Annotated in this window: 39 protein-coding genes (1 of these 39 cut by a window edge); 29 read left to right on the top strand and 10 right to left on the bottom strand. The window is 72.3% G+C overall.

Features of this window, described 5'->3' with window-relative positions; translation table 11 throughout:
- Window positions 1-48: 48 nt before the first annotated feature.
- The 9 genes from AB0L74_RS20400 (at window position 49) to AB0L74_RS20360 (ending at window position 8,574) form a co-directional block, all read left to right on the top strand.
- Window positions 49-1,047, top strand: a complete 999-nt coding sequence (locus AB0L74_RS20400) for an amidohydrolase family protein (RefSeq protein WP_365653917.1) — start codon at window positions 49-51, stop codon at window positions 1,045-1,047.
- 5 nt (window positions 1,048-1,052) lie between these two features.
- Window positions 1,053-1,985 carry a VOC family protein gene (locus AB0L74_RS20395; RefSeq protein WP_365653914.1) on the top strand — a complete coding sequence of 311 codons (933 nt, stop codon included), beginning with the start codon at window positions 1,053-1,055 and terminating at the stop codon, window positions 1,983-1,985.
- Between the two features lie 157 nt (window positions 1,986-2,142).
- Window positions 2,143-3,195, top strand: coding sequence for an MBL fold metallo-hydrolase (locus tag AB0L74_RS20390; RefSeq protein ID WP_365653911.1), 1,053 nt, complete (start codon window positions 2,143-2,145; stop codon window positions 3,193-3,195).
- 28 nt (window positions 3,196-3,223) lie between these two features.
- Window positions 3,224-4,195: a fumarylacetoacetate hydrolase family protein gene (locus tag AB0L74_RS20385; protein ID WP_365653908.1), complete on the top strand. Its 972-nt coding sequence runs from the start codon at window positions 3,224-3,226 to the stop codon at window positions 4,193-4,195.
- Complete coding sequence (locus tag AB0L74_RS20380; protein WP_365653904.1) at window positions 4,192-4,947, top strand: SDR family oxidoreductase; 756 nt, start codon at window positions 4,192-4,194, stop codon at window positions 4,945-4,947. The genes AB0L74_RS20385 and AB0L74_RS20380 overlap by 4 nt, the downstream gene beginning before the upstream one ends.
- Entirely contained in the window at window positions 4,944-5,723 is a 780-nt protein-coding gene (locus tag AB0L74_RS20375) for an SDR family NAD(P)-dependent oxidoreductase (protein ID WP_365653901.1), read from the top strand. The genes AB0L74_RS20380 and AB0L74_RS20375 overlap by 4 nt, the downstream gene beginning before the upstream one ends.
- Window positions 5,724-5,737: 14 nt before the next feature.
- Entirely contained in the window at window positions 5,738-6,493 is a 756-nt protein-coding gene (locus AB0L74_RS20370) for a CoA transferase subunit A (RefSeq protein ID WP_365653898.1), read from the top strand.
- Window positions 6,493-7,143, top strand: a complete 651-nt coding sequence (locus AB0L74_RS20365; protein WP_365653895.1) for a 3-oxoacid CoA-transferase subunit B — start codon at window positions 6,493-6,495, stop codon at window positions 7,141-7,143. The genes AB0L74_RS20370 and AB0L74_RS20365 overlap by 1 nt, the downstream gene beginning before the upstream one ends.
- A gap of 306 nt (window positions 7,144-7,449) precedes the next feature.
- Window positions 7,450-8,574, top strand: a complete 1,125-nt coding sequence (locus AB0L74_RS20360) for an amidinotransferase (protein WP_365653892.1) — start codon at window positions 7,450-7,452, stop codon at window positions 8,572-8,574.
- A gap of 59 nt (window positions 8,575-8,633) precedes the next feature.
- Here the strand turns inward: AB0L74_RS20360 and AB0L74_RS20355 are convergent, their stop codons facing one another.
- A complete protein-coding gene (locus tag AB0L74_RS20355; protein WP_365653889.1) occupies window positions 8,634-8,828 on the bottom strand; it encodes a hypothetical protein in 195 nt (64 codons plus the stop codon).
- 257 nt (window positions 8,829-9,085) lie between these two features.
- On the opposite strand from AB0L74_RS20355, the gene AB0L74_RS20350 reads away from it, so the two are divergent.
- From AB0L74_RS20350 to AB0L74_RS20285, 14 genes are read left to right on the top strand one after another with little or no spacing between them, the layout of a single operon-like run.
- Window positions 9,086-10,927, top strand: coding sequence for a non-ribosomal peptide synthetase (locus AB0L74_RS20350; RefSeq protein WP_365653887.1), 1,842 nt, complete (start codon window positions 9,086-9,088; stop codon window positions 10,925-10,927).
- Window positions 10,924-13,815, top strand: a complete 2,892-nt coding sequence (locus AB0L74_RS20345; protein WP_365653884.1) for a condensation domain-containing protein — start codon at window positions 10,924-10,926, stop codon at window positions 13,813-13,815. Before AB0L74_RS20350 ends, AB0L74_RS20345 begins: the two co-directional genes overlap by 4 nt.
- Window positions 13,816-13,838: 23 nt before the next feature.
- Complete coding sequence (locus AB0L74_RS20340) at window positions 13,839-14,150, top strand: acyl carrier protein (protein WP_365653881.1); 312 nt, start codon at window positions 13,839-13,841, stop codon at window positions 14,148-14,150.
- Complete coding sequence (locus AB0L74_RS20335; protein ID WP_365653876.1) at window positions 14,147-17,485, top strand: thioester reductase domain-containing protein; 3,339 nt, start codon at window positions 14,147-14,149, stop codon at window positions 17,483-17,485. The genes AB0L74_RS20340 and AB0L74_RS20335 overlap by 4 nt, the downstream gene beginning before the upstream one ends.
- The gene (locus AB0L74_RS20330) at window positions 17,482-18,342 is read left to right on the top strand and encodes a 3-hydroxyacyl-CoA dehydrogenase family protein (RefSeq protein WP_365653873.1); all 861 of its coding nucleotides are present in this window, start codon (window positions 17,482-17,484) and stop codon (window positions 18,340-18,342) included. Before AB0L74_RS20335 ends, AB0L74_RS20330 begins: the two co-directional genes overlap by 4 nt.
- A gap of 2 nt (window positions 18,343-18,344) precedes the next feature.
- Window positions 18,345-18,608, top strand: a complete 264-nt coding sequence (locus AB0L74_RS20325; RefSeq protein WP_365653870.1) for a phosphopantetheine-binding protein — start codon at window positions 18,345-18,347, stop codon at window positions 18,606-18,608.
- Window positions 18,601-19,698 carry an acyl-CoA dehydrogenase family protein gene (locus tag AB0L74_RS20320; protein WP_365653867.1) on the top strand — a complete coding sequence of 366 codons (1,098 nt, stop codon included), beginning with the start codon at window positions 18,601-18,603 and terminating at the stop codon, window positions 19,696-19,698. The genes AB0L74_RS20325 and AB0L74_RS20320 overlap by 8 nt, the downstream gene beginning before the upstream one ends.
- A complete protein-coding gene (locus AB0L74_RS20315; RefSeq protein ID WP_365653864.1) occupies window positions 19,695-20,681 on the top strand; it encodes a 3-oxoacyl-[acyl-carrier-protein] synthase III C-terminal domain-containing protein in 987 nt (328 codons plus the stop codon). The genes AB0L74_RS20320 and AB0L74_RS20315 overlap by 4 nt, the downstream gene beginning before the upstream one ends.
- Window positions 20,681-21,751: an HAD-IIIC family phosphatase gene (locus AB0L74_RS20310; protein WP_365653861.1), complete on the top strand. Its 1,071-nt coding sequence runs from the start codon at window positions 20,681-20,683 to the stop codon at window positions 21,749-21,751. The genes AB0L74_RS20315 and AB0L74_RS20310 overlap by 1 nt, the downstream gene beginning before the upstream one ends.
- Window positions 21,748-23,307: an amino acid adenylation domain-containing protein gene (locus AB0L74_RS20305; protein WP_365653858.1), complete on the top strand. Its 1,560-nt coding sequence runs from the start codon at window positions 21,748-21,750 to the stop codon at window positions 23,305-23,307. The genes AB0L74_RS20310 and AB0L74_RS20305 overlap by 4 nt, the downstream gene beginning before the upstream one ends.
- A 33-nt stretch (window positions 23,308-23,340) precedes the next feature.
- Window positions 23,341-24,594, top strand: a complete 1,254-nt coding sequence (locus AB0L74_RS20300; RefSeq protein ID WP_365653855.1) for an MFS transporter — start codon at window positions 23,341-23,343, stop codon at window positions 24,592-24,594.
- 9 nt (window positions 24,595-24,603) lie between these two features.
- Complete coding sequence (locus AB0L74_RS20295) at window positions 24,604-25,677, top strand: MupA/Atu3671 family FMN-dependent luciferase-like monooxygenase (protein WP_365653852.1); 1,074 nt, start codon at window positions 24,604-24,606, stop codon at window positions 25,675-25,677.
- Window positions 25,674-26,657 carry a 3-oxoacyl-[acyl-carrier-protein] synthase III C-terminal domain-containing protein gene (locus AB0L74_RS20290; protein ID WP_365653849.1) on the top strand — a complete coding sequence of 328 codons (984 nt, stop codon included), beginning with the start codon at window positions 25,674-25,676 and terminating at the stop codon, window positions 26,655-26,657. Before AB0L74_RS20295 ends, AB0L74_RS20290 begins: the two co-directional genes overlap by 4 nt.
- A gap of 16 nt (window positions 26,658-26,673) precedes the next feature.
- Complete coding sequence (locus AB0L74_RS20285) at window positions 26,674-27,471, top strand: alpha/beta fold hydrolase (RefSeq protein WP_365653846.1); 798 nt, start codon at window positions 26,674-26,676, stop codon at window positions 27,469-27,471.
- 16 nt (window positions 27,472-27,487) lie between these two features.
- Here the strand turns inward: AB0L74_RS20285 and AB0L74_RS20280 are convergent, their stop codons facing one another.
- On the bottom strand, window positions 27,488-28,648 hold the full coding sequence (locus AB0L74_RS20280; RefSeq protein WP_365653843.1) for a nuclear transport factor 2 family protein: 1,161 nt from the start codon (window positions 28,646-28,648) through the stop codon (window positions 27,488-27,490).
- Between the two features lie 95 nt (window positions 28,649-28,743).
- Between AB0L74_RS20280 and AB0L74_RS20275 the strand changes: the two genes are divergently transcribed.
- The 3 genes from AB0L74_RS20275 (at window position 28,744) to AB0L74_RS20265 (ending at window position 31,894) form a co-directional block, all read left to right on the top strand.
- A complete protein-coding gene (locus tag AB0L74_RS20275) occupies window positions 28,744-29,715 on the top strand; it encodes a LysR family transcriptional regulator (protein ID WP_365653840.1) in 972 nt (323 codons plus the stop codon).
- A 109-nt stretch (window positions 29,716-29,824) separates the two neighbouring features.
- Window positions 29,825-30,457 carry a 4'-phosphopantetheinyl transferase superfamily protein gene (locus tag AB0L74_RS20270; protein WP_365653837.1) on the top strand — a complete coding sequence of 211 codons (633 nt, stop codon included), beginning with the start codon at window positions 29,825-29,827 and terminating at the stop codon, window positions 30,455-30,457.
- A 786-nt stretch (window positions 30,458-31,243) separates the two neighbouring features.
- A complete protein-coding gene (locus tag AB0L74_RS20265) occupies window positions 31,244-31,894 on the top strand; it encodes a LuxR C-terminal-related transcriptional regulator (protein WP_365653835.1) in 651 nt (216 codons plus the stop codon).
- Between the two features lie 202 nt (window positions 31,895-32,096).
- Here the strand turns inward: AB0L74_RS20265 and AB0L74_RS20260 are convergent, their stop codons facing one another.
- The 6 genes from AB0L74_RS20260 to AB0L74_RS20235 form a co-directional block, all read right to left on the bottom strand.
- Entirely contained in the window at window positions 32,097-32,603 is a 507-nt protein-coding gene (locus AB0L74_RS20260; RefSeq protein ID WP_365653833.1) for an NAD(P)H-dependent oxidoreductase, read from the bottom strand.
- Window positions 32,600-33,424 (bottom strand): hypothetical protein, encoded by an 825-nt coding sequence (locus AB0L74_RS20255; RefSeq protein WP_365653831.1) that lies wholly within the window; start codon window positions 33,422-33,424, stop codon window positions 32,600-32,602. The genes AB0L74_RS20260 and AB0L74_RS20255 overlap by 4 nt, the downstream gene beginning before the upstream one ends.
- 638 nt (window positions 33,425-34,062) lie before the next feature.
- A complete protein-coding gene (locus AB0L74_RS20250; RefSeq protein ID WP_365653828.1) occupies window positions 34,063-34,671 on the bottom strand; it encodes a DJ-1/PfpI family protein in 609 nt (202 codons plus the stop codon).
- 12 nt (window positions 34,672-34,683) lie between these two features.
- Entirely contained in the window at window positions 34,684-35,652 is a 969-nt protein-coding gene (locus AB0L74_RS20245) for a DJ-1/PfpI family protein (protein WP_365653825.1), read from the bottom strand.
- Window positions 35,653-35,813: 161 nt separating this feature from the next.
- Window positions 35,814-36,824, bottom strand: coding sequence for a helix-turn-helix domain-containing protein (locus tag AB0L74_RS20240; RefSeq protein ID WP_365653822.1), 1,011 nt, complete (start codon window positions 36,822-36,824; stop codon window positions 35,814-35,816).
- Window positions 36,825-36,881: 57 nt separating this feature from the next.
- Complete coding sequence (locus tag AB0L74_RS20235; RefSeq protein ID WP_365653819.1) at window positions 36,882-37,151, bottom strand: hypothetical protein; 270 nt, start codon at window positions 37,149-37,151, stop codon at window positions 36,882-36,884.
- Between the two features lie 313 nt (window positions 37,152-37,464).
- Here AB0L74_RS20235 and AB0L74_RS20230 point away from each other — a divergent pair, with 313 nt between their 5' ends.
- Entirely contained in the window at window positions 37,465-38,139 is a 675-nt protein-coding gene (locus tag AB0L74_RS20230) for a hemerythrin domain-containing protein (RefSeq protein ID WP_365653816.1), read from the top strand.
- Window positions 38,140-38,201: 62 nt separating this feature from the next.
- Here AB0L74_RS20230 and AB0L74_RS20225 read toward each other — a convergent pair whose 3' ends face one another.
- Complete coding sequence (locus AB0L74_RS20225; RefSeq protein ID WP_365653813.1) at window positions 38,202-39,296, bottom strand: glutamate--cysteine ligase; 1,095 nt, start codon at window positions 39,294-39,296, stop codon at window positions 38,202-38,204.
- 600 nt (window positions 39,297-39,896) lie between these two features.
- Between AB0L74_RS20225 and grpE the strand changes: the two genes are divergently transcribed.
- A complete protein-coding gene (grpE, locus tag AB0L74_RS20220) occupies window positions 39,897-40,439 on the top strand; it encodes a nucleotide exchange factor GrpE (RefSeq protein WP_365653809.1) in 543 nt (180 codons plus the stop codon).
- A 59-nt stretch (window positions 40,440-40,498) separates the two neighbouring features.
- Here grpE and AB0L74_RS20215 read toward each other — a convergent pair whose 3' ends face one another.
- Window positions 40,499-41,170, bottom strand: coding sequence for an FCD domain-containing protein (locus AB0L74_RS20215; protein WP_365653926.1), 672 nt, complete (start codon window positions 41,168-41,170; stop codon window positions 40,499-40,501).
- Between the two features lie 268 nt (window positions 41,171-41,438).
- Here AB0L74_RS20215 and AB0L74_RS20210 point away from each other — a divergent pair, with 268 nt between their 5' ends.
- Window positions 41,439-42,715, top strand: partial view of an enolase C-terminal domain-like protein gene (locus AB0L74_RS20210; protein WP_365653804.1) — the 5' portion only. Its footprint extends 70 nt past the window's final position; 1,277 of the gene's 1,347 nt are visible here — the first part of the coding sequence; the start codon lies at window positions 41,439-41,441; its stop codon lies off the right edge, out of view.

Genomic DNA, 42,715 nt, shown 5'->3' with positions numbered 1-42,715 from the left:
CGTCCCCGGCCTGATGGGCCGCACCATGACGATGCTGAGGGAGCTGCCGTGACCGCGCCCACGATCGACGTGCACGCCCACGTCCTGCTGCCCGGGATCGACGCGCTCGTGGCCGGACTGCCCGGCCACGCCGAGGCCCGCGAGCTCGACGCCCGCCGCAACGGCCCCGCGGCCCTCGCCGTGAGCGGCCCCATGGTGGGCGAGCGCATCCCGAAACTGACCGACCCTGCCGTGCGGCTGGCCGCGATGGACGCCCAGGGCGTGGACGTGCAGCTGGTGAGCCCCTCGCCCTCGCACTACCACTACTGGACGGACGAGGAGACCGCCGACAAGGTGTACCGGCTGGCCAACGAGGCCACCGCGGCGCACTGTGCGGCCGCCCCGGACCGGCTGCGCGGCCTGGGCCTGGTCCCGCTCCAGCACCCAAAGCTGGCGGTGCGGGCCCTCGAACACGCCCTGGAGCAGGGCCTGTCCGGCGTGGAGATCTCCAGCCACGCCCCCGGACGGGAACTGTCCGACCCGGCCTACGAGCCGCTGTGGTCACGGGCCGAGGAGACCGGCGCCATCGTCTTCCTGCACCCCTTCGGGTGCACCCTGGACGAGCGGCTCGACCGGTGGTACCTGTCCAATACCGTCGGCCAGCCCACCGAGAACGCCGTCGCGCTGTCGCACCTGATCTTCTCCGGCGTGCTGGACCGCCACCCGGGCCTGAAGCTGATCGCCGCGCACGGCGGCGGCTATCTGCCCACCCACATCGGCCGCTCCGACCACGCCTGGTCGGCCCGGTCCGACGCGGGCGCCGGCTGCGCCCATCTGCCCAGCAGCTACCTGAAGCGGCTGTACTTCGACTCCCTCGTCCACGACCCGCACGTCCTGCGGGAACTGGTCCGCGTCGCCGGTGCCGACCGGGTGCTGCTCGGCTCCGACTTCCCCTTCGACATGGGCACCGAGGACCCGGTCGGCGCGCTGCGCGCCGCGCGTCTGCCCGACGCCGACTTCGACGCCGTACGCGGCCGCAACGCCGCGGCCCTGCTCTCCCTGGAGTGATTCCCATGCGTCTGCTCACCCATCTGCGGCACGTCGACCTCGCCGTGCCCGACTACGACAAGCAGCTCGACTTCTACTCCGGCGTCTGGGGCCTGACCAAGGTCGCCGAGGACTCCGGCATCTCCTTCCTGGCCGCCGAGGGCTCCCCGGAGCAGTACGTCGTGCGGCTGCGCAAGGCCGAGGAGAAGCGCCTCGACCTCGTCTCCTACGGGGCCGCCAGCGCGGCCGACGTGGACACGCTCGCCGAGCGGCTCCTGGCCGGCGGCGTCCAGCTGATCTCCCAGCCCGGCACGGTCGACACCCCCGGCGGCGGTTACGGGTTCCGCTTCTTCGACGTCGACGGCCGCACCATCGAGGTCTCGGCGGACGTGGAGGTGCGGCAGCACCGCAAGATCGAGGAGAAGGAGTCGATCCCGGTCAAGCTGAGCCACGTCGTCCTCAACTCCCCCGACCTGAACCGCACCCGGGAGTGGTACGAGCGCCACCTCGGCTTCCGGCTCTCCGACACGCTGAGCTCCCCGCACATGGGCGAGGTCATGCACTTCATGCGGATCAGCAACCAGCACCACTCCATGGCGCTGGCCAAGGGCCCGCACACCTCGCTGCACCACATCTCCTTCGAGATGCGCGGCATCGACGAGTACATGCGCGGCTCCGGCCGCGTCATCCGGGCCGGCTACAAGAAGATCTGGGGCCCGGGCCGGCACATGGCGGGCGACAACACCTTCACGTACTTCCTCGACCCGCACGGCAACACCGTCGAGTACACCACCGAGCTGGAACTGCTCGACGAGGACACCTGGCACCCCCACGTCTACGACTTCTCCCAGCCCGAGGTCACCGACCAGTGGGGCACCGCCAACCCGATGAACGAGCTGGTCGCCAAGGAGTCGTTCAACGACCCCGACCGCGGCGTGTTCGTCGCCCCGCCGGTCTGAGCGGCCGCCCTCCGCTCCGGGGACGCGGCGGCACAGGCCAACGCCCTGACGCCGCGCCGCCGCGTCCCCGGCCCCCCACCGGCGGCCCCCCACCGGCGGCCCTCCGCCCGCCCCCTCGCACGGCTCCCGCATCAACGACGATCGAAGGAACCGCCCGATGAGCACACCCACGCCCCGCCTCACCCGTCGCGGCCTGCTGGCCGGCGGCGCCGCCGCGACCGCGCTGGCGGTCACCCCGCAGGCCGGTGCGGCGGAGACCGGAGGCCGGTCCCGGAGCCGCACCGTGGTCCACCTGCTGGGCACGGCGGGCGGCCCCCCGCCGTACGGCGGGCGCATGGGCATCGCCTCCGCCGTCACCGTCGGCGAGGACACCTATCTGGTGGACTGCGGCCGGGGCGCCGTCACCCAGTACCTCAAGGCCGGGCTGTCCATGCCGTCGCTCAAGGGCATCTTCCTCACCCATCTGCACGCCGACCACATCGTCGACTACTTCGACTTCCCGCTGCTGTGCGCCGGGGTGATGCCCCCGCAGCCCGGCTTCGGCGGCACCGTGCGCGTGTGGGGCCCGGGTCCGGGTGACACCGTCACCTCCGGCCCCGTCTCCCCCGAGCACCCCTCACCGGGCACCATCGAGACCACCCGCCGCGCCAACGCCGCGTTCGCCGCCTCCACCAACGCCTTCGTCGCCGAGGGCTTCGGCATCGACCCGGTGTCGATGCTGGAGGTGAGCGAAGTGTCCGCGCCCTTCGGCACGGTGGAGACCGTCCTCGACACACCCGCGCTGAAGGTGACGGCGACCAGGGTCCCGCACGGGAACATGTCGCCGTCGTACGCCTACCGCTTCGACACCGAGGACGGCTCCGTCGTCTTCTCCGGGGACACCAGCCGCAGCGACGACCTGATCGCGCTGGCCCGGGACTGCGACCTGCTGATCCACGAGGCCGTCGACACCGCGTGGTTCGAGCGGCAGGGCATGCCCGCCGCCCTCGTCGGGCACATGCGCGAGGTCCACACCGAAGTCGGTGAGATCGGCCCCATCGCCGCCGCCGCGCGGGCCCGCCGAGTGGTCCTCAGCCACCTGGCCCCGGCCGACCCCGCACAGCTCCCGGACCGCGAGTGGGCCGCCGCCGCCCGCGCCTCCGCCCGGGCCGCCGGCTACCGGGGCCGCGTCACCGTGGGCCACGACCTCATGCGCATCCCCCTCGACTGACCCCTCCCACTCCTTCAGGAGCCGCACCATGCGATTCGCCACGTACGAGCACCGCCACCGCCCCCGGGTGGCCGTCGTGGAAGAGGACGGCACGCTCTATCCGCTGCCCGGCGTCACCTCCCTCACCGACCTGCTCGCGCGGGCCGACGGCCTGCCCGGACTGCTCGCCGCCGGCGCGGCGGCCCTCGACGTGCCGCCCGGCCCGCACGTCTCCCAGGTGCGGCTGCTGCCCCCGCTGGAGCCCGCGTCCGTCCGGGACTTCGTCACCTTCGAGGAGCACGTCGAGGGCGTACGGCGGTCGGTGGACGGCGTCTCCGGCGTGCCCGAGCAGTGGTACGCGGCGCCCACCTTCTACTTCACCAACCCGCACGCGATCTACGGCCCCGGAGACGGCATCCCGGTGCCGCCCGGCTCGGCGGTGCTCGACTTCGAACTGGAAGTCGCCGCCGTCATCGGCCGCGAGGGCCGCGATCTCACCCCCGAGCAGGCCCGCGACCACATCGCCGGCTACACCGTCTTCAACGACTGGTCCGCCCGCGACCTTCAGTCGGCGGAGATGAAGGTGGGCCTCGGCCCCTGCAAGGGCAAGGACACCGCCACCACCCTCGGCCCGTACTTCGTCACCGCCGACGAGCTGGAGCCCCACCGCGACGCCGACGGCTTCCTGCGCCTCGCCCTGACCGCACGGGTCAACGGCGAGGTGGTCGGCGAGGACCTGCTGTCCAACATGAGCTGGACCTTCGAGGAGATGACCGCCTACGCCTCGCGCGGCACCCGCGTCGTGCCGGGCGACGTCCTCGGCTCGGGCACCTGCGGCAACGGCGGCTGCCTCGCCGAGCTGTGGGGCCTGCGCGGCGAGCGAACCCCGCCGCCGCTGGCGCCCGGCGACACCGTCAGCCTCACCGTCGAGGGCATCGGCACCCTCACCAGCACCGTCGTCCCCGGCGCCGCGCCGGTGCCGCTGCCGGCCGGACGGCGCCGCAGCCGGGAGCGGCCGTGACCGGTCTGCACCCCAAGAGGCTGCTGGGCAAGGTCGTCGTCGTCACCGGCGCGGCCCGCGGCCAGGGCGCCGCGGAAGCGGAGGCGCTCACCCGCGAGGGCGCCCGCGTGATCGCCACCGACGTGACCGAGGCGCCCGGCTGCCGTCGGCTCGACGTCACCAGCGAGCGGGAGTGGGCCGCGCTCGCCGCCGAGCTGAAGGAGTCGTACGGGCGGGTGCACGGTCTGGTCAACAACGCGGGCGTCACCTGGCGGGCCCGCGTCGGCGACGTACGCCCCGAGGACATGGCCCGGGTCCACGCGGTCAACGTCACCGGCCCCCTGCTCGGCATCCAGCACCTCGCGCCCCTCATGCCGCCCGGCTCCTCCATCGTGAACGTCGGCTCCTCGGCCGCCCTCACCGCCCACTACCCGGTCGCCTACACCACCAGCAAGTGGGCGCTGCGGGGCCTGTCGAAGACGGCCGCCCTGGAGCTGGGCCCGCGCGGCATCCGCGTCAACACGATCCACCCCGGCTACATCGAGACCGAGATGACCGCCTCCGCCGCGCCGGCGTTCCGCGAGGCCAACGTCCGCGAGACACCGCTGGGCCGCACCGGGACGGCCGGTGAGGTCGCCCCGCTGGTCGTCTTCCTGCTGTCCGGGGAGTCCTCCTTCATCACCGGCGCGGAGATCCCCGTGGACGGCGGCCTCACGGCGCACGGCGGCGTCAAGTCCGTCTCCGACGCCCTGCGGGAGGGAGCGGCGTCATGAAACGCCTCGAAGGGAAGGTCGCGCTGATCTCGGGCACCGCCCGCGGCCAGGGCCGGGCCGCCGCCCTGCGGTTCGCCGCCGAGGGCGCCCTCGTCGTCGGCGGCGACCTGCGGCACGAGGAGGCCGTGGAGACCCAGCGGCTCATCGCCCGCGAGGGCGGCACCGCCCTGACCCCCGGCCCCCTGGACGTCACCGACGAGGAGTCGGTACGGGCCTGGGTGGAGGAGGCCGCCGACGCGTTCGGCGGCATCGACATCGTGTACGCCAACGCGGGCGCCGTCCGTTTCGGGGCGATCACCGACCAGTCGTACGAGGACTTCTCCTTCACCCTGCGCGCCGAGCTGGACTCGGTGTGGCTCACCGTCCGGGCGGCCTGGCCGCACCTGGTGCGCAGCCGCGGCTGCGTCCTCACCGTCGGCTCGACGGCCGGACTGACCGGCTCGCTCACCAACCGGCGCACCGCGCACACCGCGTCCAAGGGCGCGGTGATCGCGCTCACCCGCCAACTGGCCGCCGAGGGCGCCCCGTACGGCGTCCGCGCCAACTGCGTCAGCCCCGGAATGATCGACACCGAGGGCTCCCGCGGGGATCTGCTCGCCGACGACCACCCCATGCGCTCCATCGCCCGCCACATCCCCCTCGGCCGGGTCGGCCGGCCCGACGACGTGGTCAACGCGGCCGTCTTCCTCGCCTCGGACGAGGCCGCGTACATCACCGGCGCCCACCTCGTCGTCGACGGCGGCTGGTCCGCCGTCCTGCCCGGCGCCACCACCTGAAAGGACAACCGCACGTGAACAAGGTCCGCCCCAGCGCGGCCGAAGCGGTCGCCGACATCCCCGACGGCGCCTCGCTCGCCGTCGGCGGCTTCGGCCTCAGCGGGGTACCCGACGTCCTCATCCGCGCCCTGCACGACCAGGGCGCGGGCGGCCTGGAGGTCGTCTCCAACAACTGCGGCGTCGACGGCCGGGGCCTGGGCATCCTGCTGGCCGCGGGCCGCATCGCCCGCGTGACCGGCTCGTACGTCGGCGAGAACAAGGAGTTCGCCCGCCAGTACCTGACCGGCGAACTGGAGGTGGAGCTCGTCCCGCAGGGCACCCTCGCCGAACGCCTGCGCGCGGGCGGCGCGGGCATCCCCGCCTTCTACACCCCGGCGGGCGTCGGCACCCAGGTGGCGCAAGGCGGCCTGCCCTGGCGGTACGCGGCCGACGGAACGGTCGCCGTCGCCTCCCCGCCCAAGGAGACCCGCGACTTCGCGGGCCGCCCGCACGTCCTGGAGCACGGCATCACCACCGACTACGCCCTGGTGAGGGCCTGGCGCGGCGACCGCCACGGCAACCTGGTGTTCCGGCGGGCCGCCGCCAACTTCAACCCCCTCGCGGCCATGGCCGGGCGGATCACCGTCGCCGAGGTGGAGGAGCTGGTCGAGCCGGGCGAGCTGCGCCCCGACGAGGTGCACCTGCCCGGCATCTACGTGCAGCGCGTCGTGGAGCTCTCCCCGGCCGAGGCCGCCGACAAGCAGATCGAGAAGAGGACGGTACGTTCCTGATGGCCTGGACCCGCGACCAGATGGCCGCCCGCGCCGCCGCCGAACTCGCCGACGGCTCCTACGTCAACCTGGGCATCGGCCTGCCCACCCTCATCCCCGGCCACCTGCCGCCCGGGGTGCACGTCGTCCTGCACTCCGAGAACGGCATCCTCGGCACCGGCCCCTACCCCGCCGAGGACGAGGTCGACCCCGACCTGATCAACGCGGGCAAGGAGACCGTGACCGTCCTGCCCGGGGCGTCCTTCTTCGACTCCGCCCTCTCCTTCGGCATGATCCGCGGCGGCCACATCGACACCGCCGTCCTCGGCGCCATGCAGGTCTCCGCCCGCGGCGACCTGGCCAACTGGATGATCCCCGGCAAGATGGTCAAGGGCATGGGCGGCGCGATGGACCTCGTCCACGGGGCCCGCCGCGTCATCGTCCTGACGGAACACACCGCCAAGGACGGCAGCCCCAAGATCGTCGACGAGTGCGCCCTGCCCCTCACCGGCGAACGGTGCGTCCACCGCGTCATCACCGACCTGGGCGTCCTCGACGTCACCCCCGGCGGCCTCGCCCTCGTCGAGACCGCGCCGGACGTCACCGCCGAGGACATCACGGCCCGCACCGGCGCCCCGCTGCTCCTGGACGGCCTCACAGCCGCCTGCTGAGACCGGCCCGGCCGGTCCTCCGGCGGTCCGGCCCCCTCCCGCGTCCTCGCGGCCCCGGGGAACGGGCCGCCGGCGGCGGCGTACGCCCGACTGCCGGTCGCCCGGTTGACGCGGGCGACGCCACCGCGCCACGGTGAGAAACGTACCGAGTGCGACACGTGGTCGAAACGGCGATCGAAAGCGGATGAGCATGGTGGTGACGCGGGAGACCGGCCTCCGGACGGCGACGGCGGCTCGGACGGCGACGGCGACGGCGACGGCGTGCCGGAACGGCACCGCCCCGGCACGGGCCCTGGCCCACGCGCGATGACGGCCCCCTCGACCACGGCCCCCGGCAGCGCGGCGGAACCCCACGCCTCGCCGGTGAACTCGCACAACGAGTGGGACCCGCTGGAGGAGATCATCGTCGGGCGCCTCGACGGCGCGACGATCCCCTCCAGCCACCCGGTGGTGGCGTGCAACATCCCGCCCTGGGCGGCCCGGCTCCAGGGACTCGCCGCCGGCTTCAGGTATCCGCGCGCCCTGGTGGAGCGGGCCCAGCGGGAACTCGACGCGTTCGTCGCCCTGCTGCGGTCCCTCGGTGTCACCGTCACCCGCCCGGACCCGGTCGACCACAGGAAACGTTTCGGCACCCCCGACTGGACATCGCGCGGGTTCTGCAACACCTGTCCCCGCGACAGCATGCTGGTGATCGGCGACGAGATCATCGAGACCCCGATGGCCTGGCCGTGCCGGTACTTCGAGACCCACTCCTACCGCACGATCCTCAAGGACTACTTCCGGCGCGGAGCACGCTGGACCTCCGCCCCGAAACCGCAGCTCACCGACGAACTCTTCGAACCGGGCTTCCGCGTCCCCGGGCCCGGCGAGCCCATGCGGTACATCCTCACCGAGTTCGAGCCGGTGTTCGACGCGGCCGACTTCGTCCGCGCCGGACGCGACCTGTTCGTCACCCGCAGCAACGTCACCAACCGGATGGGCATCGACTGGCTGCGCCGCCACCTGGGCCCCGGCTACCGCGTCCACGAGATCCCGAGCCGCTGCCGCACCCCCATGCACATCGACACGACCTTCGTCCTGCTCGCCCCCGGCAAGGTGCTGGTCAACCCCGAGTACGTCGACGTCGACCACCTGCCCGACGTCCTGCGCTCGTGGGACGTCCTGATCGCCCCCGAACCCGACCCCATCGACCAGCACCTGCTCAAGGTCACGTCCCTGTGCGGCAAGTGGCTCAGCATGAACGTCCTCATGGTCGACGAGAAACGGGTGATCGCCGAACGGCACCACACCGGCATGCTGCGCGCCCTGGAGAAGTGGGGCTTCGAACCCATCCCGTGCGACCTGCTCCACTACGCCCCGTTCGGCGGCTCCTTCCACTGCGCGACGCTGGATGTGCGGCGGCGGGGGGTGCTGGAGTCGTACTTCGACTGAGGGGGGCCACGGATGCCCGGCCACGGACCCAGGTTCGGCGTCCTGGCGGGCGGAGCCGCTCACGGCGGGCACGCGATCTCGGCCCACACCGTCTTCGTGCAGGTGTCCCGCACCTCGCAGCCCCAGCGCCCGGCGCAGCCCGCCACCAGGACCAGCCCCCGCCCCGACTCCGCTTCGGGTGAGCTACCGGGACCGTCTCGTCGCACGAGTTGCCGCAGGACGGCGACGAAGCCGGCGCCCCGGGGGGCGGGCATGCCGGGGCACTGAGACGTTTTCAGCCAAACGGAGTCGAAGATCCTTCAGACCCCCCACGTTCGCGACCTCGCGTGATCAGTCGATGACTGTGAGTGAGGCGCGGCACCTCGACATGCGCGGTTATGCACAAACATGCAGCCTCCGGCTCTGGCCCCTGCCTGTGCGTCGCATGCATCGTTCTTGAGTGCTGCCCGATGGTTCCCTCGGGCTGGTTCGCGTGCGATGGCCGATAGGTGCGTTGTGCCCCTATCCCGACATGGCGGGGAGTGAGCAGGTCATGATGGCGGTCGGGCGGGTCCAGGATCTTGTTGCCGAATGGGTGAAGCGCCGTCCGGAGAGTTGCGCGGTACGCGTTCCAGCCACCGGCGAATCGCTGTCCTATCGAGAACTGTGGGGCGTGTCGGGCAAGTTGGCCGACGATCTCATCGCCGCCGGAGTAGGCCCAGGGGACGCCGTTCCGGTCGCGGTGGACAGATCGCTGGAGCTCGTTCCGGCGTTCCTCGGAGTACTCCGCGCGGGCGCGGCCTACGTGCCGCTCGACGCGATGGCCCCGCAGGCCCGCCTTAGGGGGATCATCGAGGAAGTCGGCGCCAAGCTGGTCGTCACCTACGGCCCCGACTCGCGCCGCGAGCCCTGGGCGAACCTGCCGGACGGCCCTCGCGTCGTCCCGGTGCCCACGTCGGCCTCGCCGGGCGGGGTCGTCACAGATCCGGTCGCCTCCGATGCGGAGGCGCCCGCCTACATCACCTACACCTCCGGATCGACGGGCCGGCCGAAGGGGGTGATCGTGCCGCACCGGGGTGTGATCCGGCTGGTGCGCGAACCGGTTTTCTGCGCCATCGGGCCTGGCGACCAGGTCGCCAACACCTGTAACCCCGCGTTCGACGTCACGACCTTCGAGGTCTGGAACACCCTCACCGCGGGCGCCACACTCGTCGTGCTGCCTTCGGTGGTCACCGACCTGTCACTCGAGGCGTGGGCACGGATGGTGCGGTCGGAGGGCATCGACACGATGTTCCTCACCACCTCGCTGTTCCACACCGTCGGGCGGGAACGGCCGGAGGCGTTCGGCGAACTGCGCACCCTGATCACGGCGGGCGAACAGCTGGAGCTGGGCATAGTGCGCGACGTCCTGGCGGCGGCCGCGCCCGGGCGCCTGGTCAATGCCTACGGCCCGACCGAGGCCACGACGTTCGCTTCCTACTTCGATTGCACGCTCGACAGCCTGGCGGGCCGTGACCGGGTGCCCATCGGGCGCCCGATCCAGGAGACGACGCTGAAAGTCGTCGCCGAGGACCTGACCGAGGTGCCGCGTGGCGACGTCGGCGAGCTGGTCATCGGCGGACCCGGCGTCGCCCTCGGGTACCTCGGCCGCCCGGAACTGACGGCCGAACGCTTCGTCATCGACGGCGCCACCGGCGAGACGCACTACCGGTCCGGCGACCTGTGCCGCGTGCTGCCGGACGGCACGATCGAGTACCTGGGACGTGCCGACCGGCAGGTGAAGCTGCGCGGCTTCCGGGTCGAGCTGCCCGAGATCGAGCGCGCGGCAGCGGCCACCGGTCTCGTGAGCGCCGCCTTCGTGGAAAAGGTGGGTGAGGGGCCGTCGGCGATGCTGGTCGGCTTCGCTCTGCCGTCCACCACGGGGCCGGCCGAGCCGGACGACCTGCTCAAGGCCATGGGCGAGGCGCTGGCCGACCGCCTGCCGTCCTACATGATCCCGGCCCGGTGGGTCGTGGTGGAGCGGCTTCCGGTGGGCTCGACCGGCAAGGTCGACCGCGCCGCGCTGCTGCGGCTGCTGGACGCCGATGCCGCCCCCGATGCCCACCCCGCCCTCGCGCGGGCCGGCGAGCCGGGCGGCGACGACACGCTGCTGGACGAACTGGCCGAGCTCTGGCGCGAGGTGCTGGGCACCGACGAGGTCGGAGCCGGCGACAACTTCCTGGAGCTGGGGGGTGACTCGGTGCGGGCCATGCAGCTCGTCTCCCGGATCGACCAGAGATACGGCGTGCCGGTGGAGCCGGGCACGGTGCTGCTGCTCGACTCCCTCGCCGAACTGGCCGAGCACGTCCGACAGCTGGGAGCGGTGACCGCATGAGCGCCGAACTGCGCCGGCGCGGGGAGCGGGTCGCCCCCGCCTCGGCCGGTCAGGAACGACTGTGGCTGATCGAGGAGACCTCCGGAGGCAGCGCCACCTACAACGTGCCCGTGTTCCTGGCCTGGCGGGAGCGCATCGACGTGGCGGCGCTGGAATCGGCGCTGGCGTTCGTCGTCGAACGGCACGAAGCGCTGCGGACGGCCTACGAGCTGCGCGACGGGCAGCTGCTCCAGATCGTCCGTGATCCGCAGACACCGCCGATCGAGATCATCGACGCGGAGTCCATGGCAGGGGTGCGGGAGGAGGCCGCGCGGCGCGGGAGCGAGCCGCTCGACCTGGCCAAGGGCACGGTACTGCGTTGCGTCGTCTGGCGCGGGTCGCCCGACGGTGACGCCCTCCTGCTGGTGGTGCACCACATCGCTGTGGACGGCTGGTCCCTCGGTCCGCTCCTCGACGACCTCGCCGTCGCCTACGACGCGGCGCTGGGAGGCAAGCGGCCGTCGGCCGACGAGTTGCCCGTACAGTACGCGGACTTCGCCGTCTGGGACCGCGCCCTGGCCCGGACGCCCGACATCCAGCGCGCGCTCCACAAGCGCGTCGGCCAACTGCTGGACGTCTCCGGCGAACTCGTCCTCGACGGATGCACCCGGAGCCCGGCCGCCGACGAGGGACGCCGTCCGGGGCGGCAGCGGCACTTCCCGGTCCCCCCCGAGGTGTCGGCCCGGGTGGGGCAGCTGTCCTTGTCGCTGCGGGCGACGCCGTTCGTGCTGTGGTTCGCCGCCGTCCAAGCCACGCTGTACCGCTGGTCGGGGCTGCGCGAGTTCCTGGTGGGCGCGGTGACCGCCAACCGGAACCACCCGATGCTGGAACGGGTCGTCGGGTTCTTCGCCAACACCGTCCCCCTGCGCTGCGCGGTGGATCCCGGCTGGTCGTTCGCCGAGCTGTGCCGCAAGGCGCGGACCGAGGCGTTCGGTTCCCTCAGTCACCAGAAGCTCCCCTTCGACCAGCTCACCACCGCGGTGAACGCGGCCCGCGGCACCGGCCGGTCGGCGCTGGTCAACGTCGGCTTCGTGCACCAGGCCCCGCCCACCGGGCACGCCCGCTGGGCGCCGCCGTCCGAACTGGCCACCGGCACGGCCAAGTTCGACCTGATGGTGATCATCAACGAGGTCGGGGACGACCTGACCGTCACCATCGAGTACGACACCGACCGTTACTCCGACGATGCCTGCGACCGCCTCGGGAACACTCTGGTGGAATTGCTCACGGCTGCCGTCGGCGACCCGGACCGTCCGCTGAAGGAGTTCCTGGGCGAGCCCGCTGCCGTCCAGCGGGCCACCTCGGGTCCGGCTCCCCGCAAGAGGGAGAGCGCTCCGCTCACCAAGGAGCAGAGGCGGGCGGCGGAGCTGTTCGCCGCCGTGCTGAGCGACGGCGGCCGCTACGGCGTGGTGGGGACGGCGGACGAGCTGACCGCCGACGCCGACTTCTTCGTCCTCGGCGGGCACTCGCTGCTGGCGGTCAGCATGCTCGCGGAGGCTGAGCGGCGGTACGGCGTCGAGCTGTCGCCCCGGGTCTTCCTCACCGACCCCACGGTGGCGGGACTGGCGGAGGCGCTTGCGGCGGCGGAGGCCAGGCGCGACACGCCGGCGGCCGTGATCGATGACGGGCCGCGCCCCGCGACCTCCGCGCAGCAGCGCTTCTGGCTGCTGGACCGGATGCCGTGGCTGCGTCCGGCCTATCTCTCGCCCACCGTGGTCGAGCTGGCCGACGGGATCGACCGCGAGGCACTGCGGCGCGCAGTGGACACGGTCCTCGCACGGCATCCGGCGCTTCGGTCGCGGTTCACCCTCGACCGGAAGGAACGCCGGGTCCACTACCGGACGGACGGCCCGCCCGCCGTCACGACCGTCACCGAGTCACCGGCCGATCCGCGCGAGCACCTCGCCGAGATCTGCGCCACGCCGTTCGATCTGGCCAAGGAGGCTCCGGTACGCGCCGACATCGTGTGCCTGGACGACCGGACGCTGCTGGCCCTGGTCCCGCACCACATCGTCGTGGACGGCTGGTCGGCGCAGGTCCTCCTCGACCAGATCGCGACCGTCTACCGGCAGGACGGCGACCTCGCCGAGCCCGTCCACCCGGCGGCGGTCGCCGAGCCGGTCGACGCCCACCGCGTCGAGGCCGTCGTGGAACGCCTGCGGGGCGCTCCGCTCGACCCACCGCTGCCACACGATCGTCCCCGGGGCGAACTCCAGTCCACTCGGGCGGCCACCGTCAGCGCGCTGATCGGGGAGGAACGCCTCCGGCGGCTGCGCCAGGTCGCCGTGGGCGAGCTGGGGTGCAGCACGTTCGTGATCGCGGCCACGCTCATGGGCGCGGCCCTCGCGCGCGGCGGCAGCGGGCGCGACTTCCTGCTCGCCTTTCCCTGGTCCGGGCGCGACTCGACCGGTGCGGCCGACGCCGTGGGCATGTTCGTCAACACCCTGGTCCTGAGGGTGGACCTGACCGGCGAGCCCACCTGGCGCGAGCTGCTGACCCGGGTGCGCGACGATGCCAAGGCGGCCTACCGGGACGCGACAGCGCCCTATGACGCGGTGGTCGAAACCCTTCACCCGACCCGGGACCTCGGCCGCCCGCCGCTTACCCCGCTCTACGTGACCTCCGCGAAGGAGCCGGACCTGCCCGCGCCCTTCACCCGCCACCTGGCGCCCGACCCCCTGTTCATCAAGTACGAGCTCGAACTGACCGCCATCGAACGCGGCGACGACCTGGAGCTGGAACTGGCGTACGCGACCGCGCTGTTCGACGAGCGCACGGCGCGCGCCCTGCTGGACGCCATGGTCGCCGCGGCGGCGGACCTTTCCGACCATCCCGATTCCCAGCCCTGACGGCACCCAGCAAGGAGACACCAGTGGACGATCAACTCCTCGATCGCGTGCGCGACGCTTGGGCCTTGGTCCTCGGCGCCGACGACCCGACGAGCGTCCCGCTCGACACGAATTTCTTGGAGGCCGGGGGCACCTCACTGCTGCTGATCATGCTCTGGGAGGAACTGTCCGAGCAGACCGACCGCGATCTGCGCGTCTCGGATCTCTTCCAGCACTCCACGGTACGCGCGCAGGCAGCGTTGCTGGCCGGTGAGGCCGAACCCGTCGCCGCCGACGTGGCTCCCCAGGGCCCGGGCCGGGCCGACCTTCTCGGGCTGCGGGGTGCGGGCCGATGACCCGTCCCACCGACATCGCGGTGGTCGGCGTCGGGCTGCGCTACCCCGACGCCGGCACACCCCAGCAGTTCTGGCGCAACATCGAGCAGGGCCTGGTCGCCATACGCGAGCTGACCGAGGAACAGCTCGCGAACGCCGCCCTGCCCGACCGTGTCCTGAACGCTCCCGGCTTCGTGAAGATGGGCGCCACCCTGCCCGGCGTCACCGACTGGGCCGCCGACTTCTTCGGCTACACGCCCAAGGAGGCCGAGACCATCGATCCGCAGCAGCGGATCTTCCTGGAGGCCGCCTGGGAGGCGCTGGAGGCCGCCGGCCACCCGCCGCACGACGGCGGCCCCCGGACCGGAGTGTTCGCGGCCAGCTACGCCGGGCACTACTCGGCCGCCGTGTTCAACGCCAAGGCGCGGCGGCAGGGACTGCGCGCGGCGATCGACGACCTCGACCTGACCGTGGGCGGTCAGCCGGACTTCCTGACCTCCCGCGCCGCCTACAAGCTCGGCCTGCGCGGACCCGCCGTCAGCATTCAGACCGGGTGCTCGGCATCGCTGTACGCGCTGCACTACGCGACGCTCAGCCTGCTGTCCGGCGAGGTCGACATCGCCCTCGCGGGCGGGGCGACCGTCATCGAGCCGTTCCTCGGATATCAGCACGTGCCGGGAGGGGTCTTGTCGGAGGACGGGTACTGCCGCTCCTACGACGCCTCCTCCACCGGCACGATCTACAGCTCCGGCGTCGGCGTCGTGGCGCTGCGGAGACTGTCGGACGCACTGGCCGACGGAGACCCCGTCCTGGCCGTCGTCCGCGGCAGCGCCGTGGGCAACGACGGCGGCGATCGGCTCGGGTACGTCGCGCCGAGCCCGGTCGGGGTGTCGGAGGTCGTCGGCTCCGCGCTGCGGGTGGCCGACGTTCCCGCCGAATCGTTCGTCTACGCCGAGGGCCACGGCACGGGAACGGCCGTGGGCGACGAGATCGAGCTGATCGCGCTGCGCCGCGCGTTTCGGGCGTTCACCCGCGAGACCGGGTACTGCGCGCTCGGCTCGACCATGACCAACATCGGGCACAGCGGCCCCGCGGCCGGGATCGCCGGATTCATCAAGGCCGTCAACATCGCACGGACGGGCGTCCTGCCGCCGCACCCGATGTTCGACAAGCCGCGCACGCCCGACGTGATGGCGGACAGCCCGTTCTACGTGACGACGCAGGCCCGGGAGGCCACCAGGCCCGACCGGCACGTGCTGGTCAACTCCATGGGCGTGGGCGGGACCAACGCCTCGGTGGTACTGGGCGCGCCCCCGGCCCCCACCCGGGCTCCGGCGCCCGAGCGGCCGGTCGTCCGGCTGACCGTCTCGGCGCGGACCCGATCCGAGCTGGACGAGCAGTGCCGCCGTCTCGCCGACGCGCTGGAGACCGGCGACCTGCCGGTGGCCGACGTCGCGCACACGCTGCGCGTCGGGCGCGCGGACTTCGCCGAGCGGCGCGTCGTCACCGCCGCCGCGGACAAGCTCGCCGCCGCGCTGCGCCTTCCCCGGCCGCCCGCCGCCCGCACCCAGCGCGCCGAGCCGCGACGTGCCGTCGTGGTGCCCGCCGACGCCCCCGAGGCGCTGGTGGCCGCGCTTCCCGGACGCACCGACGCCGCCGCCGGAGCGTACGAGATCACCCTGGACGGCACGGACGACGACGCGGTGGAGAAGGCACTGACCGCCGCGTGGCTGAACGGAGTCGAGGTCGACTGGACGGCCTTCTCCGGCGGCACCGGACGGCGCGTGGAACTGCCGACCTACCCGTTCACGCGCAAGCGTCACTGGCTGCTCGACCGCATCGACGTCCTCCGCCCGGACACCCCCGCGGCTCCCGCGGAGACCGCGCCCGGCTCCGGCGCGGCCGACCCGCTGGAGCACGAGCTGACCGAGATATGGCAGGAGCTCTTCGGGGTCGAGTCCATCGCCCTCGACGACGAGTTCGGCGCCCTGGGCGGCAGCTCGCTGATGTCGGTGCAGATGGCGCTGGAGGTCCAGCAGCGGTACGGCGTGCTGGTCAACCTGCACCGGGCCGGCGGCAGCAGGGCGACGATCCGCAAGCTCGCCCTCATCGTCCGCGGCCTGCTGGAGGGGTCCGGGATCGAGGCGGACGGTGTGGACGCCGCCGACGGCGACGGAGCCCTGGTCGACCAGGACCTCCAGCTCCCCATCGGCGAACTGGCGGCCGAGGAGGCACCGGGCACCGACGTGTTGCTGACCGGCGCGACCGGATACCTGGGCGCGTTCCTGCTGGCCGACCTGGTGCGCCACTCCAGTGGACGGGTCTACTGCGTGGTGCGAGCGGAGGACGAGGCGGCCGGGATGGCGCGGCTGCGCGCCAACGCCGAGAAGTTCGGCCTCCCGGAGCCCGACCCCGACCGGGTACACGTGGTGCCGGCCGACCTGAAGGACATCGGCGTGGCCTGCCGTCTCTACCGGGACGGCGAACTGGCCAAGCGGATCGGGCACATCATCCACTGCGCCGCGCAGGTCGTGTTCACCGAGCCCTACCGGGTGCTGCGCGACAGCAATGTCCTGCCCCTGGTGGACCTGCTGGCCTGGGCTCGGTCCAAGGGGATCCGCGACTTCAGCTACGTCTCGACGCTCGCCGCCGCCGCGCCGCCGGACGAGAACTCGTCGACGCTGCTGGAGACCCGCGAACAGCCGCTCAACCCGATGCTCGGCGGCTACGGCGTCAGCAAGTGGGTGGGCGAGCGGCTGCTGGAGCGCGCGGACGAGGACGGCATGCGATGCAGGGTCTTCCGGCCGGGCATGATCATGGCGTCCTCGGAGAGCGGGGCCTGCAACGACCGTGACCTCATCTGGTTCGTGCTGGCCAGTGGCCTGGCCGTGGGCGCGCACCCGCTGGACGACCAGGCCATTCCGGTCTCGCCCGTGAACGTGCTGTCGCGCGGCCTGGTCGAGCTGGCACTGTCGCCCGCCTCGGCGGGGCGGGCCTTCCACCTGGTGCACGAGAAGTCGATCAGTCTGCCCAGGATGTTCGAGCTGCTCGGCGAGGTGGGCTGGCCGACCCGCCCGATGCCGCTGGCCGACTGGCAGAAGCTCGTCGGCGACGAGGCGATCAAGAGCGGCAACCAGGTCATGTCCACCACCGCGCTCTGGGAGCAGGAGGACGCCTTCCATCTCGACGAGGACGGTGTCCAGGCGCGCAACTGGCGGCCCTGGCTGCGTCGCGCCAAGGTCGACCCGAATGTCACCGGCGAGCAGCTGCTGGCGGGGCTGCGCTACCTCGCCGGGCGGCTCCCCGAGATCGCCGAACTGTTGCCCGAGCTGGTTGAGAAGACGGAGGAGCGATGACCACCACGACGCAGCACCGACTCGCGGTGATCGGCGCCGGCAGCATGGGCACCGGGATCGCCACGCTCGCGACCGGCCGGGGCATCCCGGTCGTGCTCGTGGACGTGTCGGCCGAGGCGCTCGCCACGGCCGAGCGGACGGTGCCGACCCAGCGGCGGCTCGCCCAGATGATGGGCTCCCTGTCCCGCGAGGCCGTGCCCGGCACCCTGACGACCACCACCTCGATGTCCGGCATCGCCGACTGCACGGCGGTCGTGGAGGCGGTGACCGAGATTCCCGAGACCAAGGCGAAGGTGCTCGCCGAGGCGCACCAGACCACGCCGGAGGCCGTGCTCATCTCCAACACCTCGGCGATCCCGATCGACGAGCAGGCCGACGCGGTGGCCCGGCCGGATCTGCTGCTGGGCGTCCACTTCATGAACCCGCCGTACCTCATCAGCACCGCCGAGGTCATCCGGGGGCCGCGCACCGGTCAGGCCGCCATGGACGCCGCGGGCGCGCTGCTGGACGCGCTGGGCATCACGCAAGTGGTGGTCGGTGACGGCCCCGGCTTCGTCATCAACCGGATCTTGCAGCGCTCGATCAACGAGGCGTCCCGCATCGTCGCCGAGGGGATCGCGACGCCGGAGGCGGTGGACGCCGCCTTCCAGGGCTGTCTCGGCCACACCACCGGCCCGCTGGCGACCGCCGACCTGATCGGTCTGGACAACGTCGTGGACACCCTGCGCGTGTTGCACGAACGGACCGGCGATGCCGGATATCTCCCGAGCGAACTGCTGCTGGCCAAGGTCGAGGCGGGCGACCTCGGCCGCAAGACCGGCCGCGGCTTCTTCGACCACGCCACCGCAGGAAGGTGATCATGAACACCACGACCACTCCGCTGACCGACGAGGCGATCCGCGCGAATCTGACCGAGTTCCTGGCGGCACGCACCAAGCAGGAGATCACCCACGATCTCGACCTGTTCGCCACCGGGCTGGTCTCCTCGCTGTTCGCGATGGAGCTGCTGACGCACATCGAGGGCGCCTTCAAGGTCACCGTGCCGCCCGAGGAGCTGAGGCTGGACACCTTCCGCACGGTGGACACCATGACGGCGCTCGTCCTCAGGATCACCGGTGACTGACGCGTCCGACTGGGTGGACGAGCTGATCGGCGAGCAGGCCGGAGCCTGGGACCTGAGCGGCGAACTGCCCCGGGACCTGATCCGCGAACTCGGCGTCAAGGGCCTGCTGTGCGCCCAGGTGCCCACCGAATTCGGCGGAGCCGGCTGGACGAGCCTGGAGAACGGCGAGTTCACCGCGCACGTCGGCAGCCGCTGCTCGTCCCTGCGCAGCCTGATGACCTCCCAGGGCATGGCCGCCTGGGCGGTGCAGCGGTTCGGCGACACCGGCCAGAAGGCGGAACACCTGTCGGCACTGACGTCGGGCTCGGTCGCCGGGGTCGCCTTCAGCGAGTCCGGCGCGGGCAGCGACCTGTCGGCGATGCGGACCCGGATCGAGGTGGACGGCGACGACGTGCTCGTCACCGGTTCCAAGGTCTGGGTCACCGGGGCCGCTTACGCCGACCGGCTGGTGGTCTTCGGCCGGTACGGCGACGGCGCGGCCGCGGTGGTGGTCCCCACCGACGCGTCCGGCGTCGCGGTCAGGCGTGTCCCCGATCCGCTCGGCTGCCGCGCGGCCGGACACTCCGACGTGACGCTGGACGCGGTCCGGCTGCCCCGCCGGAACCTGCTCAGCGGTGCCGGGCTGCCGCTGGACTGGCTCGTCACCTCGGTCCTGACCTACGGGCGGCTCTCGGTGGCCTGGGGGTGCGTGGGCATGCTGCGCTGCTGCCTGACCGAGACCACGGGACACACGGCGCGCCGCGAGCAATTCGGCAGCCCGCTGGCCGAGCACCAGCTCGTCGCCGGGCACCTGGCCGACCTGCTGACGGCCGAGCACGCCGCCACGCGGTGCTGCGAGCACGCCAGCCGGTGCTGGGACGAGGGCAGCTCGGAACTGCCCACCGCCGCGGTGGTCGCCAAGCAGGTCTCCGCCGAGAGCGCGGCCCGGGGCGCCGCCACAGCGGTGCAGCTGCTCGGCTCGGCGGGCAGCCGCGACGGGACGCCGGTGGCCCGGGTGTACCGGGACGCCAAGCTCATGGAGATCATCGAGGGGAGCAGTGAGATATGCCGGCTGCTGCTGGCGCGCCACGCGGTGGCGGTGTGGGCATGAGTACGGACGCGGCCATCGGCCTGGGCCGCACCCGCGTCGCACTGCCGGACAGGCGGGTGCCCGTCAAGGAACTGCCGGAGTTCGACGAGCTCGGCCACGAGGAGGCCGAGTTCGTCACCACGAGCGGCATCGAGACGGTCGGCGTGTTCGAGGACCTGACCGCGGGTGAGCTGGCCGCGCGAGTCACCCGCGAGCTGCACGAGGAGGTGACGCGCGAGGGCGGCCCGGACGCGGACGTTCTGCTGCTCGTCGGGCCGCGCGCGCCCGACGTGCTGCTCGGCTCGGACGCCTGCCGGGTCCAGCAGGAAGCGGGCCTCACCTCGGCGTTCGCGTTCACCGTGGACGGCGTCGGCTGTGTCGGGTCCAGCGCCGCCTGGGCGCTCGGCCGCGACCTGCTGCTGGCCGACCCGTCCCGGCGGAGCGTGACGATCGCGCACGCCAGCCGCCCCACGGGCGCCGACCGGGTCCGGTACCCAGTGACGATCATCGGCGACGGGGCGTACGCCACCACGCTGGTACGCGGTGGCCGCCCGGTGCTGCGCGCGCACCGGATGGAGACCGACGGGTCCTTCCACGACCTGTTCAGCGTCGACTACAAGCAGGTGCCCTGGTACGAGTGGCGCGAGGAGTGCGCCTCTCCCGACCGCTACCGCTTCGAGCTGGCCATGCACAGCAGGCAGCGGATCGCGCGCCTGGTGGACGAGACGCTGGCCGACGCCGGCGTCACCCGGGCGGACGTGGCGACCACGCTGATGCAGAACGTCACGGCCGGGGCCTTCACCTTCTACGAAACCCTGCTCGACCTGCCGATCCACCAGGTCTGCCGGGATCAGCTCGCCACCCTGGGCCATCTCGGGGCCATGGACGTGGTGCTCAACTTCGACCGGCTGCTGGCCACCGGCGAGCTGACCGAGGGCGATCTGGTGATGGTGCTCAACAACAGCCCGGTCGCCGCCTGGGCGGTGACCCTGTGGGAGGTGTGATGAAGACCGTCAAGTGTCTCGTCTGGGATCTGGACAACACGCTCTGGCAGGGAACCCTTCTGGAGGACGGCCGGGTCACGCTCGACCCGCGTGTCCGGGACGTGATCGTGGCGTTGGACGAACGCGGCATCCTCCAGTCGATCGCCAGCAAGAACGACCACGACCTGGCCTGGAAGTGGCTCGGGGAACTGGGCCTCACCGAGTACTTCGTCCTGCCGGAGATCGGCTGGCACCCCAAGTCGCAGTCGATCCGCCGCATCGCCGACAAGCTCAACTTCGCCGACGCGGTGATGGCGTTCGTCGACGACCAGCCGACGGAGCGCGCCGAGGTCGCCCACCACCTGCCCGAGGTGCGCTGCTACGACGCGGCCCAGGTGCTGGAGCTGCCGGACCTGCCGGAGTTCAAACCGGCGACCGTCACCGACGAGTCGAAGCAGCGGCGGCTGATCTATCAGTCCGGCTTCGAACGCGAGGCCGCGCGGGAGGAGTTCCAGGGGCCCGACGAGGACTTCCTGCGCACCCTCGACCTGGAACTCCTCGTCCGCCGCGCGAGTGAGGACGACCTGGCGCGGGTCGAGGAACTGACCCTGCGCACCAGCCAGATGAACGCCACCGGCGTGCACTACTCGGACGAGACGCTGCGCGGTCTGCTCGCCGACCCCGGACACGACGTGCTGGTGGCGAGCATGAAGGACCGCTTCGGATCGCACGGCTCGATCGGCATCATCCTGCTCGAACGGCACCCCTCGGTATGGCACCTGAAGCTGCTGGCCACCTCGTGCCGGGTCGTCTCGTTCGGCGCGGGCGCGGTGCTGCTGCGCTGGCTCATGAGCCAGGCCGCGCTCGCGGGCGCGCACCTGGCCGGAGATTTCCGGCGCACCGACCGCAACCGGATGATGGAGGTCGCCTACCGCTTCGCCGGCCTGACCGACCAGAGCTGCGACTGCCTGGGCGAGCTCTCCGGCGACCGGGAGGCCCCCGGGATCCAGGTGCTCCACGTCGAGCCCGAGGTGTCCGAACCGCCCACGACCATGCGCCTGATCGTTCCGGAACTCCAGGAGGCCTCGTGACCGAGCACGGGACGCTGTACGAGTGGTTCGCCGCTTCCGTGGAGCGGTACCCCGACCACCACGCCGTGGAGGCGGGCGGGATCACGCTGACCTACCGTGAGCTGCGGGACTGCGCGCACGCGGTGGCCGAACGCATGCTCCGGGTCACCGGCGAACCGCCGCGCCGTGTAGCGCTGCTGGCCGCGCGGGGCGTCACCGCCTTCGCCGGCTATCTGGCCGCGCTGCGGCTGGGCGCGACGGTCGTTCCGCTGAACCCGGGCTATCCCGCCGAACGCAACCGCCGCAGTCGCTCGCTCGCCAAGCCGGACGTGCTGATCGCCGACACCGCCGGAGCGGCGCAGCTCACCGACGAGGACACCGGGCCCATCCTGCGGTTCACCGACGAGGAGATCGCGGGCCTTCGAGGCGAGGCCGAGCTGCCGCCGTTCACCGCCTCCCCGGACGACGTCGCCTACATCCTGTTCACCTCCGGCTCGACCGGCCGCCCCAAGGGCGTGCCGATCCGGCACCGGAACGTGGCTCCCTTCCTGAGGCACAACGTCGCCCGGTTCGAGGTCGGACCCGGCTGCCGGATGTCGCACACCTTCGACCTGACCTTCGACCCTTCGGTGTACGACCTGTTCGTCACCTGGTCCGGGGGCGCCACGCTGGTGGTGCCGGGCGGGCAGGACATGCTCACGCCGGTCGACTACGTGGCACGCAACAGCCTCACGCACTGGTTCTCCGTGCCGTCGGTGGTGTCGGTCGCCGCCGAACTGGGCAACCTGCCGGCCGGTGGCGCGAACACGCTGCGGCACAGCGTGTTCATCGGCGAGCAGCTCACAGCCGAGCAGGCGGCGGCCTGGCACGCGGTGGCCCCGCAGGCGAAGCTCACCAACGTGTACGGGCCGACCGAGCTCACCATCCAGTGCACCGACTACACACTGCCCGACGACCCCGCCGCCTGGCCCGTCACCTCCAACGGGACCATCCCGATCGGCGACGTCTACGGCTTCCTGGACTTCCTGGTGCTGGACGAGGAGGGCAAGCCCGCCAAGGAGGGGGAGCTGTTCGTCCGGGGCTCGCAGCGGTTCGACGGCTATCTCGATCCGTCCGACAACGAAGGGCGCTTCATCGGCTTCGACCAGGGCCGCGCGGTTTGGGAGGTCGAGAACCTGACGCCCGGCCACTACTACAGGACCGGTGACCGCGTCCGGTACGAGGACGGCACGCTCGTGCATCTCGGCCGGTCCGACAACCAGGTCAAGGTGCGCGGCTACCGGATCGAGCTGGGCGAGATAGAGGCCGCGCTGCGCAAGCACCCCGAGGTCGGGCAGGCCGTCGTGGTGGCGATCCGCGACGCCGGCGAGACCCGGCTGTTCGGCTGTTACACCGGCACTCCGCTCGAACGGGGCGCGCTGGTGCGCTGGCTGCGCAAACGCGTGCCCGTCCACATGGTCCCCCGGCGGCTTCACCATCTGGACGCGCTTCCGCTGAACGCCAACGGCAAAATCGATCGGGGCCGGGTGCGGGAACTGGTGGCCGAGCGCGAAGGTGCCCTCCCAGCCTCACGTTGAAGGGCAGCAGACCGAACGGAGAGTCAAGCGCGCATGCCAATCCTCACCGAGTTCCTCCGCGAGACCATCCCCCCGGCGGGCATCGTGCGGTTGCTCAGCCTGAGCAACCTCGCCAAGACCGCCGGCCACGGGATCCTGATGTCGGTCAGCGTCCTGTACTTCACGCGGACTGTGGACATCCCGGCCGATCAGGTCGGTCTGGCGCTCAGCCTCGGCGCGGCCGTCGGGATGCTGGGCAGCATCCCGGCCGGTCACCTCGCCGACCGGTTCGGGCCTCGGCCTGTCACCATCATCTGCCTGTTCCTGCTGGGCGTGTTCGCCGCCGGGTACGCGCTGGTGACCGGGTTCGTCGGGTTGATCGTGGCGGTCAGCCTGGCGCTGATGGCCGAGACCGCCACCGACGCGGCGCGGGGTGCGCTGGTCGCGGGGCTGATACCGCCGGACGAACGGGTCCGCACGTTCTCGTACATGCGGTCGGTGGCCAACATCGGCATCGCCGCGGGAGCCTTGGCGGGCGGCGTCGCGCTCTACTTCGACACCAAGGCGGTCTACCTCAGCGTGCTCGTCCTCGGAGGAGTGCTGTTCCTGGTCTCGGGGGCCGCCTACTTCGCCGTGCCCTCGGTCCCGGCGACGGCGCGGAAGGGGGAGCGGCGCACGGCCGTACTGCGCGACCGCCCCTATGTGCTGCTGGCGCTGCTCAACACCGTGCTGGTCATGCACATCACCATCCTCACCGTCGCGCTGCCGATCTGGATCACCACGCAGACCTCCAGCCCGGCCTGGACCTACTCGGTGGCGCTGATCGTCAACACCGCCATGGTGGTGCTGCTCCAGGTCCGGGTGAGCCGGGGCAGCGAGCGCGCGGCCGGCGGAGGCCTGGCGTTGCGGCGCGCCGGCTTGGCGCTCGCGGCCTGCTGCGCGCTGTTCGCGTTGATGCAGGGGCGGTCGCTGTGGCTGGCTCTGCTGTTGCTGGCCGTCGGGGTGCTGGCGCACACGATCGGCGAGATGCTTCAGGGCGCCGGGCAGTGGTCGGTGTCGTTCTCGCTGGCCCCCGAGCACGCCCAGGGTCAGTACCAGGGGTTGTTCGCCATGTCCGTGCAGCTCGGCACCGTCGCGACCCCGGCCCTGGCGACCTACCTGCTGACGCACTTCGCCTGGGCGGGGTGGATGCTGCTGGCCGTGCCGCTGGCCCTGGCGGGACTGGCCGCTCCGCTCACCGTCCGCTGGGCCGAGGGAACCAGGGACCGGTTCGCCCCGCAGCAGACGGTTCCCGAGACAACCAGCTAGGAGCCAACTGTGGACTTCAGCCTGTTCTACTTCGCCAACGACAGCCGCGAGTTCGAGGGGAACCGCTACCAACTGCTGCTGGACGGAGCCCGGTTCGCCGACCAAAACGGCTTTTCGGCCGTGTGGACTCCGGAACGGCACTTCCACCCGTTCGGCGGCCTCTACCCCAACCCGGCGGTGACAGGCGCGGCCGTGGCGGCCGTGACCGAGCGGATCCAGATCCGGGCCGGCAGCGTGGTGTCCCCGCTGCACCACCCGCTGCGGATCGCCGAGGAGTGGTCGGTGGTGGACAACTTCTCCGGGGGCCGCGCCGGGGTCTCGTTCGCCTCGGGCTGGAACGCGGCCGACTTCGTGCTCGCCCCCGACAATTACGAGGACCGCCACAGGCTCGTCCGTGAGCACGTGGAGCAGGTCCGGGCGCTCTGGCGCGGCGAGACGATGTCGTTGACGGACGGAGTCGGAACGCAACGGGACGTGGCCATCTACCCGCAGCCGGTGCAGCGGCAGCTGCCGGTGTGGGTGACCAGCGCGGGCAGTGTCGAGACCTTCCGCGCCGCCGGGCGGCTCGGTACGGGCGTGCTCACCCACCTGCTGGGCCAGGAGCCGGAGGAACTGGCGGTGAAGATCACCGCCTACCGCGAGGCGCTGGCCGAACGGCCCGACCACGACGGCTGGAACGGGCACGTCGCGCTGATGGTGCACACCTTCCTCGGCGACGACGAGGCGGAGGTGAAGGAGCAGGTCCGCAAGCCGCTGTCGGACTACCTGGCAAGCTCGCTCCGGATGCTGCTGGGCGCCCGGTACGACGGCGCGCGGATGGTCGATCCGAAGAAGCTGTCCCCGGCGGACACCGAGTTCATCATCGGTCGCGCGTTCGACCGCTACTTCGAGAGCGGCGGCCTCCTGGGCACCGTGGACAAGGCCGCGCGGAACGCCGCCGAGTTCGCCGCGCTGGGCGTGGACGAGGTGGCCTGCCTGATCGACTTCGGACTGCCGCACAAGGCGGTGCTGGCGGGGCTGGAGCTGCTGGAGGACGTCAGGAAGCGGATCGCCACCGGAACGACGAGGGGAGAACGACCGTGAGCGGCATCGTTGATTTCGCCTACGTGCTGCCGAGCGGCAGGGCCCGGGTGGAGGACTTGTCCCGATCCTCGGGTCTGCCGGCGGACCAGATCCAGCGGATCACCGTCACTCCGGAATGGCCCGTTCTGGCCCCCGGCGAGCAGCCGTGGGACCTGGCCATCCAGGCGGCACGCACGGTGCTGGACCGGACCGGGGTCGACCGGGCCACGATCGGCAAGGTCGTCTACGCCGGCTCGGGCGAGTGGGAGCCCGCGTTCTGGTCGCCGGCCGCCAAGGCCGCCGACGTGCTGGGCCTCCGCGAGGCGCACTGCATGGAAGTGGTCAACTTCTGCAACTCCGCCTCGCCCGCCCTGCAACTGGCCTGCGACGAGACGGCGTCGGCCCGCAGCGAGCACGTGCTCGTCCTGCTCGGCGACCGGCTCAGCCAACTGGTCGACTACGAGGACCCCGAGTCCAAGGCGCTGTTCAACTTCGCCGACGCGGCAGCCGCGGTGCTGGTGGGGCGGCAGGGGGGCGAGTTCGAAATCCTGCACTCGCAGCAGCGGACCGACGCCTCCTGGGCTGACTACTACTCCGCCGACCGGGAGGACTTCGTCACTCGGGTGCGGCGGCGGGGACGCCGCTCGGGTCTGCGCGAGGCCTATCTGAAGAACCTCGCCGAGCTGGTGGACCTGACGCTCGATTCCCTCGGCCGAAGCCGGGAGGACGTGGCGCGACTGCTCGTCAACCAGACCGACCGGACGATGCACGAGGAACTGCTCGCCAACCTCGGCATCGCGCGGGAACGCAGTGTCTTCAACTACCACCGCTACGCGCATCAGGGGCCTGCGGACACCTTCATCGCCCTCGCCGACCTGAAGGCCGAGGGCCGGCTGAACGCGGGTGATTTGATCCTGCTCTGCACGAGTGGAGTGGGTTTCAACTGGGGTGTCACGGCTGTGGCGTACGAGCCGAAACCAGCCGCGCCGCGAGCGGCCTGACAGCAGACGGAGCGACATGACCCTTGAGCCTGGGGTGAAGGACCTGCGGCGGTGGCCGGCGTCCGTATCCGCGCCGTCCGCAGGACAGCCGGGCGCGGAACCGGCTCCGTTCACCCTGGTGTTCCTGCATCACGCCGGGGGCTCGGCTGCCGCCTTCGTTCCGTTCGTCCGGTGCTTTCCCGCCGAGTGGAACGTGTTCTCCGTCGACCTCCCCGGCCGCATGATGACCAGGGGGCAGCGGGCGTGCCGCACCTCCACCCAGGTCCTCGACTTCCTGCTGCCCAGAGTGCGGCCCTTGCTCAACGGTCCCTTCGCCCTGTTCGGGCACAGCATGGGTGCCCTCATCGCGTTCGAGTCAGCCCGGGAGCTGTCCCGGGAGGGAATGCCGCCCGCCTGGGTGGGGCTCTCCGGGTCCGCGGCTCCGGAGAGCCGCCTTGACCGGGCTCGGCGCCATCTGTGGCCGCGGGAACGACTGACCGCCTTCATGCGCGAACTGGGCGGCACCCCGGAGTCGGTCTTCGAGATGCCGGACGTGCTCGACGTGATGGTGCGGGTGCTGCGTGACGACCTCGCGGTCGTGGACACCTACCGGAGACACCCGGGCCCGCCCCTGCGCGTTCCGGTCTCGGTGTTCACCGGGCAGGACGATCCGGTGGCTCCTCCGGGGGCGGCCGCCCCCTGGAGCGAGCAGACCACGGCCCGGACCACGGCGCACTCATGGCCGGGCGGCCACTTCTACCTGTTCGACCACGTGGAGGCGGTGGGCCGCGCCATCCGGCGGGAGATCGACGCCGTATGCCCCGCGGCTCGCTGAGACGGCCGGTTCCGGGTCAGGAGTGCCGGTGGTACGCCTTGTTGGCGATACGCCAGCCGCCGTCGACCCGGACCAGCAGGAAGATGTCGCTGAAGGTGTCCGCGCCGTGCCAGAGCGTCATGGTGGCCGTCGCGACGGTGCCGTGGACGTCGACGGCCTCGATACGGCGCGAGCGGGCCGGTTCGTCCGGGGCCGGCCGGCCGTTGAAGAGAGTGCAGTACTCCTCCAGGGGCCAGGAGACGAACACGCCGTCCCGAAGCCCCTCGATGTGGGCCGTGGGGAGGAACGCGTCGCGGAAGTGGGCGGGGTCGCCGGTGGCGTGTCCGCGGATGTAGGCGCGCAGGGGTTCGAGTACGGCGTCGTCGACGGCGGGGACCGTGGCGGCGACGGCGATGTCTGCCTCGGGGCCGGCGGGGCTGCCGGCCAGTTCGGCAGCGCTGCGCAGGGGGACGCCGGTCGCGGCGGCCAGCAGTGCCATGTCCTTGGCCAGCGCACCGACGGTGAACGCCGCCGCGGCGGCGTCGGCCGGCTCGCCGGTGAGGAAGGGCCGCTTACGCGCCACCAGCCCGCCGAGCTGGCCGAGTTCGAGGACGTCCAGCACCTGGGCACGGGGCAGCCCCAGGGCGTCGGCCTGCCGCAGCGCGTCGCGCAGCGCGAGGACGGCACCGGCGAGGCTGTTGTTGGCGATCAGCTTGAGCGCGGCGGCGGTAGCGGCGTCGTCCACGCGCCGCACGGTGCCCAGCGCTTCCAGAACCGGCCGGACCCGGTCGAACGCGCCCTGGTCGGCGGCGGCGAGGATGTGCAGGGAGCCGGCGGCGACAGCCGGCACGGAGCCGAGCACCGGCGCGTGCACGTAGGACGCGCCGAGGTCCCGGGCCAGCCCCGCGGCCTCGGCGGGGGCGATGGTGCTGATGTTCAGGACGACGGCGTCCGCGCGCAGCGAGCCGCGGACGCGGTCGACGACCTGCCGGCAGGCCGGACCGTCGAACAACGCCAGGAGCACGACGTCGGCCTTCGCCACGGCGTCGTCGGGGTCGTCGGCCGTCACGACAGCGCCTGCCGGGCGCCCGGAGCGCGTCCAGCCGACAACGTCCCAGTCCTGGTCGGCGAGTCGTGTCGCTACAGCGGTGCCCATGCGCCCGAGGCCGAGCACGGTGATCGTCTGCGGTGCGGTCATGCGATCCAGCGTGGGGTATCGGAAGCCCCACGACAAGCGCAGATCTCGCAGGGCAGCGATGCGGGACGCGCATACCGGGCAGGCATACTCGTGCCATGGCACTGACTGCGTGGCGGACGTTCGTGACGGTGTGCCGGCTCGGATCGCTCTCGGCGGCGGCCGCCGAGCTCGGCTACACGCAGTCGGCCGTCTCCCGGCAGATCGCCGGGCTGGAGCGCCAGGCCGGGGTGCCGCTGGTGCAACGGCATGTGCGCGGCGTGCGCCCGACGCCTGCCGGCGAGGTGTTCCGTCACCACGCCCTGGCCACGCTCAACGAGGCCGACCGCGCCTTGCGTGCCGTCCGGGACGTGCGTCACGGGGCGCTCAGCCGGCCGCTGGCCGTCGGTGCGACGCCGTCTCTGGCCGCCGGGATCGTGCCCGCGGCGATCCGCCGCCTGCTGGACACGGCCGGACCCCTTCGCTGGAGCCTGTTGCCCGGGCTGAGCCCGGAGCTGCACGACCGCGTGGTCGCCGGAAGCCTCGACGTCGCCGTCGTCACCGACGCGCCACCGGGGCTGCCCCACGACACGCGGGTGGAACGACGGTTCCTGGGGATGGACGAGATGGTCGTCGTGCTGCCCGTGGGCCATCCCCGAGCCGGGCGCGGTCCGGTGCCTGTCCAGGCGCTGGCCGAGGAGACCTGGGTCGAGGACAACGACGGCTCCGCGGCGCTGTTGCGCCAGCACGCCGCCCGCGCCGGAGTCACCGCCCGCATCGACCTCACCGCGGCCGATCTGCTCGGCAAGATGGCCCTGGTCGCGACCGGCCACGCCATCGCGCTGATACCCGGAGTGCTGACGCGCGCGCTGCGGGCCGACGTCACCACAGTGGCCCTCGTCGATCCCCCGGCCCGCGGCATCTACACGATCATGCGGCGTCGCGATCCGCACCCCTCCGCGATACCCCTGCTCGACCAGCTCACCACCGCCTTCGGCTCGGCGCGCCCCGCCCAGGCGGCGCACCGGCCGTCCGCCCCGGACGCCGGCCCCGCTGCGCCGGCCCGTGACGGCGGCGGTCTCCCGCGGTGACGCCTTGTGGCCGGTGACCTATGCTGTGCGCGTGCCAGCCACGCCCATCGTGAAAGTGCCCAGCGCGTTCTCCTTGACTGGGCCGCCGGTTCGGCCGCGCGTTCCGTCGGTGTGGATAGCCGATGCCGAGCGGGATGGAGAACGGGCCGCCCACCTCGCGCCCACCGTGCTCGACGACGACGAACTCACCCGCGCGGCCGCCTTCCGGCGCACGGAGGACCGACTCACCTACCTGCTCGCCCATGTGGCGCTGCGCCAGCTGCTGGCTGCGGTCACGGGACGGTCCCCTCGGAAACTGCGCCTGGTGCGCGATCCTTGCCCGTGCTGCGGAGCCCCGCACGGGCGGCCCTCCCTCGACGACGGCTCCGTGCACTTCTCCCTCTCCCACAGCAGTCCGATGGTGCTGCTGGCGCTGTCGTCCGCGCCGGTTGGCGTGGACATCGAACGGCTGCCCCAGCCGCGGACCATCGCCGACGTGGGGCGGATGCTGCACCCGACGGAGATCGCCGAACTACAGGCCCTGGACACCGCCGCGAGCCCTCTCGCGTTCGCCCGTGTCTGGACCCGCAAGGAGGCCTATCTCAAGGGTCTGGGCACCGGCGTGGCAGGGAACCTGTCACGCGACTACCTCGGGACCGGGGCTTACCCCGCACACGCCCCCGCCGGCTGGAGCATCACGGACGTCACCGCACCTGACGGCTTCGCCGCCGCCGTAGCCGTGCGAAGTACTCCGCAACCGTGACCAACTCGCCCCGCCATTCGGTGGTGCGCCTTGGGGCGAGGGGCTCGACGGCACAAGCCGGGACCGGGACAGTGCCGCGAATGACGCCGCCGCACGCACAGAGCGAGGGCCGGCCCTGCGACACCACGAGTTCAATCTCGGTGGGCAATACCCTCTTTCCATTTGACACGCCGATCCTATACCGTGATCTTGCTTCTCGGCTCAATCTGGGCTCGTTGATCTAGTAGGGGGGCGTGACATGGGGTACTTGTATCACCTATTCACTCAAGAGATCGGCGCCAACGCAGGATTGACCGTCGTCGAGGGCGCTCCCGCATGGATGAGGCGTGCCCAACTCCTGGAGCAAAGCCAGCACATCGGCGCACAGTTGGTGCATTCCGAGGAACTGTCCACCTCAGACGACTGACAGTGGGCCCGCGCCATGACCGCCAAAGCCCTGTGAGCCGTACATCACGGGCAAAGGAGCCCGAGTCGGCGGCATTGGCCTCCTTTTCCTACTGTCGCGCGGATCTTTCGCGCCCCTGAGGTTCGGCGGCGACGGACATGCCAGGTTGCGGCATTGCCCTGACCTGAGCCGCGCCGCGCCTTGGGCGCATCGTCAGCGCCATTGCCGTCCGCGTGGTCTTCACACCATCACCGAACGGCAGCCCACGCGTCATAGCCGGCTGATACATGCCCAGCAGACTGGACGCAGAGGGCACCGGCGCCGCGCTGCGCCTTCCATGGCTACGCCATGAGATACGGCAGCAACTCTGAGCAAGGGAAGAATCACCGATCGTCATGCGTGTGGAACAGCTTGTCGACATATCGGCCGAACCGTTCGCCGGGGTCCTGGAAGAACGCCTGCCGTCCGCGCGTCAGGTGCTCATCGCGGTGGCGGGCCGCGACGAGACCTGGCTGGAGACCGTCCAGCACTCACTGCGCACCCGAGGGGGAGACGCCGACACTCCCCCTCGGGTCCTCGTGCTGTGCGATCACATCCCGCGGCGAGCCATCGCGTCCCGCGAGGCGAATCCACAGAGCGGTTTGCAGATGCGTCTCATCGAGGAAGTGCCCATCCAGTGCGCCGTGTTCGACCGGGAGGTCGCGTTCACCCTCGTCGGCGGCGCACCGGTCGAGGCACGAGAGGCCGCCGCCGTCGAGTCACTGGCGAACTATTTCGATTCACTGTGGCGGCGCGGCCGGCTACCGGGCGGACTGTCGGGCACCGACACCAAAAGGGGCGCTCAGGTTGATGATGTGCAAATCGCCATTATGGAGCGGTTGGTGAAGGGGGACACGGAGGACAAGATCGGCCGGAGTCTTGGAATGAGCCGCCGGACGGTCGCCGCCCACGTGGCGAGGATCTCTCGTCGGCTGGGCAGCACCAGCCGGACTCAGCTCGGTTATCTCATCGCCAAGAGAAATCTCCTCGATCCATTCGACCTCACTGACTGAGCGGCTCTGTCCTTACTTCTCGGCAGGGGCCGGCCGCGAGCCGGCCGGCCTTGGACAGGGGGCGGTCCAGGGCGGGGCGTAGCCACGTTCCGCGATAACGCCGATAAGCCACCCCGTGACGGACCGCCCCCTGTTCCGCAGTGTCACGACCGATGAATTCCCACACCGGCGAGTTTCGGCAGCGACCCCGGTCTCTCTCTATTCAACGGAGGTGATGGTCGCCGACCAGTGCGCCACTCCACTCCATGCCGAGGTAGGCGGCCGACTTGCTGAGCATGTCGAGCATGGGGCGCGTATCGTCGATGTCCTTGCCCTCGGAGAGCGTGCAGACGGCCCACAGTCGCTTGCCTCGCATGCGCTCCCTGAAGCCGACGCCGTCCAGTTCCATCCAGCGGCCCCAGTAGTCGAGATAGAGCTTGGCCGACGCCGTGACGCTGTACCAGTAAAGCGGCGACACGATGACCAGGTCGCTCACTTCAAGCGTGGCTTCGAGCAGCAGCGACTCGTTCTCGCCCGGGGCCGTCCCCGTCCCGTCGCCGCGGTGGTCGCAGAAGTCCGGCAGCGCGAGGTCGGCCAGCCGGAGCCACCGCTGGGCGGTAGCAGACGGGAGATCGGCGGCCCACTTCCGGGCGAGCTCCTCGGTCCGGCCGCCGGCGCGGTGGCTGGCCAGGACGAACAGGAAGCTGCGGGTGTCCGCCCGGGTCGTCACCGCATCCCCGCCTGCCGTCGGGAGGCCGCGTGCAGCTCGGCGCCGTAGTCGATGGCGCCTCCGAGCTTGGCGTACCGGCGTTTGACGCGGCCGGACGTCCGGGAGAGGACGGTGATGCTGTTCTGCATCAGCTTCTGTGACTCCAGAAGGTTCAGCACCTCCAGCTCGCCAGGGTGCTTGCGCTGGTACTCGGCGATGTAGCGCAGCACCGCCTCGCCCTCGGGATAGGTCATGAGGTAATGCATGACCACCACCCCGCCGTCAGGGTTGATCAGGTCCATCAGGTGGTCGAAGAAGTACAGGCACTCCCAGGCGTCCACCCAGGCGAAGTCGATGGGGCGGAACTCGGCGGGCAGGTGGTCGTCCAGTTCCTTCAGGTCGGCGTTCACCACCGTGACCGAGTCTTCGAGGGCCAGTTCCTTGAGCACCTCTGTCACCCGGCTGGCGGAAGAGTCGGGGTCCCGAAGGTTGTCGACGACCGCCAGGCGCGGCTCGTATGGTTCGGCGTGGGCGGCGGGCGTGACCAGAGGGGGGTCAGCGAGCAGCCAGGAATCGTCGAGCTGCTGCGCCTCCGAGAGGTGGCGGCGGGTCTTCTCGGCGAGCAACTCCGCTTCGGCCCGGACGACCTCCCGAAGCTCGGCCAGTTCGGCTGCCAGGAACGGCGTGGTGTAACCCATGCCGATCTCCAGCACCCGACGCGGCCGGAGCAGCCGCACCAGGTGGGCGAGGAGGGGGGCCACCACGTCGGTTCCCATCTCCGGCACACGCAACCGCGCGGCGGCCGCCTGGAACTCGGGCTGGAAGATCCGTGGGATCGTCATGCTGCCCCTCCGGCCGGAGTGGGCGCGTCGGAGGGCTTCTCGAAGGTGGACTTCACAGCGATGCCTCTCGAGATCGGCGAAGGTGATGGATGACGGCGCTGAGGTTGGCCTTGGACATGCCGTCCGCGTCCGCGGCCGGGAGTGGCGTGCGGGTGCCGCCGAGCACTCGTGTGTCCCGCAGCACGATCCCGTCCGGCGACTGGGCGCGTAACGCGTACCCCGCGGGGCCCGATGGCCGGCAGCCGCGCGACCACCGTGCCTGGACGCATCGCGGCCGCCGCGCCGTCGGTCCGATGAACGCGAGTGTCGTCATGGAGCGAGATCCTTGCAGCGGCTCCATCGCGGTACAACAGATCGCTGCCGACACAAACGTGCGAGTTTCCCTCTCGGGAACACGGAGGTTGGCCGCCCGTCCAGCGTCGGCACGTCCGGTTCCGAGCCGGCGCGCGCGCCGGGGGCACCCCTTTGGCCTCACCACCGTAGAGCGCGGTGAACCACGGTGCGCGGGAGGAAGGACGTGCCACTGCCGTCCGGCCCGACCGGGCCGGCGTCCTCTCCTCGGGCGGCGAACAGCCGGGCGGCGCCCCCGCGCCGCCCGGTTCGGTGGTCGGGCGATCACGCCCTGGTTTCCGACGGCGTCATGCCGGGACCGGCTCGTCGGCGAGGTACGGCGGCGCCGGGTCGTAATGGATGGCGCGGCGGACCGCGCGGGCGTGGTCGCGGCCGTGCAGCCGGCCCACGAGCCACAGCGCGCTGTCGATGCCGGCGGAGACGCCCTGGCTGGTGAGGAGGTTACCGTCGACGACGTAGCGGGCGTCGCGCACGACGGTGACGTCACCGCGTGCCGCGAGCTCGTCCTCGTGCTGCCAGTGCGTGGCGACCCGGCGTCCGCGGGCGGGACCGGCCGCGTGCAGCAGGAAGGCCCCGGTGCACACACCGTGCACCCAGTCGGCGCGGTCGGCGGTCTTGGCGATCCAGTCGGTGACCCGCGGGTTGTGCACCTGCACCTGGCGCGCGCCCCGGCCGCCCGGTACCAGCACCACGTCCAGGGGCGGATGGTCGTCCAGGGTGTGGTCGGGCAGTACGCGCAGGCCCTTGGAGCAGCGCACGGGGCCGGTGTGTTCGGCGACGATCACCGCGGTGTCGGCGCCGCCGCGCAGCAGCGCGGACGCCTGGAAGACTTCCCAGGGTCCCACGAGGTCCAGCTCCTCGACCTCGTCGAAGACGAGCAGTCCGTAGGTGGTCATGTGTACTCCTGTTCACGATGAGGTGGCCGAGCGGAAGCGGGCCCGGTAGTCGGACGGCGCGACGCCGAGCCTGCGGTGGAAGGAGCGGCGCAGCGTCTCGGCCGTGCCGAACCCGTGGCGCCGCGCGATCGCCTCGACGGGCTCGTCGCCCTCGGCCAGGGAGCGCTGCGCCGCCTCCACCCGCACCCGTTCGACGTAGGTGGCGGGCGGTACGCCGACCTCGCGGGTGAAGCGGCGTTGCAGGTGACGCGGGCTCAGTCCGGCGTGCGCGGCCAGGTCCGCGATGCTGTGCCGGGCGCCGGGGTCGGCGTGGACGGCCGCGACGGCGGCGCGCACCGGGTCGGTGGCGGCCTGCCGCACCGCCATGGCCGCGCTGAACTGTGCCTGGCTGCCCGGCCGGCGCAGGAAGAGCACCAGCTCGCGGGCGACGGCGTGGGCGATGTCCCGGCCCATGTCGTCCTCCACGAGCGCCAGCGCCAGATCCATGCCCGCGGTGACACCGGCCGAGGTCCAGATCCGCCCGTCGCGGATGAAGATCGGCGTGCAGTCGGTCCGTATCTCCGGGTGCTCCCGCGCCAGTTGGCCCTCGCGGGCCCAGTGCGTGGTGACCCGTTTGCCCTCCAGCAGTCCGGAGGCGGCCAGGAGGAACACGCCGCTGCACACCGAGGCGACCCGGCGGGCGCCGGCCGCCGCGCCGGCGATCCAGCCCACCAGCGCCGTGTCCTCGCGGGCGTGGTCGACGCCCCGTCCGCCGGCCACCACGAGGGTGTCCACGCCGCCCGGGTCCAGGTCGGCGGCGGCGTGCCCGGCGTGCACGAGGAGCCCGCTGCTGGAGCGCACCCCGCCGGCGCGCGGGGCGACGACCTCGCACGTGTAGTCGCCGCCGAGGCCGGCGGCGTACTGGAACACCTCATGCGGTCCGGCCAGATCGAGCGGCTGGAACCCGTCGAAGATCACGAAGACGATGCGGCGCTGTGTCACCCCTCCACAGTCCGTCGGCCCGGCGGACGGCGTCAACGACACGCATCCCACACATCGCGCCATCCGCCCCTGTCACCGGACGCGGTGTCACCAACGCGGCGGCCCCTGGATGGGTACGGCTGACCGCTACTCAGCCTTCTCGGAGGAAAACTGATGGTTCCTCAGTCGCCCTTGGGGTCCGCGGCCGCGAACGCCGTGCGGTAGGCGGTGGGCGAGGTGCCGAGCGCCCGCCGGAAGCGCAGCCGCAGATTGGAGGGGCTGCCCAGCCCGCACCGCTCGGCCACCTGGTCGACGGCGAGTCCGGTGCTCTCCAGGAGTTCGCGGGCCCGGTCGAGCCGGGCCGCGAGCAGCCACTGCAACGGTGTGGTGCCGGTCTCGGCGACGAACCGCCGGGCGAAGGTGCGCGGCGCCATGTGGGCGTGCGCGGCGAGCCGGCGGACGGTCAGCGGTTCGTGCAGGCGGGCCAGGGCCCAGGCCCGGGTGGCGGCGAGCGTCGCGTCCTTCTCGGCGGGGGCCAGCGGACGCTTGATGTACTGCGCCTGCCCGCCGTCGCGGTGGGGAGCGGCGACCAGGGTGCGCGCCACCTCGTTGGCCGTCGCGGCTCCCAGGTCGCGCCGCACCAGGTGCAGGCAGAGGTCGATGCCGGCCGCGACGCCCGCCGAGGTCAGCACCCGCCCCTCGTCCACGTACAGCACCCGCGGATCCACCGACACGCGCGGATGCCGCGCGGCCAGGTCATCGGCGTACAGCCAGTGCGTCGTGGCCGTGCACCCGTCCAGGACGCCGGCGGCGGCCAGCGCGAACGCGCCGGTGCAGACGGACACCAGCCGCCCGCCCCGGGCGTGGACGTCCGCCAGCGCGTCCAGCACGGCCGCGGGCACCGGCCGCAGATGCGGCGCGTACCCCGGCACCACCACGGTGTCCGCGCGCCGCACCGTCTCCAGCCCCGCGGCCACCGTCACGTCGAACCCCGCCGCCGTCGGCACCGGGCCCGCCGACCGCCCGCACAGCGTCATCTCGTACGGCGTCCCGGGCACCGCGGTGAAGACCTGGGCGGGAATGCCCAGGTCCAAGGGGAGCACACCCTCCAGCACCAGCACCGCGACCCGGTGCGGCGACCCGTCGGCCCCACCGCCGGGGACGCCGCGGGCGCAGGCGGTTTCCTCTCGCATGGCGGTCATACTGCCACCGCCGCGGGGCAGCCGTACCGGCGGCCGCCGTTCGACGGCTCAGTCCGGGCCCGCCGGGAGGAAGTACGTCTGCCTGAGGAAGGCGGCCATGTCCTGGAGGGCCTGAACGTAACCGGCCTTGTACCGCGCGTCGGCGTCGGTGCGCTGCCCTTCGGCCATCGCCCACTGGTCCAGCTTCGCGGCGATGTGCAGGTGGTTGCGGTACAGCGTCGCGTGCGTGCCGCGCAGTGCCGCTCGCGCGCGTTCCTCGTCCCAGTCTTCGAGGGCGCTGGTGTCGAAGTCCAGCGGATCCTCGTCGGGCTGCCACACCGTCTTCCTCCTCGCCGGCTCGCGGTAGGGGGCCCGCCCGGCCGGGCGGACGACAGGGTCCCGGGTACCCGCCGGCAGCCCCGCTGCCTCCGTGGCGGCGCGGGTCGGCCGCGCGCGGGACCGCGTCGCCGGAGCTCGGCCGCTCGGGCACCGGCATACCCGGCACGCGGCGGTGGCGGGGCCGCTCCCCCTCGTGCCGCGGGGGCCGGCCGTGGGGTGTGGCCCGCCGCACCGGGGTACCCGCGCGGGGAGGTCGCGGAGGCCGCCGGAGCCGGTGCCGGCGTCGCCGCCGGTCGGCAGAAGGGAGCGACCCGTGCCCAGGAGCATCGAAGCGCAGACGACCGAGGAACTGGGCGGCCGGGGCAGCGTTCTGGCGCGGCAGCGCCGTGACCACGCCGAGATGGACCGCCTGATGGACCGGTACCGGGCCCTGGCCGACGGCGAGGAGCGCGAACGGGTCTGGAAGCAGATCGTCCAGCTCGTCTTCAGCCACGCCTTCGCGGAGGAGACGGTGCTCTGGCCGGCCGTGCGGCGCTCGGTCGAGGACGGGGAGGCGCTGACGACCCGGGTCGAGGAGGAACACCAGCAGATCAACGATCTCGTCGCCGCCATCGAGCGCCTGTCCCCCGGGGAGCCGGAGCGCGAGGAGAAGGCGGCCCGGGTCTTCGCCCTGATCCGGCAGGACGTCAGGGACGAGGAGCGTCTCGTCCTGCCCCGGCTCCAGCAGGCCCTCGACGCCGAGCAGCTGCGCCGGCTCGGCACGGCCTGGGAGGCGGTCCGCAGGAGCGCGCCCACGCGTCCCCACCCCGTCGTCCCCCGGCGTCCGCCCGGCAACGCGGTTCTGGGCGTACCGCTCAGTGTCTACGACCGGGTGCGCGACGTGCTCGGCCTGAACACGCCCGCCGCCGCGATCAAGAAGATCCTCGCCGGTCTGACCGGGGTCCTCCTCTGCGGCGCTGCGCTCGCGATACCGCGCAGACGGCGCTGACCCGGCACCGTCCATCGTCCGCGGCCGGCCTGCGCCCGCGGACGGCCTGCGCCCGCGGACGGTCACGGCATCACGCTCTCCTGGGTGATCAGGTCGATGGCCGCCCGCAGGCCGCCCGCGGCGAGAGCGGCACGCTGCCGGTCCGCGCCGGTCCCGTGCCGCAGCAGCCGCTGCGTCAGGGCGGTGACCTGCCGCAGGTCGCCGGACGCCTCCAGCGCGGGAGTGAGATGACGCAGGAGCTGGTACAGGACGTCACCGGCTCGGCGCGATCTGCCGTCGGGGTCGATCAGGGCGGCGCTCAGACCGTGGCGGGCCGCGTGCCACATCGCGGCGTGGAGCAGTTCGGGCGCACGGTGCGGCGCCGGGGCTCCCGCCTCCGCCTCCGCGAGGGCCGTTTCCACCAGGGCCCGGGTGATCCCCGCGAGCATGACCGCGTCGTCCACGCGCAGCTGGACGTCCGGACAGCGCACCTCGACGGTGGGGTACCGCTCGGAGAGCCGGGCCTGCCAGTACAGCTGACCGGTGTCCGAGACGAGTCCGCTCTCCAGCAGGTGCCGCACGCGCCGGTCGTAGTCCGCGGCGTCGTGGAAGTACGGCGGCATGCCGCTGACCGGCCAGCGGCCGAAGACCACGGTGCGCCAGCTGGCGAAGCCGGTGTCGTGGCCGTCCCACAGCGGGGAGTTCGCCGACATGGCCGTCAGCGTCGGCAGCCAGCCCCGGATCCGGTTCAGGACCTGTACGCCCGCCTCGCGGCTCGGCACGGCGACATGGACGTGCATGCCGTTGACCAGCTGTTCCGCCACCAGCTGGGGCGCCTGGCTGAGCATGGCGCGGTACCGGGCCTTGTCGGTGACGGCCACCGGCCGCCGTTCGCGCAGGGGTGGCGTGGCCCCGGCCGCGACCCGGCAGCCGTGCGCCTCGGCGGCCGCTCCGACGGCGTGCCGCAGACGCAGCAGATGACCCCCGACCTCCTCCAGCGTGCCGCACACCGGGGTGACCACCTCGACCTGCGCCTGCAAAAGCTCGGGCTGCACCTCCTGGTCGCCCATGAGGAACTCCAGACCGGCGGCCCCGCGCACCTTCTCCGCCTTCGGCACCGGAAGACCCGTGACAGGGTCGACCAGCAGGTATTCCTCTTCGACCCCGATCGTCGTCATCGATCGCCCTCTGTTCCGCGTCCTGCCGGGATCCGGCTCGCGACGTGTCCGGTCAAGCCCATCGCGCGGCGATGATCACCTTCAGGAGGGGCCGCTCCTCCCGCACTCCTCCGGGGTGACCCCGAGTGCCGCAATTACTTCATCACAAACTCAGACAATCGAAGCACGTCTCGGGCGCCCACCCGGCAGCTTCGGTGTGCCGCCGAGCCTTCATGACCGGATCGCGTATGTGTGGCCGGATACGGGTTACGCATGTACACATAGGACAAAACAGGACAAGGTCGCGGTGACGGCCGCGAGGGGGTCCCTCCGGACCGGGCCGCGCGGCGGCGGGCACGGCGAGAGCCCCCTGCCGTCGCGGCCGTCGCCGCGCGGCCCGCACACCACGGCATCCGCCTTTCGGCCCCGCACCGCGGCGTCACCACCCGAGCGGTCCCGCCCTCGGCCCAGGCCCGCCGCGGCAAGCCGTCCGACCCGAGGGGAGCACCTCATGGCCGACCGTGACGATGACCGCCAGTCGGCTGCGGTGTCCGGCAAGCGCCCGGAGGGCTCCGCGGACGCCGGGACCGTCGACGACGACAGGCCGGAGGCCGGCGGACGATGACCGGGAGCGGGCCGCGGAGCGCCGAACTGGAACGGCTGCGGCGCCTCCTGGAGGAGCGGACCGCCGACCTCCAGCGGGTGAAGGCCGAGTACGACAACTACCGCAAGCGGGTGCGGCGGGACCGCTTGGCCGTACGCGAGATCGCGGTGGCCAACGTGCTCCGGGCGCTGCTGCCGGCGCTGGACGCCGTCGACCGGGCGTGCGCGCACGAGCCGCTGACCCCGGGGCTGAAGGACGTCGCCGACAGCCTGCGGGAGCAGCTCGGCTCGCTGGGTCTCACGTCGTTCGGCGAGGTGGGCGATGCGTTCGATCCCGCCTGCCACGACGCCCTGGCCCACCATGTCCGTCCCGACAGGGACAGCCTGGTCTGCTCCACGGTCCTCAGGCCCGGCTACCGCCTCGGCGGCCACCTGCTGCGCCCGGCCCACGTGGAGGTCACCGGGCCGGCCCCGCCCGCCAGGAGCCCGGACGGGCGGGACGGGGGCGTACGCCTCTCGCCCCCGCCGGACAAGCCGCCCCTGCCCGCCGCGCGGAACTGACGAGCACACGGTGGGCCCGCCCCCACGCGCCTCCGCGGCGTCGCGGCCGGCCGGGGGCGCTACGGTGCCAGGCGCCCCCGCAGCCACTGTTCGACCTCGCCCACGTGGGCGGCGGCGGCCGCCCGGGCCGCCTCCGGGTCGCGGGCGGTCAGTGCCCGGTGGATGGCGGTGTGCTCGCGGCGCGTACGGGGGATGGCCCCGGCCTCCTGGTAGCCGCGCCGGACGCGGGCGCGGAAGGTGCGGGAGGACAGGCCCTCCAGGAGGGCGGCCAGGGTCTCGTTGCCCGCCGCGACGGCGATCGCGCGGTGGAAGGCCAGGTCGTGGGCGAGGATCACGTCCGGGTCGTCGGTGGTGTCCATCGCCGTCAGGTGCCGCTCGACCTCCGCCAGCTGCTCCGGCGTGATGCGCGCGGCGGCCAGGGCCGTCGCCGCCGACTCCAGGACGCGGCGCACCTCCAGGAGTTCGACCAGGCGCCCGCCCGTGGACAGGTCGGCGACCACGCCGAAGGACTCCAGAAGGCCGGCGGCCTCCAGCCGGGTGACGTAGATGCCGGAGCCGTGCCGCGCCTCCAGAACGCCGAGCACGGTCAGCGCGCGGATGGCCTCGCGAACGGAGCTGCGGGAGATGCCGAGGGCGGCCGCGAGGTCCCGTTCGGTGGGCAGCCGCCCGCCCGGCTCCAGCCGCCCCTCGGCGATCATCGCCTTGATCCGCTCGATGGCGCGCTGCGCCACCGTGCCCTTCCGGGGGGCGGCCTCCTGCCCGCCGCCCGTCCCCGTCTCCGCGCCCGTCCCCGCCTCCGCGTCCGTCCTGCTCACGTCCGCCGCTCTCCCGTTCCTCCGGTGGGCCCGCAGTCTAGCCACCGAGCGGCCCCGCCCCCGCCCGCGAGTGGCCCTACCAATACCGGGGACGGAGGCCGCCCGTCCCGCTCAAGGGGTGTCCTCTGGGCCAAGTGGTCTGATAAATATGCCGATGCCGCCGTCCTGGACCGAAAGGGCTTCCGTGTCCCCGAGCTCCGCCCGCGTCACCGCCGTCGACACCTACGACATCCGCTTTCCGACCTCGCGCGAGCTGGACGGCTCGGACGCGATGAACCCCGATCCCGACTACTCGGCCGCCTACGTCGTGCTGCGCACCGAGGCCGCCGACGCGCCGGAGGGCCACGGGTTCGCCTTCACCATCGGGCGGGGCAACGACGTACAGGTCGCGGCGATCGAGGCGCTGCGCGGGCATGTGGTGGGCCGCTCGGTCGACGCGCTGTGCGCCGACCCGGCCGCTCTGTACCGGGACCTGACCGGTGACAGCCAGCTGCGCTGGCTGGGCCCGGACAAGGGCGTGGCGCACATGGCGGTCGGCGCGGTCGTCAACGCCGTCTGGGACCTCGCCGCCCGGCGCGCCCGCAAGCCGCTGTGGCGCCTGCTGGCCGACGCCGAGCCGGAGTGGCTGGTCGGGCAGACCGATTTCCGGTACCTCACCGACGTCCTCACCCCCGAGGACGCGCTGGACCTGCTGCGCCGCGGCCGGGAGGGCGCCGACGAGCGGCGGGCCCGGCTCCTGGAGCGCGGCTACCCGGCGTACACCACCTCCCCCGGCTGGCTCGGCTACGACGACGCCAAGCTGACCCGGCTCGCCCGCCAGGCCGTCGCCGACGGCTTCACCCAGATCAAGCTGAAGGTCGGTGCCGACCTCGACGACGACGTCCGCCGCTGCCGCACCGCTCGCGCGGCTATCGGCCCGGACGTCCGCCTGGCCGTGGACGCCAACCAGCGCTGGGACGTGCCGGAGGCGATCCGCTGGACCACCGCGCTCGCCGCCTTCGACCCGTACTGGATCGAGGAACCCACCAGCCCGGACGACATCCTCGGCCACGCGGCGGTCCGCCGGGCCGTCGCCCCGGTGAAGGTCGCCACCGGCGAGCACGCCCAGAACCGCGTCGTGGTCAAGCAGCTCCTCCAGGCCGGCGCCGTCGACGTCCTCCAGCTCGACGCGGCCCGCGTCGGCGGCGTCAACGAGAACCTGGCGATCCTGCTGCTCGCCGCCCGCTTCGGCGTGCCGGTCTGCCCGCACGCGGGCGGCGTCGGCCTGTGCGAACTCGTCCAGCACCTGGCGATGTTCGACTACCTGGCGGTCTCCGGGACCACCGAGGACCGGGTGATCGAGTACGTCGACCACCTCCACGACCACTTCCTCGACCCGGTGGTCATCCGGGACGGGCACTACACCGCCCCCGCCGCGCCCGGCTTCTCCGCCGCCCTGCGCCCGGAGTCGATCGCGCGGTA

It is taken from the genome of Streptomyces sp. NPDC052020 (assembly GCF_040680575.1).
Classification (GTDB): domain Bacteria; phylum Actinomycetota; class Actinomycetes; order Streptomycetales; family Streptomycetaceae; genus Streptomyces.
Note: the sequence above shows the minus strand (reverse complement) of the source record. Positions and strands in the feature narration are given on the sequence as shown.

Coding starts and splice junctions, on each gene's coding strand:
- AB0L74_RS20325 (WP_365653870.1), top strand. CDS start 18,345: ATGAACACCACGACCACTCCGCTGACCGACGAGGCGATCCGCGCGAAT.
- AB0L74_RS20360 (WP_365653892.1), top strand. CDS start 7,450: ATGACGGCCCCCTCGACCACGGCCCCCGGCAGCGCGGCGGAACCCCAC.
- AB0L74_RS20315 (WP_365653864.1), top strand. CDS start 19,695: ATGAGTACGGACGCGGCCATCGGCCTGGGCCGCACCCGCGTCGCACTG.
- AB0L74_RS20285 (WP_365653846.1), top strand. CDS start 26,674: ATGACCCTTGAGCCTGGGGTGAAGGACCTGCGGCGGTGGCCGGCGTCC.
- AB0L74_RS20255 (WP_365653831.1), bottom strand. CDS start 33,424: ATGACGATCCCACGGATCTTCCAGCCCGAGTTCCAGGCGGCCGCCGCG.
- AB0L74_RS20275 (WP_365653840.1), top strand. CDS start 28,744: ATGGCACTGACTGCGTGGCGGACGTTCGTGACGGTGTGCCGGCTCGGA.
- AB0L74_RS20390 (WP_365653911.1), top strand. CDS start 2,143: ATGAGCACACCCACGCCCCGCCTCACCCGTCGCGGCCTGCTGGCCGGC.
- grpE (WP_365653809.1), top strand. CDS start 39,897: ATGACCGGGAGCGGGCCGCGGAGCGCCGAACTGGAACGGCTGCGGCGC.
- AB0L74_RS20225 (WP_365653813.1), bottom strand. CDS start 39,296: ATGACGACGATCGGGGTCGAAGAGGAATACCTGCTGGTCGACCCTGTC.
- AB0L74_RS20395 (WP_365653914.1), top strand. CDS start 1,053: ATGCGTCTGCTCACCCATCTGCGGCACGTCGACCTCGCCGTGCCCGAC.
- AB0L74_RS20345 (WP_365653884.1), top strand. CDS start 10,924: ATGAGCGCCGAACTGCGCCGGCGCGGGGAGCGGGTCGCCCCCGCCTCG.
- AB0L74_RS20300 (WP_365653855.1), top strand. CDS start 23,341: ATGCCAATCCTCACCGAGTTCCTCCGCGAGACCATCCCCCCGGCGGGC.
- AB0L74_RS20310 (WP_365653861.1), top strand. CDS start 20,681: ATGAAGACCGTCAAGTGTCTCGTCTGGGATCTGGACAACACGCTCTGG.
- AB0L74_RS20250 (WP_365653828.1), bottom strand. CDS start 34,671: ATGACCACCTACGGACTGCTCGTCTTCGACGAGGTCGAGGAGCTGGAC.
- AB0L74_RS20240 (WP_365653822.1), bottom strand. CDS start 36,824: ATGCGAGAGGAAACCGCCTGCGCCCGCGGCGTCCCCGGCGGTGGGGCC.
- AB0L74_RS20365 (WP_365653895.1), top strand. CDS start 6,493: ATGGCCTGGACCCGCGACCAGATGGCCGCCCGCGCCGCCGCCGAACTC.
- AB0L74_RS20375 (WP_365653901.1), top strand. CDS start 4,944: ATGAAACGCCTCGAAGGGAAGGTCGCGCTGATCTCGGGCACCGCCCGC.
- AB0L74_RS20355 (WP_365653889.1), bottom strand. CDS start 8,828: ATGCCCGCCCCCCGGGGCGCCGGCTTCGTCGCCGTCCTGCGGCAACTC.
- AB0L74_RS20385 (WP_365653908.1), top strand. CDS start 3,224: ATGCGATTCGCCACGTACGAGCACCGCCACCGCCCCCGGGTGGCCGTC.
- AB0L74_RS20335 (WP_365653876.1), top strand. CDS start 14,147: ATGACCCGTCCCACCGACATCGCGGTGGTCGGCGTCGGGCTGCGCTAC.
- AB0L74_RS20280 (WP_365653843.1), bottom strand. CDS start 28,648: ATGACCGCACCGCAGACGATCACCGTGCTCGGCCTCGGGCGCATGGGC.
- AB0L74_RS20350 (WP_365653887.1), top strand. CDS start 9,086: ATGGCGGGGAGTGAGCAGGTCATGATGGCGGTCGGGCGGGTCCAGGAT.
- AB0L74_RS20330 (WP_365653873.1), top strand. CDS start 17,482: ATGACCACCACGACGCAGCACCGACTCGCGGTGATCGGCGCCGGCAGC.